Origin of the sequence: Nocardiopsis sp. L17-MgMaSL7 (genome assembly GCF_003182025.1) — a bacterium.
Classification (GTDB): domain Bacteria; phylum Actinomycetota; class Actinomycetes; order Streptosporangiales; family Streptosporangiaceae; genus Nocardiopsis; species Nocardiopsis prasina.
Genome location: NZ_QGTF01000011.1, coordinates 1 through 57,671 on the forward strand (window position 1 = coordinate 1; position 57,671 = coordinate 57,671).

The window sequence follows — 57,671 nt, forward strand, 5'->3', positions numbered from 1 at the left end:
GCCAAAACAAACATGGCTTAAAGAAAATCAAACACGCGCTGTTGAGTTCTCAAGAAACAATCACTCTTCCCGTACAAGCGCCAGAACCGAAGTTCAGTCTGCTCTTCCGGAGAAGGCTATTTGCGTTTCCGCTGTTGTGTCTTTACTTTATCAGGTGTTCCGCGCCCCGCCAAATCGGCGGTTTGTGGCAGCGTTTCCGCTAAACACGAGATCGGGGTAAAGCCCGTTTTGCTTCGTTTGGTTCCGAGTTGCTGCCTTGCGGCTTTTGCTCGTTTCCTTGAAGCGACTCTCCGAGTTTACATGGCCCGAGCAGTGCTCGAACCACTTTGCTTCGAAGAGGATGTCTGAGATCGCGACCCGGCTCGAGTCGACCCTCGCGGGCCGCTCACCGTCTCGCGGCGACCTGGTGAACATTACCGGTAGCCCACACCCCAGGCAAACCAGAGCTCTGTGTCGCCGGTCACCGGGTGCACAGCGAGGGGCCTTCACCCCCGGCCTCCCTCCACCCCCGGTAGCCGACGTTCCCCCGTGCGCCTACGCGCGCGCGTTCCTTTAGTCCCCAGACCCCCTGAACGCGGTTCCCCAGCCCCCTGAGATTCCTCGAGCCCCCACCCCAGCACCCCCGCTCCTCCTGAACCCCTCCCCACCCACGGAGCTGCCGCTCCCATCCCTCACTCGCGACCCCCGGCCCCCACTGGCAGCTCGGCCACTCACCGAAATGACGAAAAGAGGTGCGGACAACCCTCATCGAATTGACAAATCGATGCTCTGCTGAGGCTTTCCTTCCATCACAACTCTTCACTCATTCAGCACGACACCACCAAGCGTTTGCGCCTGCATGTTCTCGCACGTCAGGAGCATCCCAAAAATCCAAGTAAGATCATTTTCCCCTCTCTCGGACACGGATCGAAAAGTTCTCGAAGCACTCTTGTCATCCAGCCGAATCCGATACATGATGTGCAGCGTCACAGGAACTCATTTTCTGGTCACTTGGTCCTCCCGCCCACGGGACGGACCTCGACCAGGCCGCGTGCCGGAAGTTCGGGGGAACGGCGGGCGCAGCGCGGCCATGCACCCTTGGAAGGACTCGCATGGACTCCTCATCCCCCGACGCCCCTGCCAGCACCCCCGTCTCGACCGGATCCACGACCACCGTGGAGTCCCCGGAGAGCCACACCAGCTGGAAGCGCTTCGCACTGTTCTGCGTACCCGCCGGAGCAGCCATCGGAGGCATCCTCGTCGCGATGGCCAGCGGGGCCCTGGCCGCCTCCTTCAGCGTCTCCGGTCAGCAGTTCAAGATCTCCGCTGACGAGATGCGTGGTGAGGGCTTTACACAGTTCGGGTGGGTCAACGCCACCGCCCGCAGCCAGCCGATCCCCGTGGCGACAGCCGGGATCAGGTCCGCCGAGATCGAGGGGCTGTGTCAGTCGGTCCTCACCACGGAGTTCCCGCTGGTCGGCTCGATCGCCCTTGTGCTGACCGCTGGCGATGCGGGGACCCCGGTTCAGGCCTCGGACCTGGTCATCGACATGGAGCAGATGGACGGCAACGCCGAGTTCACGAACATCGAGATCGGCCGTGACGCCTCCACCCTGGACCAGGGCCCCGACGGGTTCGGCTCGGGCCGCGGCCACACGGACCTGTTCGGCATGCAGTCCGACACCATCCATGTCGAGAACATGGAGCAGACCGCCCGCGCAGCCTCCGCCGGGACCTTCAAGCTCCACAACCTCAGCCTCGGCATCTCACGTGGGGATGCCGAGTGCTTCTAGGAGGAGCCCGGAACGGGTGGACCGCCTGGACCCGGTGGCGCAAGCGACGCCCGTTCCTTGCGGGGCTGCTGATGATCCTGGCCGGGGTCGAGATGGTCCTGATCACCCGTATCCCGGTCGAGCTGATGATCCATCTCGGCGTCGGCGCCGTGTCCACCCTCGTGTTCAGCGGGATGCTGATCGTCCTGGGCCTGGTCACCTGGTTCACCCCGAACCAGCACGTGATCACCGGCAGTTTCGCCGGGTTCATCGCCCTGGGCGCGTTGATCCTGTCCAACCTCGGAGGGCTCGTCGTCGGCACCCTGCTGGCCCTGGTCGGCGGGGGGTTGGCCTTCGCGTGGCGTCCCCTCGCGCGGCCACCTCGTCGACGGCGAGGGCGTCGCCGCAGACGTCATGAGGTCAAAGAACCAGTCTCCGGTTCGGTTCCAGGGGCTGGCACTCGACCACACCCCGAGCCCCCACTGGACCCAGGACCCCAACTGAGCTCCTGACCGCTCACCTCTGATTCCCACCAGCCTGGTCCGCGATCCGACCCGGCGTCCGACGTGTATCTCGCCGCATGTCCCACGGCGTATCCCACGTCGCATCCCGAACCGTGTCACACCGACGGAACCACGAGCCGATTCCCGCTCCGGCTCGGGCCGCAGGACCACCGATCTCCCGGGACGGGTGGGCGACGTACCCCCGCCTCACCCCCGTCGGCCCGTCCCGGGCCCCGTCAGGCAAGTGACGTCCACCTACGTCGGCGCGTGCGTTCACCTCCCGTCGCGCCGGGCGTCCACTCCGCATGGTGCCCGGCCACCTCACCCAAGGAGTTCCCATGTCGGTTCCGCGACCGAGATCCCGCACCCGCTCCTGCCTGGCCGTCGCCGCCGTCGGCGCCCTCGTCCTCGGCTGGGGCGGCCCCGCCCTCGCCGAGCAGCAGGGCCCGACCACGGTCGAACCCGCGGGCGCCGCCTTCAGCGCCGAACTCGTCGGATCAGCGATCTTCACCGCAGGAGACGTGACGATCACCTGCGGCATCTCTCTGACCTCTCCCGGGGACGGCAACAACCTCGTTCCCGACGCCCCTGACAACCACAACCCGGACGGCGCCGTGGGCGGCCCCATCAACGCCCCGAACTTCACGGACTGCACGACTGACGTCATCCTCGTGGACGCGACCGTCACCGTGAGCGATCCCGTCTGGCAGATGACGATGCAGAACGGGTCGCCTTCCCTGGCCACCATGGTCGTCCCGGCGGCGGGGATCGTGGTGAACACGACCGGTCTGGCCACCTGTACCGCCACCGTCAGTCCCACCGCGGACGCGCCGATCGAGGGTGTGTGGTCCAACGGCGACCCGGCTTCGACGTTGGCCTTCGACACCGCGACCGCCGTCGTCGTGGAGGGAGGCTTCGGCTGCCCCAACGTCGACGAGGCCGGGTTCACCGCCACCTACGCGGTGACCAACGCGGACGACCCCGCGAGCCCCATCACGGTGAGCGGCTGACCCGTTCGGGCCGTTCCGCACGGCCCCCGTTCTGACGCTTCTCCTCCTGGCCGAGCCCCGCCCGGCCCTTCCCTTCCTCCCACCGCACCCACGACCAACCACTGAACGGCCGGGCCACACGTGCCCCGAAGTGGCTCGGCCCTCCCTCTCAACCCGCTCCACCAGGTCGTTTGTCGACTTCTCGACCTCTCGATTCGGCGACTCCGCGTAGTCCGCGAAGGCCTCGAAGCCACCGCGATCCAGGGGCCGATGACACGATCCCCGCGACGCCCGTCCCCCGGCCTTGACACCCGTCCCCCGGCCTTTCGAACGGCCGAGGCCGGACCGTGCGCCTCGCCCTCCCGATCCCTCCCCCGCTGGCCCGAGCCCTCCCCGGCTGGGCGCGGTCGCCGAACACACTCTCCCCAGTGACAACTACGCACGAGTAGTCACTCACCTGTCGACGAAGAAAGTCCGTGGCCTCCTCGCCTACGGTCGCAGTACTCCGTGGAGTCACGAGGCGAAGGCTCCGCGGAGGGCGCGGACCGCTTCGCCCGTCCCCGGACCCACTCGGAGACCTCATGGCGTCCCATCCCGGCAGCCCGCCCACCCCACCGGAACGACCCTCCTCGTCGGCCGGGTCCACTCCGGCGGCTTCCCGCTCCCCCGGCCCCTCCACTCCTCCCGCCTCTTCAGCCTCTTCGGCCTCTTACGCGACACCGACACCATCCCCACCGGCCCCGCCCTCGTCCGCGTCCAGGCTCCGCCACACGTTGAAGGTCGCTCGGGTCCTGGTGAGGGCCGGGGTCCTCTCCCCCGGTCGTCCGGACAGGATCGTCCGCCAGCTCCGCGCGTTGAGGACCTGGGGAGCCACGATCGCGGGCGGCTACGCCGCGGCCGGTGAGCGCGTACCCGACCAGGTGTCGGTGATCGACGAATCCGGCAGCACGACCTTCGGCGAGATGAACCAGCTCGGGCGCGCACTGGCCCGGGACCTCCACGACCTCGGGGTCGGGCAGGGAACCAGGGTGGGCATCCTGTGCCGCAACCACAGCGGACTGGTGCAGGCGGCCGTCGCCTGCGGCCGTCTGGGCGCGGACGCCGTCCTCCTGAACACCGGCCTGGCTGCGGGCCCCCTACTCGACGTGATGAAGCGCAACGAGGTCTCGCTGCTCATCGCGGACGCCGAGTTCGAGGATCTGTACCAGGACCTGGCTCCGGAGATCCCTCGCGTGACGGCCTGGGGTGAACCGCGTGTGCCCGGGGCCCGGATACCCACGAGGAACCGGGTGTCCAGGGGGGCGGGTTCGCCATCGCCCGGGTCGCCTCGGTCTCTCCGGCCGAACGCGGCGCCCCGGGGACTCCAGACGAATCCCGGAGGGCACTCAGCGGGCAACGACCCGAAGGGTCGGGCGGTCGACCCGCCACCACCGGAGCGCCCCGGCAGGCTGATCGTGCTCACCTCGGGGACGACGGGCACTCCGAAGGGAGCGCGCCGTCCCACCCCGAAGGGGCCGCAGGACGCCGCCTCCGTGCTGTCACGCATCCCGTTGGACTCCGAGGACCGCATCCTGGTGTCGGCGCCGGTCTTCCACACCTGGGGGCTGGCCGGGGTGCAGCTGGGCATGTCGATGCGGGCGACGCTGGTGATGCGCCGACTGTTCGAGCCGGAGGACGCGCTCCGGACGATCCAGGAACAGCGGTGCACGGTGTTGTTCGCGGTGCCGGTGATGCTGCGGAGGATCATGGATCTGCCCCGGTCGACCCGCGAACGGTACGACACCTCCTCCCTGCGGATCGTGGCGTGCAGTGGTTCGGCGATGAGCCCACAGCTGATCAGCGACTTCATGGACGCGTTCGGGGACGTCGTCTACAACCTGTACGGGTCGACGGAGGTGTCGTGGGCGACGATCGCCACCCCGGAGGACCTGCGACTGGCTCCGACCACCGCCGGTCGGCCTCCGCTCGGAACCCGGATCGCGGTGCTGGACGAACAGGGCCGGGAGGTTCCGCAGGGGAGCGAGGGAGCGATCCACGTCGGCAACGAAATGCTCTTCGACGGATACACCAACGGAAACACCAAACGAATCGCCGACGGGCTGATGGAGACGGGCGACCGCGGTTACGTGGACGCCCACGGGCTGCTGCACGTGGCCGGGCGGAACGACGACATGATCGTGTCGGGCGGTGAGAACGTCTTCCCGCGTCCGGTGGAGGAGGCGATCGTGACGATGCCGGCGGTGCGGGAAGTGGTGGTGACCGGGGTCCCGGACGAGGAGTTCGGCCAACGTTTCGCGGCCTACGTGGTGCCGTACGAGGGCCGCTCCGTGGATCCGAACGAACTCCGGATGCACGTCCGCGAGGCCCTGGGCCGGTTCTCGGTACCGCGTGACGTGGTGGTCCTGGAGGAGCTGCCCCGCAACGCCACCGGGAAGGTGGTCAAAGGGCGGTTGCCGAGCAGTGCCTCGCTGCGGCCTCACGACTGGCAGCCCTCAGACGAACCGGATGGCTCGCGCAGGCAGGGATAACGCCCCGCGCTCGCGCCAACGAAACGCGTCCCGTTCCCTCGCGGGCTTCTGAGATCCGCCACCACGGTCCCGCGAACCCACGAGCCCTCGAACTCCCCAGCTCCCCGGCTTCCCGGCTTCCCGGCTTCCCGGCTTCCCGGCTTCCCGGCTTCCCGGCTCCAGCGCTACCGTCCTCGGACGCTCACGATCCTCAACCCTTCCCCGGTCTCCTGCCCGACCCCCGACACACTCGCTCAACACCTTTCCCCACTCCCCGACAGCTCCGCGATGGCGCCGACCCGACTCGGGCTCGACGCCATCGCGGACGACTTGACACCTGATGCACATCCCTGTGTCCCGATGTCCTTTTTTGCCTTGTGCGCAAGGCAATTGTGGGCTTTGACATTGGGTGCGTGGTTACTACGATGTGGAACGATGCCCGACCGATCCCCCGCCCCCAGGGGCGACTTCGAACTCCCAGCAGTCGACGAGCAGATGTGCTTCGCGCTGTACGCGGCCTCGCGTGCCGTCACGAACCTCTACCGCCCTCTGCTGGATCCGCTCGGCCTGACCTATCCCCAGTACCTCGTGATGATGCTCCTGTGGGAACGCGGAGAGTGCGCGGTCAAGGAGATCGGCGCGGTGCTGCAACTCGACTACGGCACTCTCACGCCGCTGCTCAAGCGCCTGGAGACCAACCGCCTCCTTCGCCGGGACCGCGACCCGGACGACGAACGCTCGGTGTTGGTCACCGCCACGGAGGACGGAGCGGCGCTGCGGGCCCGCGCCCGGGGCATCCCGGAGGCCATCGGTCGGGTCATCGACCTGCCCCCCGAGGAGTTCGAGGCGACCGGGCTCGCGCTGCGCAAGCTGACCTCCCACGTTCTCGCGGGTGAGGCCCGCATCGAGGCTCCCTAGGGGAGCGATCGCGAGGACGGACACCACGGGGGTCGTGCCCGTCCTGCGGGGGCCGAGTGGGAGAAACGGTGCGGACGGGCTCGAATGCCCGTCCGCACCAGCTTTCCGGAAGCTTCCGGGTTACCGTTGAAGCATGTCGATCTGGGCTTCAGACAACCGCAACGGCCACGTCCGAGAGGCTCTGACCCTCCTGCTCTCGCAGGGGGTGATCGACGACTTCAGAATCAGCCCCGAAGACGAGTTCCCGTTCAGAATCCAGGTGCCCGCGGGGATCGTCCCGATGACGGAGCACCAGGCCGCGCACTTCGCCCTGGGCGCCGTGACCGCGCACTTCGGTCACCTGGCCCGGGACTCCGAGGGGGCGGGGTTCTGACCGCCCGGACGCTCCATCGCACGTGCCGTACTCCGACGCCGGTCTCACGCGCTTCGACATCCGATCATCCCGCCTCGACGGTCGTCCCCACGGCCTCACCCTCAGCAACCGCCCGGGGTGAGTTCCCAGTGACCCGCAGAGGTCTCGGTCAGTGAGGTCCGCACGGCCGTGTTCCAGAGTCCGAGCAGGTCCCCGGAGCCCAGCGCGTAGGCGTGGCCGAGGCGGTGTTCGGCCCGGCCCTCGATGACGTGGACGTGGTTGTTCGCGGTCACGCACTCTCCGGAGGGTCCCTCCGTGGGTCCTTCGGTCGGACCTTCCGTGGGGCCCTCGTCCGGCGGATCGGCGGGCTCACCGTCACCGGTCCCCGCGACGCCCCAGAACTGCGCGGTGTACCCGGTGGAGCAGACCGTGTCCAGGAAGTGGGCCCCCGCCGTGCCGCATCCCGACGACGGGTCGACCGGGGTACCGTGACCCATCCCCGCCACGGAGAAGTACGCGACCGCCGCGTCCGCAGCACCACCGCCGTAGTACTCAGCGGTCGTGGAGCCGGGCAGGTTCTCCGTGCCGTCGGGGGAGGTGGACAGCCCCCACACGTTCCCCCACTGCGCGACGCTCGCCTGACCGTTGGCCGTGGCCACGGTGTGGTCGGCGGTCCCGTGCCAGACCGCAACCCGGGGCAGGCCGGCTCCGTCCGGGAGCTTGGCGCGGACCCGGTCACCCCACTCCTGCGGCGTCTGGGTCTTTCCGGGGTTCATGCAGGTGAAGGCGTCGAGCATGCCGCTGGCGCACCCCACCGGAACACCGGCGACGATGCTCCCTCCAGCGAAGAGGTCGGGGTAGGCGGCCAAAAGTTCACCGGTCATGGCGCCGCCGGCCGACAGCCCTGAGACGTGGACGCGATCGGCGTCCAGTCCGCGCTGGGCGACGGCGTGCTCGACCATCGAGGCCACCGACCGGGCCTCTCCGGAGCCGCGGGCCACGTCACCGGGCTCGAACCAGTTGAAGCACCGGCTGGAGTTGTTGGCGGTCTTCTGCTCGGCGTAGACCAGGGCGAGGCCGGACTCCTCGGCCTGCTCCGCCCAGCCGGAGTGGCGGTGGTAGGCGGCGGCGTCCTGGGAGCAGCCGTGCAGCAGGACGACCAGCGGTGCGCCTCGGGAGAGGCCGTCGGGGACGTACTCGTACATGGAGAGGTTGCCGGGGTTGGGGCCGAACGAGGGCACCGGGGCGAGTTCGGCTGCCGAGGCGCGTGGCGCGGCGACCACCAGGGCCGCCACCGCCATGAGGAGTACGGCGACCGCGGAGAGGACGGGTGTGACCAGCCGTGTCGGGCTGATCGGACTGATCGAGCCCGCCAAGGGGCCTGATGACGCTGGGGTACCGGTCGACGCCGACGAGCACGAGTCCGAGGACGCGGCAGGAGAAGGGGAGCGATGGGGCGGGGGAGTGCATGGCACGGCTCCGGGGGGGTAACGGTGATCGGGGGGTTCGGCCGAACCGGTACACCGAAGCCTAGAACGCGAGTGACCTGAGCAACATGTTGACGGGACTCCGATCAGCTGACTCCGACAGGTGAGAAGTCCACAGTCTCTCGCTCGCGCATGGGCCGAAACCACATGGTCGCGCCCCGGGGTGTGTCTGTGCCCCCTATCCCCCGGTGTGCGGGGCGCGCCTAGTTTTCTGGCATGACGACGCACGAGTTCCTGTCGGACGCCGCGCGACAGGCCCCCGGTTCCCCCGCCGAACCCTCTTCCCACCCCCCTTTCCCTCCCAGTGCCTCGCCATCGCCCAGGACCACCCCTCTCCCGGAGTCCACCTCCGCCCCCTCGGCCTCGCCGTCCCCCCACACCACCCGCGTCGACCTCACGGGAAGGACGGCGCTGGTGACGGGCGCCGCCAGCGGGATCGGCCGCGCGTGCGCCCTGCGCCTCTCCACCGCCGGGGCCACGGTCCGGCTGGTCGACATCGACGGCGCCACCCTCGCCGAACTCGCCGAACAGGGTGTGGGCGAGCCGGTGGAGCTGGACCTGACCGACCTCGACGCGGCCGAGGAGGCGGCCCGTGGCGCGGACATCGTGGTGAACAACGCCGGGGTGCAGACGGTCTCCGCCGTGCAGGACTTCCCTCCGGAGCGTTTCTCCCTCATCCTTCGACTCATGGTCGAGTCGCCGTTCCGCGTGGTGCGCGGGGCCCTGCCGCACATGTACGGGCGCGGATGGGGCCGGATCGTCAACATCTCCTCCGTGCACGGGCTGCGCGCCTCCGCCTACAAGTCCGCGTACGTGGCGGCCAAGCACGGGCTGGAGGGGTTCTCGAAGGTGGTGGCCCTGGAGGGCGCCCCACACGGAGTGACCTCCAACTGTGTGAACCCGGGCTACGTGCGGACAGCCCTGGTGGAGAAGCAGATCGCGGACCAGGCCGAGGCGCACGGGATCCCAGAGGATCAGGTGATCTCGGAGGTCCTGCTGGCCCGCACCCCGGTGAAGCGGTTGATCGAACCATCCGAGGTGGCCGAGATGGTCGCCTACCTGTGCTCCGACGACGCTTCCTTCGTCAACGGGGCGTCCCTGCCCATCGACGGAGCCTGGAGTTCGAGCTGAACACCACCCCTGACCCTCAGGGTCCTCCCCCCGAGAGGTCGGGGGCCGAGCGGCAGGCGCTCTTCCTGGAGCTGCTGCTTCGTGACGCTCCGGCCGTGGAGTACGAGCGACCGGTTCTGCGAGCACGCTCGGACGGTTCGGACGCGGAGACGGTGTCCGCGCTGGAGAGCGCCAAGTTCGCGGCGCTGCGCGTGCGGTCGGTGCTGCGGGACCGGCAGCGGCGCGAGTCGGAGCTGAGCGCGCTGTTCGAGACCGCCAACGACCTCGCCGGGATGCGCAGCCTCGACCAGGTTCTCCGGGCGATCGTGGAACGCGCCCGACACCTGCTCGGGACGGACGTCGCCTATCTGACCCTGAGCGACCCGGAGGCGGGCGACACCTACATGCGGGTGACGTCGGGGTCGGTCTCCGCGACCTTCCAGCGGCTCCGGCTGGCTCCCGGCAAGGGGCTGGGTGGCCTGGTGGCCAGTACGTCGCTGCCGTACGTCACCGCCAACTACTTCGCGGACCCCCGCTTCGAGCACGCCGAGAACATCGACGACGGTGTTCGCGAGGAGGGGCTGGTCGCGATCCTGGGTGTGCCGCTGCGCATGAACGGGCGCCGGGTCGGGGTGCTGTTCGCGGCCAACCGGAGGGAGCGGCCGTTCGCGCACTCGGAGGTGGCGCTGCTGTCGTCGCTGGCCACGCACGCCGCGATCGCGATCGACAACGCCAACCTCATCGATGACACGCGTCGGGCCCTGGACGAGCTGCACACGGTGAACGAACGCCTGCAACGGCACACGGCGTCAGTGGAGAGGTCGGCTGCCGCGCACGACCGGTTCACTGACCTCGTGCTGGGCGGGGGAGGGGTGCGGGAGGTCGCTGCGGCGGTCGCCGAGGTCCTGGGCGGAACCGTGCGCATCCATGACCGGACCTCCGACGAGTCGGTGACCGCTTCCCCCGAGGGTGTGGCCGGTGCCACCCATGTGCACGGGATGACCTACGGGACCGGCACATCCAGAGCTGCTGGGACGACCAGTGCGGCCGGTACGCGCGAGACCGTCGGTGTTCCTTGTGAGCCCGAGGGGGACGGGGACCCCCTCTCCGATGGAGACGCGGGGATCGCCGAGGCCGCTCGATCCTCCCTGGCCAGCGGGCGCGCCGTGTCCGTCGAGGACGCGTGGGTGGCGGCAGCGGCGGCGGGCACGGAACCCCTGGGCACACTCGTGCTGCGCGGAGTCGAGCTGGACAGCACCGACCAACGCGTGCTTGAGCGGGCGGCGATGGTGACGGCGCTGCTCCTGCTCATCCGCCGTTCGGTGAGCGAGACGGAGCACCGGGTCCGCGGCGACCTGCTCAACGAACTCCTGGAAGTGCCCGCGCGTGACCCGGTGTCCCTGCGCCAGCGGGCGGCGCTGCTCCACGCGGACCTGGACACCCCCCACGTGTTGGTTGTCGCGGAGGCGCCCGGGGGAGACCCGCAGCGGTTGCGCTCGGCAGCGGCCTTCGCCGCCGAGAAGGTCGGCGGGCTGGCGGCCGCCCGGGGCGGGAGGCTGGTGTTGGCGTTGCCCGGATCCGACCCCTCCGAGGTGGGCGGTCGGGTGTCGGCGGAGCTGTCCGCCGCCGCCAACGGCCCGGTGACGGCCGGGCTGGCCGGACCCACCCGGGGTCCGGAGACCTTCCGGGACGCGTTCACGGAGGCGGTGCGGTGTCTCCAGACCCTGCGGTCCCTGGGGCGGATCGGGGACGCCGCCACCACTGACGACCTCGGGTTCTCCGGGCTCCTGCTGAGCCAGGACAGGGACGTCCCCGGTTTCGTGGCGGCGACGCTGGGCCCGCTCCTGGAGTACGACGCCAAACGGGGCACCCTGCTGGTGGAGACCCTGCGCGCCTACTTCGCCGCCGGGGGCAACCTCTCCCGCGCCAAGGACGACCTGCACATCCACGTGAACACCGTGGCTCAGCGCCTGGAGCGGATCGGGCAGCTGATCGGAGCGGACTGGCAGATCCCCGACCGCGCGCTGGAACTGCAACTCGCCCTCCACCTGCACGGTCTGCTCGACAAGGGCGTGGACCTGCTCGGCGACCAGTGAGGCCGGCCCACAGGCCACGGTGCTCGGCCTGCCCGCCCAGAGTTTCCGGTGGTGGGCCCGCGACCACGTCACGGACTTCACCACCGGCGGTTGAACCAGGCGGCCAGGGCGACGAGGCGACCCGGCCGATCCCCGAGCAGGTGAAAAGGGCGTGGGATCGGGAGGGGTCCGGCCCCGGTTCCGGGTTCGGTTCCCCGGTCCCCGGTCTCCTGTGCCCCGGATCCGTCAGCAGGGGCCCTGGTCCGACCAGGCGCCCCACTCGCCGCCCATGTCCGGCGGGAAGCCCTGGATCCACCAGCGGGCCTCGTAGGTGCGCCCCTCGTAGTGGACCCGGTCGCCCTCCTCGTAGATCGTGCCCCCGTCCCAGGCCGTGCCCGAGCAGGACGCCGGGCTCTCCTGGCCACCGCCGTTGCCTTCGCCTGCACCGCCGTCCCCGGAGCCACCGGCGGTCCCGTCCTCCGGGGCCTCCGTTACCTCCTCGGGGCCGGTGGAGACGGTGAGGGTGACGGCACCGTCCTCGGGCAGGATCGTGCCCGGCTCGGGGTCCTGGCCGCTGACCGCCCCCTCTTCGACGGTCTCGCTCGGGGCCTCCACCACGGACACGGTCAGACCGAGCCCGGCCAGCGCCTCGGAGGCCTCCACCTTCCCCATCCCCAGCAGCGTGGGAACGATGACGCCCTCGCTGACGTGCAGGGTGACCGGCTCCTCACGGTCGCCGTCCTCGCCGACCTCGGGCACCGAGGACAGAACCGTGCCCGGGGCCTCCTCGGCGGAGTGCTCCTGGACGACCTCGACCTCCGTGAACCCGGCCTCGCGCAACAGGGCGCGGGCGTCGTTCTCGGTGCCGCCCGCGACGTCCGGGACCTCCGCGTGCTGAGGGCCGACCGACAGCGACAACAGGATCGACTCGCCGCCCTCCAGCTCCGTGCCCGCCGCGGGCTCTGTCGCGGCCACCTCTCCGGGATCGACGTCCTCGCTGTAGGCATCCTCGTAGGCGAAGGTGAGGTCCAGTTCCAGGGCGGCCAGCTCCACCTCAGCCTTCTCCGGGGAGAACCCGGCGAGATCGGGGAGTGGGGTGTCCTCACCCGGGACCAGGGCCCATCCGGCGACGCACAGCGCCAGCACCACGGCCCCGGCTCCGACCAGGACGGGCAGACGCCGCCACGGGGGAGTGGTCTCCGCGTTCCCCGCGGGTCCCGGGTCCGCCTCGGCGGCGAGGGCGTCGGCGACCACGATCGGGATGGGCTGGGTGATGTCGCCGCCCTCGTCCCGGGGCTGGGGCAGCGACCTCAGCACCTGATCGACCAGGTTGAGGTACTGCCCGGCGTCGCGCGGCCGGTAGCGGGGGTTGGGTTCGGTGGCGTTGGAGACCAGCATGTCCAGGTCCGGCGGCAATCCGGGGACGGTGGCCGAGGGGCGCAGCGGTTCCCCCTCCTCGACCCGGAGCTCACCGGTCAACAGGGCGTGCAGGAGCGCCCCCACTGCGCGTACGTCCGAGCGCGGGGTCAGATCCTCGGCGCCCACCAGTCGGAACCCGGTCACCGTGACCCGGCCGTCGGCCCCCAGCACCACGTCGTCCGGGGTCGGGCCGCCGTGCACCAGACCCTGGTCGTGGGCCGTCCGGAGCGCCTCCAGCGCCTCGGCCACGATACTCAGGGCCATGTGCGGGTTGTAGCGCAACCCCTGGTCACCGCCGCTGAGCACCTCGGCGAGGGTCTCTCCCGGAGTGGGCTCGGTGACCAGGTACACGTGTTCGCCGTCCCGACCGTCGCCGAGCACGCGCACGAGGCCGGGTGCGTGGAGCCCCGCCAGGGTCTGGGCCCGGCCCAGGAAGGCGTGGACCACGGCGGTGTCGGCCACCAGGTGGGGATCGAGGAGCGTGACCGTGACGGGCTGGTCCGCCACGGTGTCGTGCCCTTCGTGGACGGACACCGGGCCGTCACCGCTGACGCGGTCGCCCACGAGAACGCGTCCGTGCAGCGTGACACCGGAAAGGGGGGAGGGGGTGGGGGACTCCATGAGTCGGATTCTACGGCGCCGAAACCACGCGAGGCCTGACCCAACGGTCCGTATACGGACAGGGGTGAGCGAATACGGACACACGGTTCCCTCTGCCCGAATACCCCCTGGCCAAGAGGCGAGACCGTCCCGGGACGACGGGAGTAGAGTCGGCCAGAAATTCCTTCGCCCCCTGTGAGGCCCCATGAACACCCTCGAAAGCAACCACGACCGGGACGATCGGGCCGCCGGTGTCCTGCTCGGGGCCGCGTGCGGCGACGCGCTCGGGGTGCCCTACGAGTTCGCCGCCCGACTGTCCGAGGAGGAGGTCCCCGCGATGGTCGGTGGTGGCCTGGGGCCCTACGCCCCCGGGGAGTACTCGGACGACACCCAGATGGCCGTGTGCATCGCGGAGTCGCTCCGGGACCACGACGACCCCCGCTCCGGGCCGGCTCTGGAACAGACCGCCCGGGCCTTCCTGACCTGGCGCCGTGACGGGGCGACGGACATCGGCGCGCAGACCGCCCGAGTCCTGGGAGACACCGAGCGGGCCCTGGCCGACGACGGTGCGGGGGAGACGGGCGCCGCGGAGGCGATGACCCGACTCTCCGCTCGGATGTTCGGCGCCGGGGAGCGGAGCGCGGGCAACGGGTCGCTGATGCGTACCGCCCCGCTCGCCCTGGCGCACCTGGACGACCGCCACCAACTGGCCGAGACCGTGCGCGTGTACAGCCTGCTCACCCACGGCGACCCGCTCGCTGCCCAGGCGTGCGTGCTGTGGTGTGAGGCGATTCGGCAGGCCGTGGTGGACGGGTCCGACGAGGGTCCGCGCTCGGGCCTCGACCTGCTGGAGTCCCACGACCGCGACACCTGGGCCGGGCACCTGGCCGAGGCCGAGGACTCCCCGCCTCGGGCGTTCGCACCCAACGGGTTCGTGGTGCGCGCGCTCCAGGCAGCCTGGTCGGCGATCGCGCACACCCCGGTGGAGGCGGGGGACCGGAACCGGTACGCGGCCCCGGTGTGGGCGGCGGTGCGCGCGGGCGACGACACCGACACCGTGGCGGCGATCGCCGGTGCGCTGGTGGGAGCGCGGTGGGGACGCTCGGCCGTCCCGGAGGAGTACCTGGCGGCGGTGCACGGATGGCCGGGCTACCAGGCGGACGGGCTGGCGAAGCTGGCCGGTGAGATCGTGCGACGGCACGGGGGCTAGACCCCGCGGGCCCGTTCGAGGGTGAGCGGACACGGACTCCCGGGGAATCCGGCGCCACGACCGCCGAGGGCTTCCGTTTGCTGCCGGGGAGCGGACGTGGGGCATCATGGTGGCGCACGGAAGCGGGAACGCGGTACGGGAACGGGGAGCGGCCATGGCGGAGCGAATCGACTGGGTGCCTGCGCACGATCACCCGGAGCTGACGGCTGACTCGGTGCGAGCGGCCATCGCGCCCTTCGACGGTTCGGTGCGCGCCGCCGCGATCGATCCCGAGTTGGCGGACACCGCCGAGTTCTGCGAGGCCTACGGGCTGACCCTGGAGACCAGCGCGAACTGCGTCGTGCTGTCCGCCAAGCGCGGCGGCGAGGTGACGTACGCGGCGTGCATGGTGCTGGCCACGGACCGGGCCGACGTCAACGGGGTGCTGCGCAGACACCTGGGGGCACGCAAGGCGTCGTTCGCGCCGATGGACGAGGCGACCGGGTTGACGGGCATGGAGTACGGGGGCATCACCCCGTTCGGGTTGCCCGACGGGTGGCCGGTCCTGGTGGACAAGCGGGTGCACGACACCCCGTGGGTGGTGGTGGGCAGTGGATTGCGCCGCTCGAAGCTGCGCGTTCCCGGCCCGCTGCTGGCGGAGCTGCCGGGTGCCGAGGTGCTGTCGCTGACACGCTAGGGGGCGGGTTTTCGCCCGCGCTGGGACCTCCACGAGTCAATTTGTCGACAAATCCACGAGTGGTTAAGGCGGGTTTCGGAACGGGGGCGGCGTCGTCACTAAGTGCCTGAGCTTGGGACATACCGGTTTCCGCTGAGGGCCTGACCGGAAGTGGGGTGCCGGCCTCCGGACCCGTGGGCGGAAGCGGGGCCGGGGGCGTTCCGGACGCACTCTCCCTGGTCGACGCCCTCTCCGACTGATCGTCCGGGGAACCCTTCCTACGAGGAGGGGTAGCGCAGGCGGTACCACTGGGGCGAGGTGCGGTTCATGGGGAATCCGAGCCCCCTCCGAGGGGCGTCCTCCACGTCGAGGAGGTCCCACCCGGGGAACGCCTCCTGGACCTCGGCCTGGGACACCCCTCCGACCATCTTCCGGAAGATCGACGGCCCGAACTCCAGCATGATCAGGGTCGCTCCCGGGGCGGCGAGCGCCGTCACGCTGCGCCCCTGGGCCGCTCGCTGTTCGGCGTCGAAGCCCTGGAAACAGCCGATGTCGATGAACAGGTCGAAGCTCCCCAGGTCGGGGGAGAGGTCGGTGGCGTCCCCGACCAGGTAGCTCACCTCGGCGGGCCCCTGGAGGCGAGCCGCCTCGACGGCGGCGGGGACCAGGTCGACACCGGTCACGTCCCAGCCCTTCTCGGCCAGCTCCGGGGTGAACCGCCCCCGGCCGCATCCGATGTCCAACGCGCGGCCGGGACCGCCCCTCTCCTCGGCCTCGCGGTCGAGGAAGGAGAGGAACCGGACCATGGCCACGGATCCGTAGCGCTCCCACGGGGTGACGCCGAGACGGTACATCCGCGCGTAGTTGGTCATGGCTCCACGGTAGGCCCCGATACCGGAGGTGGCCAGGCATCTCGGGTCACCAGGGAAAGCGCTGGTGGGACATTGCCCGGCTGTTCGGCGCCTATTTACTGACCGATCGGTCTGTAATACTGTTCGCTCAGACCCACACCGAGGAGAGGACCGTCACGTGTCCGAAGTACTGGAGAGCTACGCACAGGGATCGTGGTTCACCCCCGCGGACGAGGGTGCCCCGCTGGCCGACGCGAACACCGGCGAGACCGTCGCGCGGATCTCGAAGCAGGGACCCGACGTCGCCGCGATGGTCGAGTACGCACGTGAGGTCGGCGGCCCGGCGCTGCGCCAGCTCACCTTCCACCAGCGGGCGAACATCCTCAAGGAGATCGCCAAGCACCTGATGGGGTACAAGGACGAGTTCTACGCCCTCTCGCACCGCACCGGCGCCACCAAGCGCGACACCGTGGTCGACGTGGACGGCGGCTTCGGCACGCTCTTCAGCTTCTCCAGCAAGGGCCGCCGCGAACTCCCCAACTCGACGGTCATCCTGGACGGTCCCCTCGAACCGCTGGGCAAGGGCGGCACGTTCGTCGCCCAGCACGTGTACACCTCGCGCCCGGGCGTGGCCGTGCAGATCAACGCCTTCAACTTCCCTGTCTGGGGCATGCTGGAGAAGCTCGCCCCGGCCTTCCTCGCGGGTCTTCCGAGCATCGTCAAGCCCGCGGGCCAGACCTCGTACCTGACCGTCGCGGTCGTGAGGCGCATGGTGGAGTCGGGCCTGCTGCCCGAGGGCTCCCTCCAGTTGCTGGTGGGCAGCCACCGGGGCCTGCTCGACAACCTGGGACCGCAGGACATCGTGGGCTTCACCGGTTCCGCCGCCACCGGGGCCCTGCTCCGGGAGCACCCGAACGTCGTCCGTGGCGGTGTGCGGCTGAACGTCGAGGCCGACTCGCTGAACTGCTCGATCCTCGGCCCCGACGTGGGTGTGGCGGACCCCGAGTTCGATCTGTACGTCAAGCAGGTCGTGGCGGAGATGACCGTCAAGGCGGGCCAGAAGTGCACCGCCATCCGCCGGGTGATCGTGCCCACGGCGATGGCCGAGGCGGTCACCGAGGCCCTGACGGACCGCCTGTCGAAGGTCGTGGTGGGCGCCGCCGACCACCCCGACGCCCGGATGGGCGCCCTGGTCTCCCTGGCCCAGCGCGAGGAGGTCCGCAAGGCCGTCCGCACCCTGCGCACCTCCAGTGAGCTGGTGTTCGGCGACCCCGACCGGGTCGAGGTGACCGGCGCCGACGACGGCACGGGCGCGTTCATGTCGCCGATCCTGCTCCGTGCCGCCCCCGGCGCGAAGGAGCCGCACGATGTCGAGGCCTTCGGCCCGGTCAGCACGATCATCACCTACGACTCCGTGGCCGAGGCCGTGGAGCTGGCCGCCCGCGGCCAGGGCAGCCTGGTGGGTTCGCTGGTCACCCACGACGAGGATGTGGCCCGGGAGGTCGTCCTGGGCGTCGCACCCTGGCACGGCCGCCTCCTGGTGCTCGACCGGGACGACGCCAAGGAGTCCACCGGCCACGGTTCACCGATGCCGGTCCTGGTGCACGGCGGCCCCGGTCGCGCCGGCGGCGGCGAGGAGATGGGCGGTGTGCGCGGTGTCAAGCACCACATGCAGCGCACCGCCGTGCAGGGCTCCCCGGACATGCTCACCGCGATCACCGGCCACTGGACCACCGGTTCGCGCAGGGCCGTCGGCGAGGTGCACCCGTTCCGCAAGGACCTCGGCGAACTGCGGATCGGCGACACCATCGAGTCGGCGGAACGCAGGGTGACCCGCGCGGACATCGACCACTTCGCCGAGTTCACCGGTGACACCTTCTACGCACACACCGACGAGGAGGCGGCCGCCGCCAACCCGTTGTTCGGCGGGATCGTGGCGCACGGCTACCTGGTGGTGTCGCTGGCCGCCGGGCTGTTCGTGGACCCGGCCCCGGGCCCGGTGCTCGCCAACTTCGGCGTGGACAACCTGCGTTTCCTCACTCCGGTGAAGGAGGACGCGGTGATCCGGGTGACGCTGACCGCGAAGCAGATCACCCCGCGCACGAACGCGGAGTACGGCGAGGTCCGGTGGGACGCGCTCGTCACCGACCAGGACGGCGAGCCCGTCGCCACCTACGACGTCCTGACCCTGGTGGCCAAGGGCGAGGAGTAGCCCCGTCCGGTTCGCGTGTCGATCCGTCGTCCTGTCGACAAACCGACAGGGCGCGGATCGATGTCCGCCCGACGGCCCGCGCCTCCCGCTCCCGTTCGCCGAGGGGAATCGGTTCCCCGGAGCCCGCCCCACCGAGTCCGGACCCAAGGCATAACCCGTGTTTGTGTTCCCGAAGGACGTGTCTTCCTAGGGTGAGTGGGGTGTGCACGCCGAGTTTCCCGACACGGGTGGGGGCAACATGGGACGCATCACCGTCGACGCCGAGAACAGCGATCCGGTCGAGCTGTACTACGAGGACCAGGGGAGCGGCCAGCCGGTCGTCCTCATCCACGGGTACCCGCTCGACGGTCGGTCCTGGGAGCGGCAGACCGCGGTCCTCCTGGACTCCGGATACCGGGTGATCTCCTACGACCGCCGGGGGTTCGGGCAGTCGTCGCACCCCGCGGACGGGTACGACTACGACACCTTCGCCGCCGACCTCAGGACCGTGCTGGAGACACTCGACCTCCGGGACGCGGTGCTCGTCGGATTCTCCATGGGCACCGGAGAGGTCGCCCGCTACCTGGGGTCCTACGGCTCCGATCGGGTCAGCAAGGCGGTCTTCCTCGGATCGCTCCAGCCCTTCCTGCTCCAGACTGACGGCAATCCGGGCGGCGCCGCCCCGCGCGAGTTCTTCGAGGACATCGTCGCCCAGGTCCGGGCCGACCGCTACGCCTACTTCACCGGGTTCCTGGCGGACTTCTTCAACCTGGACGAGACGCTGGGCGACCGCATCAGCGACGAGGCCGTGCGCAACAGCTGGAACAGCGCCGCGAACTCCGGTCCGGTGGCCTCCGCCGCCTGCCCGATGACCTGGATCACCGACTTCCGCGAGGACGTGCCGAGGATCGACGTGCCCACGCTGATCGTGCACGGCACCGGCGACCGCATCCTGCCGGTGGACGCGACGGGGCGCAGGTTCGCCGAGCTGCTGCCCTCGGCGGAGTACGTGGAGTTCGAGGGAGCACCGCACGGCCTACTGTGGACCCATGCTGAGGAGGTCAACGAGGTGCTGCTGCGATTCCTGGGCACCTGACGTGAGGGAACGTGACCGGAGTGTCCGCCCACGGCGCACCACCAGGCTGCGGGTGACCGAGGACTTCGCCGCGCCGCCGGAGCGGGTGTTCGCGCTGATCCTCAGCGAGGAGGGGTTCGTGGACGCCATGCCCCCGGGCGTGGAGGTGCTGAGCTGGCCCGAGCGGTTCGGTGAGGGTGAGGTCCTGGACCTGCGCTGGGGCGCGGCCGGGGTCCACCCCGTGCGCTGGGTCGCCGTCGTCGACGCCTACGAGGAGGGCCGCTCCTTCAGCGACCTCCAGGTGCGCGGTCCGCTGCGGTACTGGCGGCACACCCACACGGTGGAGCCGTACGGCGAGGGCACACGCCACACCGATCTGGTGGAGTTCAGCACCGGCCTCGGTCCGGCCGGTGACCTGGCGGTCGCGATCGGCATCCGCGGGGCCTTCGGTCCGAGGCTGCGCCGCATGCACGCCGCCCTGGATCGGCGCGGTGCGTGCGAAGTCCCAGACGCCTGAGAATCGAGGGGATGGCGCGGAGGGCCGGGCAGCCGGGCGATTCGGCCCGTTGACACGGAGGCCGACCAACCCCGGGGGGCGTGTTCGGTCAACGGGACAGGGAAGCGTCCCGGAGGTGCCGACTCCTCCGGGACGCTGGTCCTTCGCCCTACAGGCGGGCGATCGCCTTCGCCGGGCTCTCCATGGCGTCGGCGACGACGCGCATGAACCCGGCGGCCGCGCCGCCGTCACAGACCCGGTGGTCGAAGGCGAACGACAGCTGGGTGACGCTGCGGACCGTCAGTTCCCCGTCCACCACCCAGGGCCTGTCGATGATCCGGCCGAGGCCGAGGATCGCCACCTGCGGGTGGTTGATGATCGCCGCGCTTCCGTCCACGCGGAGCGCGCCGTAGTTGTTCAGCGTGAACGTGCCGCCGGTGAGCTGCGCGGGGGTCGCACGGCCCTCGCGGGCCAGCCTGGTGAGCTCCCTGATCTCGGTGTCCAGCTCGCCGGTGGTGAGCCTGTGTGCGCCCATCACCGCCGGAGCGACCAGGCCCCGGTCGGTCTGGACGGCCAGGCCGAGGTTGACGCCGTCGTACTGGACGAGCTCCTCGCGCTCGGTGTCCACGAGGCCGTTGAGCTCCGGGTACGCGCGCAGGCCCGCGAGGACGAACCTCGCCACGTAGGCGAGCAGGCCGGGGCCTTCGGGATCGGACTGACGCAGGCGCACCAGTTCGGTGGCGTCCACGTCGACCCACACGGTGGCCTCCGGGATCTCGGCGCGGCTGCGGGAGAGCGAGGCGGCCACCGCCCTGCGAAAGGTGCCCATGGGGACCCGCTGGGACTCGGTGAGGCCGGTGCGGGTGTCGACGGCTCCCGGGGCGACCGGCGCCGGGGCGGTGGCCGGATCGGCCTGGGAGGGAACCGCGACCGGGGCGGACGGGGCCGGAGCGGTGTTGGCACCGGCCGCCTCGATCGCGGAGCGTACGTCGCGGCGGGTGATCAGGCCACCCGGTCCGCTGCCCTGGATGTCGGCCACGCGCAGCCCGGCCCCGCGGGCCAGCTGCCGGACCAGGGGCGAGGTCACCAGTGGAACCCGGCGTACCGGGGCCGCCTGGACGGGAGTCACCGGGGCCACCGGGGCGGGCGGCTGGGCGCCGCGCGCCGGGGGCCGGGGGCGCGGACGGCGGCGGCGACCGGTGCCGGTGGACTCGGGGGTGCCGTAGCCGATCAGGACGTTGCCCGAGCCCGCCCGCTCCTCCTCGCGGTAGCGCTCACCGTCGGCGTCGGCGGTCACGGGCTCCGCGGCCGGAGCCCCGGCGTCCGGCGTCCCCGTGGCGGGGGCCGTCTCGGTCCGCACGCTGATCAGCGGCTTACCGACCGCCATGACCTCACCCTCCTGCCCGTGCAGGACGGAGACCGTCCCGGCGAAGGGCGAGGGCACCTCGACGATGGACTTCGCGGTCTCCACCTCCGCGACGGGCTGGTCGAGGGTGACGGAGTCGCCCACGGCGACCAGCCACTTCACCACCTCGGCCTCGGTGAGGCCCTCCCCGAGGTCGGGGAGGTCGAACGTGCGGGTCGTCACTGGTCCTCCCACTGAAGGTCGTCGACGGCGTCCAGGATCCGGTCCACGCCGGGCAGCTGGAAGCGCTCCAGCTTGGGCGGGGGGAAGGGGATGTCGAAACCGGTCACCCGGCGGACCGGGGCGGCCAGGGAGTGGAAGCAGCGCTCGGTGACGCGGGCGACGATCTCCGAGGCGACGCTCGCGTACCCGCTGGCCTCGGCGACCACCACGGCACGACCGGTGGAGCGGACCGCCGCGCACACGGTCTCGTCGTCGAAGGGGACGACCGAGCGCACGTCCACGACCTGGAGGCTGCGGCCCTCCCGGGCGGCGGCGTCGGCGGCCTCCAACGCGGTGGACACGGAGGGCCCGTAGGCGATCAGGGTGGCGTCGGTGCCCTCGCGGCGGACCACGGCCTGCCCGATCCCGGGTGCGGGCCGGTCGAAGTCGATCTCCTCCTTGGCCCAGTAGAGCTTCTTGGGCTCCATGAAGACCACGGGGTCGGGGGAGGAGATGGCCTCACGCAGCAGGTAGTAGGCGTCCTCGGGGGTGGCCGGGGTGACGACCTTCAGGCCCGGGGTGTGCGCGTAGTACGCCTCGGAGGAGTCGCAGTGGTGCTCCACGCCGCCGATGCCGCCCGCGTAGGGGACGCGGATGACGATGGGCAGGCCGACCCGGCCCCGGGTGCGGTTACGGGTCTTGGCGACGTGGCTGGCGATCTGCTCGAAGGCCGGGTAGGCGAAGGCGTCGAACTGCATCTCGACCACCGGACGCATGCCGTTCATCGCCATGCCCACGGCCATGCCGACGATCCCGGACTCCGCGAGCGGGGTGTCGAAGCAGCGGTCCTCGCCGAACTCGGCGGTCAGGCCGTCGGTGATGCGGAAGACGCCGCCGAGGGGGCCGACGTCCTCACCGAAGACGTACACGGAGGGGTCCTCCGCGAGGGAGTCGCGCAGCGCCCGGTTGAGCGCCTGCGCCATGGAGAGCTTCTCGGTCGCCATGCTCAGTGGCCCTCTCTGCTCAGTTCGTCGGCCAGGAAGGCGGCCTGCTCGGTCAGCTGCGGGGTGGGGTCGGCGAAGACGTGCGCGAACAGGTCGGCGGGGTCGGGTTCCACGTCCTGGTTGACGCCCTCCCGCATGTGGCTGGCGACCCGCTCGGCGCTCTCGGCGACCTCCGCTTTCCGGGCCTTGGTGAGCACACGCTTCTTCCTGAGGTAGGCCTCGATGCGCAGCAGCGGGTCGCGCGCCACCCAGGGGTCGACCTCGTCGTCGCTGCGGTAGCGGCTGGCGTCGTCGGCGTTGGTGTGCGCCTGCATCCGGTAGGTGTGCGCCTCGACCAGCTGCGGGCCCCCACCGGAGCGGGCGGCCTCGACGGCGCGTTCCAGGACGGCGAGGACGGCGGCGGCGTCGTTGCCGTCCACGCGTTCGCCGTTGACGCCGTAGCCGACACCCTTGTGGGCGAGGGAGGGTGCCGCGCTCTGGCGGGCCAGGGGCACGGAGATCGCGTACTCGTTGTTCTGCACGAAGAACACGACCGGCGCCTTGAAGACGGCGGCGAAGTTCAGCGCCTCGTGGAAGTCGCCCTCACTGGTGGCGCCGTCGCCGCACAGCGCCATGACCACGGTGTCCTCGCCGCGCAGGCGGGCCGCGTGGGCGACACCGACGGCGTGCAGGAGCTGGGTGGCGAGAGGGGTGGCCTGGGGTGCGACGTGGTGGGCGTAGGGATCGTAGCCCGAGTGCCAGTCGCCCTTGAGGAGGGTGAGGACCTCGACGGGGTCCACACCGCGCGCGATGACGGCGGCGGTGTCTCGGTAGGTCGGGAAGAGCCAGTCACCGTCGGCCAGCGCGAGCGCGGCGCCGGTCTGACAGGCCTCCTGACCGTGGGAGGAGGGGTAGACCGCGAGGCGGCCCTGGCGGACGAGAGCACTGGCCTGGTCGTTGACGCGGCGGCCGATCACCAGGGAGGCGTAGGCCTCCAGGAGGCGCTTGGTGTCGGGCATCCGCAGGTCGGCGCCGTCGACCGGGACTCCGGACTCGTCGAGCAGTTGGATCGGCTGCTCGGAGGGGAGTAGGCCCTGGTGTCCAGCCATGCTGCAACCTCCTGGTTCGCGGAAGACTCGCGGAAGATCTGTACAGGGACATGGTGCTGTTCGCGTCCATCTGTTCGCTACAAACCGGGAGGAATCGAGAAAATGTCGCGAAAGTTCCCAAACCTCGTGTCACTCCGTCCAGGAATGTGACCCAGGACACCGACCCCGGTGGACATGTGGCCCACGCCTCAGGGACTGGTGACCCTCGCCGCGTGGGCGCCCCGGGCCATCGCCGGGGCTCCCCGGCGTCGTTAGCATGTAGCGGTGCCGCGATCGCCCTGACCTGCGATGCGCCGGGCGCACACCACACCAGCGGGAACTCCAGGGGGAACCAGACCGTGAGCGACGAGCGCGAGAACCTGAGCTACGAGCTCTTCGGCACCGCGATGCGTGAGATGGCCCAGGCGATCGCCGACGACGGGTACGAGCCGGACATCATCCTGTCCATCGCCCGGGGCGGTCTGTTCGTCGCCGGAGGGCTCGGGTACGCCCTCGACGTCAAGAACCTGCACGTCATGAACGTGGAGTTCTACACGGGTGTGGGCACCACCCTGGACATGCCCGTCATGCTGCCGCCGGTGCCCAACGTGGTCGACCTGAGCAAGAAGAAGGTCCTGGTCGCGGACGACGTCGCCGACACCGGCAGAACGCTCAAGCTGGTGCACGACTTCTGCGCCGAGCACACCGCCGAGGTGCGCAGCGCGGTCATCTACGAGAAGCCGCAGTCCCTGGTCAAGTGCGAGTACGTGTGGAAGCACACCGACCGCTGGATCAACTTCCCGTGGTCGGTGGAGCCGCCCGTGGTGCGGCGCGAGAACCAGGTCCGCGACGCCTGAACCCCGCTCGCGGTCCGCGTCGAAGTCGACGGCGGCGCACCCCGTGCGAACCCACCTCCCGGACGGCCTCGCGCGGGGTGCTCGTCGTACACGGAGCCCGTCGAGCCGCAGGGACCGAGGGCGGCGACGCCTACCCGGGCCGCTGTTTCACGTGAAACAGGCGTCGCCGTGAGGACAGGACGACCTGTCGGCCTGTCGCCATGTTGACGTGTCGACACGAGCAGGGCGCGTCCTGCGGCGGGGAAGTTCAGCCGCGGGGGCTGACCGCCTCGGCCGGGAGTGCGGCGGGCGGTCAGCGGCAGCGGCAGCGGCAGCGGCAGCGGCAGCGGCAGCGGCAGCGGCAGCGGCAGCGGCAGCGGCAGCGAGGAGGGTACAGCGGGTGGGCCCGAATGCTGGCCCCGTCAGGCGTCACCCTCCGGTGGTTCGCTCCCCGCTTGCCGACTGCGACCCGGAGGTCGCCTCATCGAACGGTTCAGCGCCGACGGGGGCAGGCTCCGGGGTTCCGCGACCGGTCGGCCCGTAGGTCATCCGGCGCAGGAACGCCTCGGCCGGCCCTCGGAGCCCGAATCGGGCCATGAACGCGGCGACCGCCACGGTGACCGCCCAGACCCCGGCGCCCAGCAGCACGGACTGGGCGTCGTCGAGGCGCGCGGCCAGGTTGAGCGTGTACGGCATGAACAGCGCGACCCAGGCCACGGACTGGAGCAGGTAGCAGGTCATGGAACGCTCACCGGTGGCCGCGAGCGCACGCACGATCGGCCCACGACGGTCACCGATGGCCACCGCCACCAGCGCGATCAGCGCCGCGTAGCCGAAACCGCCGGCGTACCCGGACAGGACGTGAAGCCACTTCGCGCCGACCTGGAGGACGATCTCGGGCGCCCAGACCCGGATCAGCACCAGCGTCTGCGGGACGGCACCGAGCACGGACAGCGGGATGCCGATCATCGCGACCCGCCGCAGGAACGGGAGGTGCCTATCGGGCTCCTCCAGGAGCCGGTAACGGGCCGCCCAGACGCCCACGCTGAAGGGGAACACCGAGATGAGCACCAACAGCACCGCGAGGACCGGCCAGGCCCCGAGCCGCATGAACAGGTCCACGAGCGGGGTGACCTCCACGGCGACACTCTGCTGAGCACCGGAGACCGAGATCAGGGTCTCGGCGGCCGAGTACACCAGGCTGCCGATGGACATCCAGACGAGACCGTGGGCGAGAAGGCGGCGGTCGCCCAGCTGGAGCAGCCCGGCGAAGAGCAGGGCGATGAGCCCGTACACCGCGATGATGTCGCCGTGGAAGATCAGCGCGGTGTGCAGCAGCCCGATGACGACCATCCACCGCCCGCGTCTGCGCAGCAGGGAGCGCACCCAGGGCCACTGCCGCCCCTCGGCGGTGCGGCGGAGGTGGATCCGCGCGACGCCGTAACCGAACAGCGCCGCGAACATCGGGTAACCGCGGGACTCGGCGAAGAGGGTCATGAAGCCGGTGACCGCGACGTCCAGGGATCCGGCCAGACTGAAGGCCTCGCCTCCCGTGGCGATCTGCCGGAACATGTGGGCGTGCACGGTGGCGATGACCAGGAGCATGAAGCCCCTGGCGAGGTCGGGGGCGAGCGAACGCGGGCCGGGAGAGGCACCCGCAGGGGAGGGCCGTGACGGACGAGGGGTGAGTGGCACTGGTGACTCCAGTTCTCGTGCTCCACTATTGGATACGATGGCGTATCTAGAAATATAAGATACAGACCCGTGTCTTACGAACGGTTGAACATGACTGACCAGAAGCGGCCAGCCGCCAGGGCCACCCGCAGGCGCGGACAGGAACTCGTCGACGCCATCCACCGGGCCGTGATCGCCGAGGCAGCCGAGAACGGCGTGTCCGGCCTGAGCATGGAGGGGATCGCCCGTCGCGCCGAGACCGCCAAGACCTCGCTCTACCGCCGCTGGGGCTCCCCGGAGGACATCCTGGTGGAGGCCGTCCTGCGCCACTTTCCGCAGGAGACTCCGACCCCGGAGGCGGACAACCTGCGAGGGGACCTCGTCCGGTCACTGGAACTCTTCCGCGGCCTCATGAGCGAGGCGACGCTGGGACGTGCGCTCATGGCCGTGTTCGCCGAGGGCCTGCACCGCCCGGAACTCCTCCAGCGCATGGTGACGGAGGTGTACGAACCGCGCGGCGGGCGCTTCACCAGGACCGTGCTGGAGCACTACGCCGCTCGGGGGGAGGTCGACCCGGCCCGGATCACCGACGTCACGACCGACATCGGTGAGGCCATGATGATCAAGTACTGCGCGGACCACCCCGGCGAGGTTCCGTCGTCGGACTACCTGGCGAGGATCGTCGACGAGGTCATCCTGCCCGCGGTCGGTTGGGCCCCGGAAGGGTGACCCGAGAAGGGTCTCCCGGGACCGGTGTCCCGGGAGCGGACGCCCAGGGGCCCGAACCGAGGACCCGGGCGCGATCGGCCCCCTCCGCCGAGCCGAACACCGGATCGTGCTCCAGCCAGTGGTCAGGGCACCGGCCGCACCGCACCGCGCGGCGGGTCCTCGTCCGCGAGCGGAACTGGGGCGGCCTCCGGCCCGACCGGTGGCCGGAGCGAATCGCGCGAGGGGAGAGGGCGCGCATCACCAGGTCGAGGTGAACTCCCCGACCTCGCGCTGCCACGCGGGGCCGCACAGCGGCGGCCCGCCCGGGGTTGGCTGTCCGAGCCTCTCGGCGCGGCGAGAGGCAGTCTGGTGGCAACGCGAAGGAACCGCGCCGCAGGCGTCCGTTGAGGGTGGTGGCGGGCGACGAAGAGGGTGAGCACCGCGCCGCAGGCGTCCGTTGAGGGTGGTGGCGGGAGACGAAGAGGGTCAACACCGCGCCGCAGGCGTCCGTTGAGGGTGGTGGCGGGAGACGAAGAGGGTCAACACCGCGCCGCAGGCGTCCGTTGAGGGTGGTGGCGGGCGACGGGTGGGCGGATTGATCCACAAAACGACCTAGCGGTCGACCAGGCGGGAGAGCTCCACCCGGGAGCGGATGCCGAGCTTGCTGTAGATGTTGCGCAGGTGGTGGTCCACCGTGCGGGTGCTCAGGAAGAGTCGCGCCGCGACCTCCCGGTTGGTGGCCCCGTCCGCCACGTGCCGAGCGATCCGCAACTGCTGCGGACTGAGCAGGTCCACCCCGCCGACCTCGCGCGCCGCCGTGCTGCCCCGCGCGGCGCGGAGTTCCTCCCGGGCCTGCCGCGCCCACGGCCGGGCGCCCAGCCGGTCGAAGACCTCCATCGCCGTGTGCAGGTGCTCGCGGGCCCGTCCCGGGTGACGGGAGCGGCGCAGGTGCCCGCCGTACAGCAGCCGCGTCCGGGCCTCCTCGAAGTCGCAGTAGCCGGAGGAGTGCAGGTCCAGTGCGCTCTCGAAGTACCCGTTCGCCTCCTCGCCCTCCCTCAGCAGTCCACGGCAGCGCATCACCTGGGCCCGCGCGGTGTCCTGGCCGGTGGCCTCCGCCCAGCTGCCGAAGGTCTCCACCGCCTCGCTCACACGCACCGCGACTCCGCCGCGCACCGACGCCTCCACCAGGTCCGGGGTGATCAGCAGCCGCACCGCCGCGTGGCCGCTGCCGGGGCCGGACCGTGCCAGGGCGCGCAGCCGCATCGCCGCCTCCGAGGTGCGCCCGGAGCCGAGGTCGAGCAGGGCCAGCGCCCAGGCCGCCAGCCCGGCGGGCAGCCCCACGTCGTGTTCCCCGGCCAGGGCCAAAGCGGTCCCCGCGTGCTCCCGGCACGCGTCCTCGTCCCCCCGGATCGCGGCGACGAAGGCGAGCGCGCCCCGGTGGTGGCTCGCGCAGTTGTCCTGCCCGGACCCCAGCGAGGCACGCAGCCCCTCGGCGGCGCTCCCCTCCGCCAGGGAGAGGCGGCCGAACCACATCTCCGCGTAGGTCAGGAACTCCAGGGCCTGGGGGACCAGCGTGAGCGCCCCGGTTCGGCGGGCCACCGACGCCGCCCGTCCGGCCAGGTCGCGCGTGCGTACGTGGTCGCCACGGAGCAGCCCCGCGATCGCGCCCAGGACGAGCGCCTGGGGGTCCCCGATCCGGTCGGCGGTCTCCACGGCCCTCTCCAAGAGCGCGACGCCCTCACGGTGGCGCCCCTGGAACATGGCGGCCTTGCCGGTCATGTAGTCGAGGACCAACCTGTTCCAGGGCCGGTCGGCGCCCTCCTGCCCGACGGGTTCCCCGGGAGCCGTCTGCTCCATGAGGTCACGGGCCCGTCGGGCGGTGGCGAAGAAGCGCTCGTGGTCCCCGGTCAGGCAGCTGGCCTCACCCGCCTGGAGCAGGACCCGCAGCGCCGCGCCGGGGTCGCTCAGCGCCAGGCGGTCCGCGGTGGACCCGAGGCGCTGGAAGGCGTCGATGGCGACGCCCGAGCGCAGATCCATCTCGGCCCGCAGCAGGTCGGCGCGGTCCTGGACGGTGTGGTCGCCTCCGGTGCCTCCGGGGCCAACGGGGACCGTGGCGCCCTGGGCCGGACTCACCCGCGCGAGGACCCGCCTGGCCCGGTCCGGATCACCCGAGAGCCACGCGGAGCGGGCGGCGTCGGTCAGGCGCAGCCCCCGGAGGGCGGGGTCGGGGGTCAGCCGGGCGGCGTGTTCGTGGAGGAGGGAGGCGGGCGCGTGTCCGCCCTGGTCGACGGTGCGGCGGGCCTCCTCGTGGAGGGCGGCGGCGACGCGTTCGTCGGGGGTGCCTCCGGCCAGGGCCCGGTGCCGGATCGCGCGGCCGGTGTCCCCGGCCGCCTCGTGGGCGCGGGCCAGGTCCAGGTGGGCGGAGCGCCGCTGGGCGGGGGAGGCGTGGTGGTAGGCGGCGGAGCGGGCCAGCGGGTGGGTGAGCCCCGTCCGCGCCCCGGTGTCGGCGACCAGCCCGGTGCGGCGGGCGGGTTCGAACGGGTCGGCATCGGAACCGTCGGGGTCCGGGGCGTGGGGATCGGCGGCGGCCCGTACGAGGGCGAGCCGGGTGGCCCGGGGGAGTCGGGCGAGGTCCGTGGCGAAGGCGTCGGTGAGCTCGCCCCGGGAACGCGGCGGTTGGTCCAGGGCGGCGGCCCCGGAGCGCTGTTCGGGATCGGTCCCCTCCAGCAGTTCCAGGGCGGCGCGTGGGTTGCCCTCCGCGGCCTCGGCGAGGGTCACCGCGACGGGCACCGCCAGCCCCTCCGTGGCCCGGTCCCCGCAGGCATCGGAGAGCAGGTCCAGGACCGCATCCTCGGGCAGGGGGCGTAGCCGGAGCACGGGGATCCCGGTGAGCCGGTGGGGGTCGCCGTCCCGGGCGCTGAGCAGGACCGCCGCGCCGTCGTGGGTGAGGCGGCGCGCGACGAAGGCCACGGTCTCCCGTGAGGGCGGGTCGAGCAGGTGGAAGTCGTCCACGCATAGCAGGAGAGGGCTCCGCGCGGCCACCTCGGCGACCAGCCCGAGAGCAGCGTTGGCCAGCGGGAAGGCCTCTCCCGGGTCGCCGGTGTCCAGGGCCCGGGTGAGCGTTTCTCGTTGGGCTCGGGGGAGGTGCGGGAGGAGGGGGAGCGCGGGGCGCAGGAGCTGGTGCAGACCGGCCAGGGGTAGGCGGCCCTCACCAGGGGCGGCGCGGGCGCGCAGCACGGTGAAGTCGCGTGCCTCCCCTTCGGCGCGTTCCAGTAAGACGGTTCGGCCCACACCGGCGGCACCCGTCACGAGCAGGCCGCCGCCGCGTCCCGAGCGGGCGGTGTCGAGCAGGCGTCGGACGGTGAGCAGTTCGTGGTCGCGCCCTCGGAGGGGCGTCGGGCGTGTGAGCGGGTTCACGCTGATCACCCCCTCAAGTTACTCGCCGGTTAAGTCCGAGTAAAGGGACTGGCAATTCAGCCGATGCGCACCCTGTGACCGGAGGCACACAATCGGGGTCCCCGCTTCCCCCACCCTCGGAGACCACATGAGACGCCTGACCGCCCTCCTTTGCGGGCTCGTCCTCGCCCTCACCGCGGCCCTCCAGGCCGCCCCCGCCACCGCGAACACCCACACCCCGGTCGTCTTCGTCCACGGGTTCATGGGCAAGGGCGGCCAGTGGGACGACATGCGCGCCGCCCTCGTCGACTCCGGTTACCCCGAGGACCGCCTGCACGTCTTCTCCTACGACTGGGCCCGGTCCAACACCACCATCGCCGGGCAGCTCGCCGACCACGTCGAGGGCGTGCGCTCCCAGCACGGGGCGGACCGCGTGCACCTGGTCACCCACTCCATGGGCGGTCTGTCCTCGCGCTACTTCATCAAGAACCTGGGCGGCACGGACGCCGTCGACCAGTGGATCTCCATCGGCGGTCCCAACAACGGGACCAACATCGCCAACCTCTGCCCGTCGCCCATCACGCCCTGCGAGGAGATGCGGCACGGGTCGGACTTCCTGAACGGCCTCAACGGCGGCGACCCGACACCCGGGCCGGTCCGGTACACGACCCTGCGCTCCCCCTGCGACATCGTCATCTCGCCCACGGACAGCACGTCGCTGCCCGGCGCCGACAACATCCAGGTGGGCTGCGTCGAACACGTCTCGATGATGTGGAACGGCGAGGTCATCGACCACGTGCGCGGCATCGTCAGCTGACCCGCTTCCAGCTGAGGGTGCCGTGCCGCCCTGTCGCCCTGTCGCCGTGTCGACAAGGGGACAGGGCGACAGAAAGGGCGGGGTGGCGGTCGAACCGCCACCCCGCCCGCGCGTGCGCGCCCGCCGCTTCTACTTGGCGGCGGGGGCCTGGTCGCTGTCGTCGACGTGCAGGTCGACGCCCTGGATGCTCTTCGGCACCAGGGAGACCGCGACGAAGGAGATCACCGACAGGCCGATGATGTAGACGCCGATGGTCCACGAGGCCCCGAAGGAGGTCAGCAGCATCTCCGCGATCATGGCGGCGAAGGCACCTCCGAGGATCGCGCCCAGGGCGTAGCCGATGGACACGCCCGAGTAGCGGACCTCGGCCGGGAACATCTCCGCGTACAGCGCCGACTGGGGACCGTAGCTCAGTCCGAAGGTCAGCGTGAAGATGAAGACGCCCAGGAAGTACATGAGGATGTTGCCGGTGTCCACCATGAACCACATCGGGACCGCCCACGCGGCGAGCAGGACGTAGCCGATCTGGAAGGTGCGCACACGGCCGATCCGGTCGCAGATCCACCCTCCGTACAGGGTGGAGATCAGCCAGCCGAAGGACGCCAGCGCGGTGGCGAGCAGGACCGGGCCCCGGTCCATGCCCAGGCCCATCTCCTCCACCGGACGCGACGCGTAGGTGGCCAGGAAGGCGATCACCAGGTAGCCGGCGGCGTTGTTGGCGACGAAGATCAGCGCGGAGAGCACGACCTCCCTGGTGTTCTTCCGGAACAGCTGGCCGAGCGGCGCGGAGGACTTGGCGCGGCGGGTCTGCATCACCTTGAAGACCGGGGACTCCTCCACGGTCTTGCGAATGAGGTGGCCGATGATGATCAGCAGGAAGGACAGCAGGAACGGGATGCGCCAGCCCCACTCGAGGAAGGCGTCCGGGCCGATGGCCGTGGTGATGCCCCACAGGACCAGGGTCGCCAGGATCATGCCGCAGGGAACGCCGATCTGCGGGTAGGCGCCGAAGAAGCCGCGCTTGTTGGCCGGCGCGTGTTCCACGGACATCAGGGCGGCGCCGCCCCATTCGCCTCCGGCGGAGAAGCCCTGCGCGATGCGCAGCAGGATCAGCAGGATCGGCGCTGCCATGCCGATCTGCGCGTAGGTGGGCAGCAGGCCGATCGCACAGGTGGCGACACCCATCATGACAAGGGTGAACACCAGGATCTTCTTACGGCCGAAACGGTCTCCGAGGTGCCCGGCGACGATCGCGCCCAGGGGGCGGAAGAGGAAGGAGATACCGATGGTCGCGAAGGAGAGCACCTGCGCCACGGCCGGGTTGGCGTCGGCCAGCGGCGCCATGAAGAGGGGGGCCAGCACCAGGCCCGCTGCCTGAGCGTAGATGAAGAAGTCGTACCACTCGATGGTGGTCCCGACCATGGTCCCCGCGAGGACCTTGCGCTTCTCCTTGGGATCGAGGGTTCCACCGGGTCCTGGGACCGTGGCGTCGGAAGTCGCCATTGCTGCTCCGTAGGTTCTCTACCGGCCGGGGGGCCGAGTTCTCTTTCGGGCCCTGGTCGCCGGACATCCCTGACCGAACACGGAAGCGGCGGATACCGGGACAGACCATGAGCTCCAGCACACCATGCCATGTGATGCAGTGCACTTTCTACAGCGGGACCCGCTTTTCCCAGCTAGATGCCTCTGTCCTTACCGAACGGTCGGTTGGGAACCCCTTCTGACAAGGGAGCCTGGCAGCACGCGACCACCCGGTCACGAACCGAAGAAGTTTCCGCGCCGTCCGCCTGGTGAGACGTGTCGCCCCGTCGACACGTCGTCATGTCGGCCCTGGTCCTCCGGGGCCCGCCGCGACGACCTCCTCGACCTCGGCCCGCGCGGTCACCTCGGGGAACTGGTGGAGCCACCAGGTCGCGCCCGCCTCCGAGTAGGGCTCGGGGTCCGTGCCGGGCGGCCCGCCCACCGCCACCTCGAACCCGCGCAGGTCACCCCGGTGCTCGGCGATGACGGACAGCATCTCCGCGAGGTCCTCCGGTGAGCCCTCCGGGCACAGCCCCTGGAACCGGGCCGCGCGCCGCAGCGGGGCACCCCTGGTGGACTGCGCGGCCACCCACACGGGGATCCCCTCCGCCCGCGAGGGGGTGGGCAGGAAGCGCAGACCGTCCACCCGGTAGTGATCGCCCTCGTGGTGGACGACGTCGCCACTCCAGAGCCGTTCCAGCAGGTCGAGCCCCTCGTCGAGCATCCCGGCCCGGGCCCTGGGCGCGGTGGTCTCGCCGAGCCTGCCGAGTTCCCCGCCGTTGTCCCCGCCCAGACCCACGCCGAGGACGAACCGTCCCCCGCTGAGCTGGTCCAGGGCGACGGCCTGCCGGGCCACCACCTGCGGCCTGCGCCGGGACAGCGGTGTGACCCGGGTGCCCAGGACGATCCGCTCGGTCGCCACCGCCATGGCGGCCAGGGCGATCCAGGGGTCGCAGACCGGCAGGGTGGGCCGGAGCGGACGCACGACGTGGTCCCAGAGGAAGACGCCGTCGAAACCGGCCAGCTCGGCCCGGGCCGCGAGATCGGCCAGCAGACGGGGATCGGCGAGCTCCCCGAACGGCGGCAGGTAGAGGGCGCCACGCATCACAGCAGCTCCTTCAGGTAGACCCCGGTCCGGCTGTCCGGGACCGACGCGATCCGCTCGGGGGAGCCCTGGGCGACGATCCGGCCGCCCTCCGAGCCCCCGCCGGGGCCGAGGTCGACGACGTGGTCGGCGGTGGCCACGACACGCATGTCGTGCTCGGCCGCCACCACCGTGGCCCCGGCCGCGACCAGGTCCCGCAGGCGGCCCATGAGGACGTCGGTGTCGTGGGGGTGCAGGCCCGTGGTGGGTTCGTCGAGCAGGTACACGGTGTCCGCCACCCGGCGGCGCTGGAGCTCGGTGGCGAGCTTGATCCGCTGCGCCTCGCCGCCGGACAGTTCGGTGGCGGGCTGGCCCAGGCGCAGGTATCCCAACCCCACCCCGGCCAGGGTGTCCAGGGCCCGGCGCACCGAGGGTTCCTCGGTGAAGAACCCCGCGGCCTCCTCCACCGACATGGCGAGCACCTCCGCGACGGTGAGCCCCCGGTACCGCACCCGCAGGGTGTCGTCGTTGTAGCGGGAGCCGCCGCAGGTCGGGCAGGGCGCGTAGGTGGTGGGCAGGAACAGCAGCTCGACCGACACGAACCCCTCGCCCTCGCAGGTCGCGCAGCGGCCCTCCACCACGTTGAAGGAGAACCGGCCGGGACCGTAGCCGTACGCGCGGGCGTCGTCGGTCGCGGCGAACAGCTTGCGGACGGTGTCGAAGAGCCCGGTGTAGGTGGCCAGGTTGGAGCGCGGTGTCCGCCCGATGGGCTGTTGGCTGACCCACACCACGCGTCCGCGTTCGGCTGCTTCATCGGCGATCCTGGCCAGCAGCGTGGACTTGCCGGAGCCGGACACCCCGGTGACGGTGGTGAACACCCCGAGGGGAACGTCCACGTCCAGTCCCCGCAGGTTGTTGCCGGTGACCCCGCGCAGCTCCAGTCGGCCGCGCACCTCGTGCGGTCGGCGTTCGGGCAGGGCGCGGTGGAACAGGTAGCGGCGGGTCACCGACTCCGGGACGTCGCGCAGCCCGGCCACCGGCCCGCTGTACAGGACCCGCCCGCCATGCTCACCCGCGTCCGGGCCGACGTCCACGATCCAGTCCGCGCCCCGCACGATGTCGAGGTCGTGCTCGACGATGCACACGGTGTTGCCGCCGTCGCGCAGTCTTCGGAGGATGCCGGTGAGCGCCTCGCAGTCGGCCGGGTGCAGCCCCGCCGAGGGCTCGTCCAGCACGTAGACCACGCCGAACAGGCCCGTGCCGAGCTGGGTGGCCAGCCTGATCCGCTGGAACTCGCCGGTGGACAGGGTCGGCGCCGGCCGGTCCACGCTGAGGTAGCCCAGGCCCAGCTCCTCCAGGACCTCCACCCGACCGGTGATCTCACCGGCCAGGGTCGCGGCGGCCCCGGCCCCCTCCCGCCAGGGGCGCAGCAGGTCGGAGAGTTCGGCCAGGGGCAGCGCCGCCAACTCGGTGATGGTGTGTCCGGCGAAGGTGACCCGGAGGGCCTCCTGTCGCAGCCGACGCCCGTCGCACTCCGGGCAGGTGCGGTTGACCATGAACTCCGCCGCCTTGCGCCGCCTGGTCTCGCTGGCGGAGGACGCGTAGGCCTTGAGCACCAGTCTGCGCGCGCTGCTGTACCTGCCCTGGTAGGGGCGGTGGACCCGGCCCGCCTCCCGGACGGGGTGGACGGTCACCACGGGCTGTTCGTCGGTGAAGAGGATCCAGTCCCGCTCGCTCTGGGGCAGTTCCCGCCAGGGGCGGTGGATGTCGTACCCGAGGGTGTCAAGGATGTCGCGCAGGTTCTTGCCCTGCCAGGCCCCGGGCCAGGAGGCGACGGCCCCGCCGGCGATGCTCAGGGAGGGGTCCGGGACCATCGACTCCTCGGTGACCTCGTGTTCGATCCCCTCGCCGTGGCACACCGAGCAGGCCCCGACCACGGTGTTGGGGGAGAAGGAGTCCGAGTCCAGGCGCTCCGCGCCGGGCGGATAGGTCCCCGCGCGGGACAGGAGCATGCGCAGAGTGTTGGAGACCGTGGTCAGGGTGCCCACCGTGGAGCGCACGGACGGCGCGGTCCTCGGTTGGGCAAGCGCCACGGCGGGCGGCATGCCGGTGATGTCGTCCACTTCCGGGGCGGGGAGCTGCTGGAGGAGGCGGCGGGCGTACGGCGCGACCGACTCCAGGTACCGGTGCTGGGACTCGGCGTAGAGGGTCCCGAAGGCCAGTGAGGACTTCCCGGAACCCGAGACGCCGGTGAAGGCGACCAGGGCGTCACGGGGCAGCTCCGTGTCCACGTTCCTCAGGTTGTGGATGCGGGCGCCGCGCACCCGGATGCGGTCGTCGAACTCTGTCATGTCCCCAGATGTACCCGCTCGGGCCCGTCACCTCGACGGACGGGGGCGGCCCGGTGTCGGGGCCGCCCCCGTCTGAGGGGTTTCGGGGAGGGGGAGGGTCAGGACCCGGTGGTGCCGCGGGCGTCGTCAGTGCGGCGCAGACCCAGACGGCCCCGGGTGAAGAGGGTGAGGAGCACGGCCACGGTCAGGACCGCGGTGACCTCAACCGTCCCGGCGGGGTCGCCCACGAGCATGCCCTTGAGTCCGGAGACGACGTTGACGGCGGCGTGGGCGATCACGACGGCGATCACACCGCCGCGCGCGGAGTTGAAGACGTGGCCCAGGACGACGGTGAGTCCCACGCAGAGCAGGGCGTAGGCGGGGAAGTACACCTCGGACTGGACGGTGCCCGCCATCTCGAAGAGCGGGGCGTGCCAGACGGCCCAGACCGCGCCGAGGGTCACGTTGGCGGCCAGCGGCGGGAGCGCGCCCTGGAGGCGGGGCAGCGCGAACCCGCGCCAGCCCAGCTCCTCGTTGCCGCCGCCGACCAGCGCGATGAGCACGAACTGGACCGGCACCCCGAGGAGCGCGGCCCTGAGCGCCTCCTCCTCGACCGTGGCCGTCCCCATGAACACGGGGAGTGCGGCCGCTCCGGCGATGGCGAGGACGATCAGCGCGGTGATGGCGTAGGGCCGGATTCCTCCCCGGCGGCGGAGGGAGTGGCGCCGGAAGAGGGCGCCCACTCCTGGACGGCCCTGGGTGAAGGCGGTGACGAGGATCGCCGCCACCATCGGCCCGAAGGCGCCGACGAGGACGGCGGGTGTGGGGTCGCCGCCGTCGAGGAGCCGTGAGCCGAACCACCAGGCGGTCCAGGAGAAGGCGAAGGCGAGGACCAGGAAGGCGGTGAGGCCTCTCGGGTCGACGGCGGTGGTCCGCGAGGGGTCGGGGGCGGTGACGGGTGCGGTCGTGTGGGGACGTGAGGAGGAGATCTCGGTTGCCATGCAGAGAAACATACACTGTTGGATAGAATCCGACAACGTATGATTGCTTGTATGCTGTTGGACATGGACGAACAAGGCTCCGACCAGCGGATCGACAGCGTCTTCCACCGCCCGCAACGCCGCCGGCGTTCACAACCCGCGCTGAGCAGGGAACGGATCGTCACCGCGACCATCACACTGCTCGACCGCGAGGGCGCCTCCGCGCTGACCATGCGCAAGGTGGCCGCCGAACTCGGGGTGCACGCGACCAGCCTCTACTGGTATGTGGAGCGCCGGGAGGACCTCGTGGACCTGGCCGTGGACGAGGTCCTGGCCGAGGCCGCCGCCACGCTGCCCGCGGCCGACCTCCCCTGGGACACCGCCCTCAAGGAGACGGCCCAGCGGTTCTACACGGCGCTGACCTCACACACCTGGGCCGCCGAGTTCGCGGGCTCACGCCCCCTCATCGGCCCGAACGCGGTCGCCCTGTCGAGACGGATCATCGAGGCGCTGGCAGTGCTCGGCGGCGAGGAGGAGCGCCAGGCCGTGGCCATCCGCGCGGTGTCCAACCAGATCCTCGGCGCGGCCACCTCCGCCGTCGCCATGAGCGTGGCCAGGGCGGACCGTGTCGAGGAACACGAGGTCGCCGTCGCGACGGCGGTGTCGGAGCCGGACGCCCTGGCCGTGGAGAACACCTTCTTCGACCAGGCGCTGGACCTCATCGTGCGGGGGATCAGGGCCGGTCACGAGAACTGACCGGCGCGGGGCGCCAGACGTCCGACGACGGGAACGGCGCAGGCCCCGCTCCCCCAAGGGGGAACGGGGCCTCCGGGTGATGCGAGGGATCAGCCGGTGTAGTTGGGGTCCTGCTCGATCGGGGCGACCGGTCCGGCCTCCGAGGGGTCCGACGGCTTCTCCGGCTCCACCGGGGCGGGAGTGGGCTCCTCGACGGAGGGGTCCTCCGGGGCGGGAGTGGGCTCCTCGGGATCCGGCTCCACCGGGGCGGGAGTGGGCTCCTCGGGATCCGGCTCCACCGGGGCGGGAGTGGGCTCCTCGACGGAGGGGTCCTCCGGGGCGACCGGGCCCGGGGCCTCAGACGGAGCCTCGGGTGCGGGGAGAGTCGGGGAGTCGTCCGACGCGAACGCCGGGGCGGTGCCGAAGATGGCGGCCGCCATCGCGGCGACGATGAGCACTCGGGACTTCACGCGCATGGTTGACCTCTTGTCGTGTGTTCGGGTGTCCGCTCGGTGAGCGGTCATTCGTTGATCTCGACCGGAGTGCCGATGGGCAGGCGTTCGGCCATCCAGGTGACGTCGTCGTTGGACACCCGGATGCAGCCGTGGCTGACCTCGCCGCCCAGGCCCGACTCGTCGTCGGTGCCGTGCATCCCGAGCTGGCCGGGGCCGCCCGCGAAGCTCTCCAGGGTGTCGGAGTGCCCGCTGAGGCCGAAGGCGAAGGCCCCGTACTCGCCGTCGGGGTCCGAGGGCCGCAGCAACTCGGTGAAGTAGTACTCACCGGGCGGCGTCGGAGTGTCGCCCGTACCGATGCCGATCGGGCCGGTCAGGACCTCCTCCTCACCCTCGGTGACGGTGAGGGAGAACTCCGACATGTCGACCACCACGCGGTACGCGGTGACGGTGATCTCGACGTCGTCGGCCTCGATCCAGCCCGTGGATCCGTTGGGCCGCACCGGCAGGAGCACCTTCAGCCAGTCGCCCCGGGCCTGCTGGACGAGGAAGGCGCGGTCCGCGCCGAAGTCGTTCGGGCTGGCGAGGGTGTGCACCACCTCGCCGCCGTCCGGCTCGGAACGGACCTCGATCTCGTCCGTGAGGGCCGTCGCGATCCGGGCGCCCTCGGGTTCCGTCCGCTCCTCGGTCCGTACCGACGCCTCGGAGGTCTCCTCCGGCGGCTCCGACGACGAGCAGGCGGGCACTACGGCCAGTACGGCGAGGGCGGCCAAGGCGGGAAGTCTCCCGACGGTTCCGCCGGGTGTCAGGGATCGGCGCATGGGGTCCATCCGGTCGAGGGAGTCCGGCGGGTCTCTCCGCGCCGGACACCATGAAGAGTGGTCGAGGAATGTGAAGAACCCGTGTGGCCGCCGTGTGCGTCCCATGTGGTGACCTGCGGCGTCCCCCGACGCCCCCGTCGGACCGGCTGGCGGCGGTCGTACGATCATCCGTGTCGGGGGAGCCGTCCCCGGTCGGCGAACGGAGGCCCTTCACGTGTGCGCGCATGTCCTGGTGGCCGAGGACGACGTGAACCAGGCCGAACTGATCCGGCGATACCTGGAGCACGAGGGCCACACCGTCCGTGTGGTCCACAACGGCCGGTCCGTGCTGGAGGAACACCACCGCGACCGCCCCGCCCTGATCGTGATGGACGTGATGATGCCGGTGATGAGCGGGTTGGAGGCGTGCCGGGTGCTGCGGGCCGAGTCCGACGTGGCGGTGCTGCTGCTGACCGCCCGGTCCACCGAGGAGGACCTGCTCACCGGGCTGGACCTGGGCGCGGACGACTATGTCACCAAGCCCTACAGCCCGCGCGAGCTCATGGCGCGGGTGCGCACGCTGCTGCGCCGCTCCCGCACCCCGGTGCGGGACGAGGAGCGCGTGCTGGAGGCGGGCCCGATCACCGTGGACCCGGCCCGGCACACGGTGCGGGTCGACGGGGAACCGGTGCAGTGCACCCCCGTGGAGTTCCAGCTGCTCCAGGCCCTGGCGGTCCGACCGGGCCGGGTGCTGAGCCGGGCCCAGCTGCTGGAACTCATCCACGGGATCAGCGGCTACATCACCAGGCGCACCATCGACGTCCATGTGAAGAACCTGCGCCGCAAGATCGAGCCCGACCCCCGGAAACCGGTCCGGCTGGTCACCGTCTACGGCGTCGGCTACAAGCTCGCGGTGCCCGAACGTGTCCGCTGACCGGCCGCGCGGGGGACGGTGGGCCTCCCTGCGGCACAGCCTGCTGTTCCGCCTGCTGGCGGGTTCGGTCCTGGTGGCGGTCTGCTCGATCACCGCGACGGCCTGGCTGTCGGTGCAGCGGACCTCGGAGTCCATCACCACCCAACAGGGGGAGACCCTGACGGTGGACACCCACATCCACGACACCCTCGTCGGGTACGCGGCGGCCCACCGCGACTGGTCGGCGGTGGCGGAGACCGTCGACGACCTGGCCGAGGAGACCGGGCGCCGGGTCGTCCTCACCACCGAGGGCCGGGCGGTGATCGCCGACTCCGCCGCCCCGGCCCAGGAAGCGGGGGACCCCCCTCCGCTGCCCACCCGGACCTCCTCGGTGGTGGACCCGCTGGCCGTCGACGTGACCCTGGTCTCCGGAAACGGGGACCGCATCGACCCGCGCGCGGTGGGGCCCTTCGCCCTGACGGAGGAGGAGCGCGGGACGCTGCGCGGCCAGGCGGAACAGGGGGTGTCCTGCCTGGAGTCGCTCTACGGCCTCCCCGCCGAAGTGGTGACCGGTCCGAGCGGGCGCCCGGCGGTCGAGGCGGAGGGCGGGGACGCCTACGCGTGGGCCGACTGCGGCCTGAACGCGCTGGACCAGCCGGTCGGCGGTGAGGTGGAGGCGCTGGCCGACCTCAACGCGCGGGCCTCGGACTGCGGGGACCCCGAGGCGCACCTCGAATACGTGATGGACGGCCGCACCGGGGGTCTCGTGATCACGGGGAGCCCGCCCGTGCCGGCGCCGATCCCGGACGACGCCCGCCCACCGGCCGCGCCCGAGGACCCTGTCGCTCCCGATCCGGAGGACCCCCCGGAGGCCGCCGATCCGGGAGAGGAGGTCCCCGTCCCCGAACCGGCGCACCCGAACGAGGAGGAGCCCGCCGTTCCCTCGCACGCACCGGGTCCCATTGATCCGAACGAGGCCACGACCGAGGTCCCCCAGGTGTGGCCGTCACCCGGTGAGGTCGATCCCGCTCCCGGCGCGGAGAGCCTGACGTGGTCCAGGGTCGAACTGGGACCGGAGGAGGCCGCCTGCCTGGACGCCGCCCGACGGGCCCAGCTCGACCCCCACGTGGCGCCCGCCGCGCTGCTGTTCATCGACGACCCCGCGGAGGGCCCTGAGGCGGGGCTGTCACTGTCCCGCGAGGGCGCCCTGCGCCTGGGTGGCGTGGTGCTGCTGATCCTGGTGTTGACCGTGGTGGTCAGCACGACCATCGCGACCCGGCTGCTGCGCCCGGTGCACGCGCTCACCGACGCCGTGAACCACATGAGGGAGGCCGGAGGGCCCACCACCCGGGTCGAAGTCCGCGACGCCGGGGAGATCGGCCGCCTCGCGGAGGCGTTCAACGAGATGTCCGAGCACCTGGAGCGGGCCGAGGACCAGCGCAAGGCCATGGTGAGCGACGTGTCGCACGAGCTGCGGACGCCGCTGAGCAACCTGCGCGGCTGGCTGGAGGCGGTCCAGGACGGCGTGGTCGATCCCGACCCGGACCGCATGGAGATGCTGCTCGGAGAGACCCTGCTGCTCCAGGCGGTGATCGACGACCTCCAGGACCTCGCCCTGGCCGACGCCGGTCGGCTGCGCCTGTCCCCGGAACCGGTGGAGGTCGGCCCCCTCGTCGCCCGGGTGGTCGCGGGCCACGAGCTGCGCGCGGAGGAGGCCGGCGTCCGCCTGGTCGACGAGTCGCGCGACGTGACCCTCGTCGCGGACCGCACCCGGATGCTCCAGCTGCTGGGGAACCTGGTCGGCAACGCGCTGCGCCACACCCCGGAGGGCGGCACCGTCACCGTGCAGGCGTACCGGGCGGGCCCGGACGCGGTGATCCGGGTGGTCGACACCGGGGTCGGCATCGCCGAGCAGGACCTGCCGCACGTCTTCGACCGCTTCTGGCGGGCGGACCGGTCCCGCAACCGGCGCACCGGCGGCAGCGGCCTCGGCCTGGCCATCGTGCGCGGACTCGTGGAGCTGCACGGCGGTTCGGTGACGGCGGACAGCACGGTCGGGGAGGGGACGGCCTTCACCCTCCGGATGCCCCTCGCCGGTCCCCCCGCCGGGTAGGCACAAGTCGACATGGCGACTCAGCGGGGTGTCGACAAAGTGCCGTGTCGATCCGGCGACACACGAGGGCGGAGCCGTTAAGGCCTCGCGGCTTCCAGGGGGACTAGGGTCGCGTCGGCACCGCGAAACCGCCCCGTGTCGGGCGCGGCGACGCGCCAGTGACGCTCCCACCCCCTGGCGACCACGGGTCGCCTCGCGCACACCCACGCCTTCCAACGAACGTTCGACCGACGAAACGCGGGCTGATGAAGGATCGGGACACCCCCTACCTGGTGGGTCTGTTCGCGCTGACCGTGGCCACCGGAATCGTGGACGCGGTCAGCTACCTCGCGCTGGACTACGTGTTCACCGGCAACATGACCGGGAACGTGCTCTTCGTGGGGTTCGGGATCGGCGGCTCCGACAGCGTCCCCCTGCTGAGCAACGCGACCGCCCTCGCCGGGTTCCTCACCGGTGCCATCGCCGCCGGACGCCTCGTGCGCGGCCGGACGCACGAGACGCGACTACCGACCGCCCACCTGCTGCTGCTCACCGGCACCTCGGTCGCGGTCGTGGTGATCGGCCTCGCCTGGCTCCTGCTCAGCGGTCTCGCGGGCGGATGGCTCCTGGGCCTGACCGCCTTCCTCGCGGCGGCGATGGGGATACAGGCGGTCGCCGCCCGCGGCGCGGCGATCCCCGACGTCAACACGGTGGTCATCACGAGCACCTTGGTGAACTTCGCCCTGGACAGTCCGCTGGCCGGCGGCACGGGGGAGAAGTGGGTGCGCCGTGCCGGTGCGGTGCTCGCCATGGGAGCCGGGGGCGCGATCGGCGCGCTCCTCGTGAACTCCTGGTCCGGCGCTGGGGCCCTGCTCGTCGGTGGCGTGTGCATGGGCGTCGGCACCCTCGCGCTGGCCGCAGCACGGCACCAACGCCGCTGAGAGCCGCAGGTCGGGACCGTGGATGAAGTCAGGGGTCAGATCGTTGATCTTGTCGTTCTCGGCCGTGGAGACGTGGACGTTCTCCGGGAGGAACCCGAGTTCGGCAACGTGTTCGGCCTTGAGCCGGGGCTTCGAAACGATAGCCGGAGCCGAGACAACCGACGCGCGGTCGAGTCGACATGGCGACTCGGCGTGGTGTCGACAAAGCGACCCCGGTCAATCCGCTTGGTCGTGGGAGGTCCGTATCCGCTCAGGGCACGAAAAAAGACCCCCCGAAGGGAGTCTTTTCACTGGGTGGGCGTACCAGGACTTGAACCTGGGGCCTCATCCTTATCAGGGATGCGCTCTAACCGACTGAGCTATACGCCCGCGTTCCGTGTGGAACTCTACCGCATCCCGAGGGGCGGAGCGAACCGGAATCCTCGGGTGGAGAGGAGGTGCGCGGCCCTGCCGCGTCCCTCTTCACCTTCGATTTTAGCGGGTTTCGGGAGTGCTCTGGACGGGTCGGGCCCGGCCCCTCGGAGAGGGACCGGGCCCGGCGCGAGACGGAGGGCTACTCGGCCTCGGAGAGCGTGACGTCGACGCCGCCGACCAGGTCGGAGACCAGGTTGTAGAGCATCGCGCCCACCGTGGACAGGGCCGTGATCAGCACGACGTTCAGCGCCCCGATCACACCCGTGTAGCCGAGCACGCGGCCCGGGGAGAACCAGGCGGCCGGGTTGAGACCCAGCTCGTCCTCTCCGCCGTCACCCTCCAGGAGGGCGTTGATCATGTTGGTCAGTTCGTCGAACACACCCAGCATCGACAGGGTCGCGTAGATCACCGCGACCGCGACGAACAGGATGATGAAGCAGACGAGGGAGACCACGAAGGCGAACTTCATGACCGACCACGGCTCCACGCGGGAGACGGTCAGGTGGGCCTTACGGCTCGCCAGGGTCGCCTTGACCGCGCTCGGGCCCGCGGGGCTGGACTCCTCCTCGGGCTCCTCGGGCTCGGACCGCGACTCGGTCGCCTCCGGCTCCGGGGTCACGGCCTCCGAGGAGTCCTCAGCGGCCGCTCCCGCCGTCTCCACGTCCGCGTCACCGGCGGTGGCAGCCGCGTCGGACTCGTTGCTGGTGGTGTTCCGCTGGTTCTCAGACATAGAAACGTTACCGCTGGACTTTCGTTGAGACGAGTCGATCCATGTGTCCCGCGGGGCCGCCGAAACGCACCCCACGGGACGTACTGGGCTTAACGCGCAGTCTAGGCCTCGGGGTTGCCTTCACCCGCGAGCCGCTCGCCCGTGTCGGCGTTGGCGGCCTCGACGGCGTCGGCGACCTCCTCGGCCTCGGCCTCCTCAGCGGCCTCGGCGTTCGCGGCGACGGCCACGATCTTGTTGCCCTTGTCCAGGTTCATCAGCCGGACACCCATGGTGGTGCGCCCGGACCGCTTCACCTCGGCGGCACCGGTGCGGATGACCCCGCCGGCGGAGGTGATCGCGAAGATCTCGTCCACCTCCGGGTCCACCATGAGGGCGCCGACCAGCTTGCCCCTGGCCTCCACGACCTTGGCGGTCAGCACGCCCTTGCCGCCGCGGTTCTGCACCGGGTACTGCTCCGAGGGGGTCCGCTTGGCGTACCCGTTCTCGGTGGTGACCAGCACGTCGGTGGAACCGTCGTCGGGGCGGATGACGTCCATGGAGAGCAGGTAGTCGCCCTCCAGGAACCGCATGCCGATCACACCGCTGGTGGCGCGGCCCATGGGCCGCAGCGACTCGTCGGAGGCCGGGAAGCGGATCGCCTGGGCGTCGCTGGAGATCAGCAGCAGGTCGTCGTCGGGGAAGACCAGGCGCGCCGCGATCAGCTCGTCCTCCTCGCGGAGGTTGATCGCGATGATGCCCGCCGCGCGCGCGGAGTCGAAGTCCTCCAGGCGCGACTTCTTCACCAGCCCCTCGCGGGTGGCCAGCACCAGGTACGGCGCCGCCTCGTAGTCGCGCAGCGCCATGATCTGCGCGATCTCCTCACCCGGCTGGAAGGGCAGCAGGTTGGCGACGTGCTGGCCACGGGCGTCGCGAGCGGCCTCCGGCAGCTCGTAGGCCTTCGTCCGGTACACCCGGCCCTGGTTCGTGAAGCACAGGATCCAGTGGTGGGTGGTGGTGACGAAGAAGTGCTGGACGATGTCGTCCTGCTTGAGCTGGGCACCCCGCACGCCCTTGCCGCCGCGCTTCTGCGCGCGGTAGTTGTCGATGCGGGTGCGCTTGGCGTACCCACCGCGGGAGATCGTGACGACCACGTCCTCCTCGGCGATGAAGTCCTCCATGCGCATGTCACCCTCGAACGGGATGATGTGCGTGCGCCGCTCGTCGCCGTACTTGTCGACGATCTCGCCCAGCTCCTCGCGGATGATGGTCCGCTGGCGGGAGTCCGAGGAGAGGATGTCGTTGTAGTCGGTGATGAGCGCCATCAGCTCGTCGTACTCGGCGGTCAGAGCGTTGCGCTCCAGCGCGGCGAGCTTGCGCAGCTGCATGTCGAGGATGGCGCGCGCCTGGATGTCGTCGATCTCCAGCAGGCCCATCAGGCCGGTGCGCGCGTCGTCGGCCGAGGCGCTGCCCCGGATGAGGGCGATGACCTCGTCGATCCGGTCCATCGCCCGGAGCAGGGCACGCAGGATGTGCGCCCGCTCCTCGGCCTTGCGCAGCAGGTACTTCGTCCGGCGGACGATGACCTCGACCTGGTGCTTGACCCAGTGGCGGATCATCTGGTCCAGGCGCAGGGTGCGCGGCACCCCGTCGACCAGGGCCAGCATGTTCGCGCCGAAGGTCTCCTGGAGCTGGGTGTGCTTGTACAGGTTGTTCAGCACGACCTTGGCCACGGCGTCGCGCTTGAGCACGATGACCAGGCGCTGACCGGTGCGGCCGCTGCTCTCGTCGCGCACGTCGGCGATGCCGGTGATCTTGCCGTCCTTGACGAGGTCGGCGATCTTCAGCGCGAGGTTGTCCGGGTTGACCTGGTAGGGCAGCTCGGTGATGACCAGGGTCTGGCGGCCCCGGCCGTCCTCCTCGACCTCGACCACGGCACGCATGGTGATGGAGCCGCGCCCGGTCCGGTAGGCCTCCTCGATCCCGCGCTTGCCCACGATGAGTCCGCGCGTGGGGAAGTCTGGGCCCTTGACGCGGGCGATGAGCTGGTCGAGCAGCTCCTCGTCCTCGGCCTCGGGGTTGTCGAGGTACCAGTTGACGCCGTCGGCGACCTCGCGCAGGTTGTGCGGCGGGATGTTGGTGGCCATGCCGACCGCGATCCCCGAGGAGCCGTTGACCAGCAGGTTCGGGAAGCGGGCGGGCAGCACGACGGGCTCGGAGGAGCGGCCGTCGTAGTTGGGCCGGAAGTCGACGGTCTCCTTGTCGATGTCCCGGAGCATCTCCATGGCCAGCGGCGCGAGCTTGCACTCGGTGTAGCGCATGGCGGCGGCCGGGTCGTTGCCCGGCGAGCCGAAGTTGCCGTTCGGGTCGACCAGCGGCATCCGCATCGACCACCACTGGGCCAGGCGGACCAGGGTGTCGTAGATGGCGCTGTCACCGTGCGGGTGGTAGTTACCCATCACGTCACCGACGACGCGGGCGCACTTGAAGTAACCGCGGTCGGGACGGTACCCGCCGTCGTACATCGCGTACAGCACGCGCTGGTGGACCGGCTTGAGGCCGTCCCGGACGTCGGGCAGGGCCCGGCCGACGATGACCGACATCGCGTAGTCGAGGTAGCTGCGCTGCATCTCGACCTGGATGTCGACGGGTTCGATCCGGTCGGTCACGCGCGACAGGGACTCGACACTGGAGTCCCCGCCCTCAGGGGCGTCGGGGTTGTTCGCATCCGTCACGGATGTCGATCCCTTCTACGAAGCTTGCTGGAGCACGGGTGGGAACGGGGGACCTAGATGTCCAGGAAGCGGACGTCCCTGGCGTTGCGCTGGATGAAGGCGCGCCGCGACTCGACGTCCTCACCCATGAGCACGCTGAACATCTCGTCGGCCTGGGCCGCGTCCTCCAGGTTGACCTGGTCGAGAACACGGCGGTCCGGGTCCATCGTGGTGTCCCACAGCTCGTTGGCGTTCATCTCGCCCAGACCCTTGAAGCGCTGCACCATGTCGCGCGGGCGCGGGTCCCTCTTGCCCTCGGCGATCCCGGCCTCGATGACCCGGTCGCGCTCGGCGTCGGAGAAGGCGTAGCTGGCGTCGCTGCCCTTCTGGTCCCACTTGATCTTGTAGAGCGGCGGGCGGGCCAGGTAGACGTTCCCGGCCTCGACCAGCGGCTTCATGAAGCGGAACAGCAGGGTGAGCAGCAGCGTCCTGATGTGCTGGCCGTCGACGTCGGCGTCGGCCATCAGGATGATCTTGTGGTACCGCAGCTTCTCGGCGTCGAACTCCTCGTGGATTCCGGTGCCCAGGGCGGTGATGATCGCCTGGACCTCGTTGTTCTTGAGGATGCGGTCGATCCGCGACTTCTCGACGTTCAGGATCTTGCCGCGGATGGGCAGGATGGCCTGGTTGTGCGGGTTGCGACCACCCTTGGCGGAGCCACCGGCCGAGTCGCCCTCGACGATGTAGACCTCGCACTCCTCCGGGTTGGTGGACTGGCAGTCCGACAGCTTGCCCGGGAGGGAGGTGGTCTCGAGGAGGGTCTTGCGGCGGGTCAGGTCGCGGGCCTGGCGGGCGGCCACGCGGGCGCGGGCGGCCTGGCTGGCCTTGGACACGATGTCCTTGGCCTCGCCGGGGTTGCGCTCGAACCAGTCGCGCAGGTGCTCGTTGGTGACCTTCTGGACGAAGGACTTGGCCTCGGTGTTGCCGAGCTTCGTCTTGGTCTGGCCCTCGAACTGGGGGTCCGCCAGCTTGACCGAGATGATCGCGGTCAGGCCCTCGCGGATGTCGTCACCGGTGAGGTTGTCCTCCTTGTCGCGCAGCAGCTTCTGGTCCCGGGCGTACCGGTTGACCAGCGTGGTGAGCGCGGAGCGGAAACCCTCCTCGTGCGTGCCGCCCTCCGCCGTGTTGATGGTGTTGGCGAAGGTGTGCACGGACGAGGTGTAGGACTGGTTCCACTGCATGGCGATCTCGACCGCGATGCCCTCGCCGTCCTCCTCGAAGGAGATGATCGACGCGTGCGCCGGCTCCTTCTTGGCGTTGATGTGCCGGACGTAGTCCGACAGACCCTCCTCGTAATGGAAGGTGTTGACCACGGGACCGTCGTCCGTGTGGTCGGGCCGCTCGTCGCGGATGGTGATGGACAGCCCCTTGTTGAGGAAGGCCATCTCCTGCATCCGGCGGGCGAGCGTCTCGAACGAGAACGTGGTGGTCTCGAAGATGTCCGCGTCGGCCCAGAAGGTGATCTGGGTACCGGTGTCGTCGGTCGCCTCGCCCTTGACGAGGTCGCCCGTGGGGGCGGTCATCTCGTAGTGCTGGCGCCAGACGTGCCCCTGCTGGCGGATCTCCACGTCCAGTGCCGTGGAGAGCGCGTTGACGACGGAGATACCGACACCGTGCAGACCGCCGGAGACCGCGTAGGACTTTCCGTCGAACTTTCCACCCGCGTGCAGCGTGGTGAGGACGACCTCCACGGCCGGACGCTTCTCCACTGGGTGGATGCCGACCGGGATGCCGCGGCCGTTGTCGGCCACCCTGATCCCGCCGTCGGCGAGCAGCGTCACCTCGATGGCGTCGGCGTGGCCCGCCAGGGCCTCGTCGACGGAGTTGTCGACCACCTCGTAGACCAGGTGATGCAGACCCCGCTCACCGGTGGAGCCGATGTACATACCCGGGCGCTTGCGTACTGCCTCGAGCCCTTCGAGAACCGTGATTGATCCTGCGTCGTAGGCCAAGTGGGAACACCCTCCTGCTGGGGACGCCTGTCGGCAGCGGCCGAGCGGACGACGGTCAACCCACGACAGGGTGATCGGAGGGCCGACTTGCCGCGACACCTGGGGGATCACCGTTCGCCGCACGGGCCGTCCGCCCACCCTCTACATGGGAGCGTGATACCGGCTACAGGCGTCTGAAGAACCGCCTCCATGATACCCCGCCCGGTGCGACAAAGTGGCATTGGCGGCCCTGTGCCGCTCCAGAACGAACGCTCGGGGCGGGAGCCGAGTCCCTACACGCGGGAGACCCCTTGCGCAAGTCCCGGCGCGGTTGAGTGGCCTTCGCAAGGCCTCCGCGCCTCCCCGGGACGGCACCGCGGGAGCAGAGGGGGCACACCTCCGGGGAACACGCCCCGGGGCGGCCGTCGGCGTACCGCACTGGACCCCCAGGTCACAGACGTGTCGAGGGCAACAGGGGGCAATCCGGACGGGGTCACCGTCGACGAAAACCCGGTCCCTTGACCTTGATCGCGATGACCGTGCCGTCGCCCAGTTCCTCGTTCAGGCGGCGCATCAGGTCCCGAACCATCGCTCGCGCGTGGGCCGCCATTGTCGGTGAATCGGCGACGACAACGAGTTCGCCCTCCGAATAACTCTCCGGTCGCAGGTGTTCGGCGTTGAAATCACCAACGATGTCCGCCCACCGGCCGAACACGCCGCCGATGGCGACCTGTTCCTGCCAGCCGTGCTCGATCAGCCAGGTGCGCACCGCGTCGCCGAACAACTGCGGTTCGTTCCGTGACCGCAACCGGCCACGCCTGCGGTTCCGGTTCATGCCCCGGGGGACGGCGCCGCGCTCGCGTGCCTCCGCACGGGCTCGGGCCAGAGCCTGGCGCGCCAGGTCCGCGCCGGAGGCCGGGGGAGTGTCCGGGACCGGAGGAGCCTGCGGCGCGGTCGGCGAACCGTTGTCCACAGGGTGTGGACGGACCGCGTCGGACGGGGACCCCTCGGCGTCGCGGCGGGAAGCTGGATCCACAGGCTGTGGACAACCCTCACGCACTCTCGACCACCCCCTGGCGCACGCCGAACCGCGCACCGTCCAGCTCTTCCGGGATGTCCTCGGCGACCGCCGCCGTCACCAGCACCTGCTCGGTGTCGCGCACCCGCTCGGTCAGCCTGCGGCGGCGCTCGGAGTCCAGCTCGGCGAAGACGTCGTCCAGGATGAGGACCGGGTCGTCGCCTTCGGCTCTCAACAGCTCGAACGCGGCCAGCTTGAGCGAGAGGGCGTACGACCACGACTCCCCCTGGCTGGCGTACCCCTTGGCAGGCAGGTCACCGAGCTGGAGGTGCAGGTCGTCACGGTGCGGGCCGACCAGGCTGACGCCCCGCTGGAGCTCCCGGTCACGCGTCCGCTCCATGGCCTCGCGCAGGAGGTCCACGAGCTGTGGGCGCTCGTGCGGGAGCTCCCCTTCCTCCTCCACCCAGGAGCTCCGGTAGGTGGGCAAGGCCGGTCCACCGGAGTCGGTCAGCCCCGCGTACGAGTGCGCGATCAGCGGACGCAGCTCCTCGACCAGAGCCAGCCGCGCCGCCAGGAGCTCCGCGCCGGTCTCGGCCAGGTGGGAGTCCCAGACCTCCAGCGTGCTCAGGTCCGGGGCGGCTCGCTGACGCAGCCGCGCCGAGGCCGACTTCAGCAGGGCGTTGCGCTGCTTGAGCACCCGCTCGTAGTCGGAGCGCACCCCCGCCATCCGGGGAGCGCGCGCCACCAGGAGGTCGTCCAGGAACCGGCGCCGCTCCCCGGGGTCACCCTTGACCAGGGCCAGGTCCTCGGGGGCGAACAGCACCGTCCGCAGGATGCCCAGCACGTCGCGGGGGCGCCCGGCAGCGCCACGGTTCACCCTGGCGCGGTTGGCCCGGCCCGGGTTGATCTCCAGGTCGACCAGCATGTCCCGGCCGTCGCGGACGACCTTGGCGCTGACGATCGCACGCGGAGCGCCCTGGCGGACCAGAGGGGTGTCCGAGGAGACCCGGTGGCTGCCGAGGGTGGCGACGTACCCGACCGCCTCGACGAGGTTGGTCTTGCCCTGGCCGTTGGACCCGACGAAGACGCTCACGCCGGGTTCGAGCCGCAACTGGGCCGTCTCGTAGGAGCGGAAATCGGCCAGTTGCAGGTGGGAGACGTACATCCGGCCTTCCTCCTGGGACGGGGGAGCGGGAAACGGTGGGGAGGTCCGAGTGGAAACGCCACCCGGGGTCGGTCCGGTGAGCCCGGACCGACCCCGGGTGGCGGAGCGGGCGCGGTCAGCCCTGCTCGGAGTCCTTGGGACCGGCCTTGGTGACGGCGTGCCCGCCGAACTGGTTGCGCAGGGCGGCCACGACCTTCATGGCCTCGCTGTCGTCCTGACGGGACGCGAACCGCGCGAAGAGGGAGGCGGTGATCACCGGGGCGGGGACCGCGAGGTCCACGGCGGCCTGGACGGTCCAGCGGCCCTCGCCGGAGTCCTGCACGTACCCGCGCAGCTCGGACAGGTCCGGGTCCTCCTCCAGGGCGCGGCCCAGCAGGTCCAGCAGCCAGGAGCGCACGACGGTGCCCTCACGCCAGCTCTCGAAGGTGCCCGGGACGTCCTTGACGATCCCGGAGGCGACCATCAGCTCGTAGCCCTCGGCGAAGGACTGCATCATGCCGTACTCGATGCCGTTGTGGACCATCTTCACGAAGTGGCCCGCGCCGACCGCGCCGGCGTGCACGAAGCCGCCGCCGTCGTCGGGGGTCAGGGAGTCGAAGACGGGGCGCAGGCGCTCCACGTCCTCCGCTCGGCCGCCGACCATGATCCCGTAGCCGTTCTGGCGTCCCCACACACCGCCGCTGACGCCCGCGTCGACGTAGCCGACGCCCCGGGCCGCCAGCGCCTCGGCGCGCGGCGCGTCGTCGACGTAGTGGGTGTTGCCGCCCTCGACGACGATGTCGCCCTCGGAGAGGAGGTCGCCGAGCTCGGAGACGATCGTGGCCGTCGGGTCGCCGGACGGGACCATCACCCACACCACGCGGGGGGCTTCGAGGCGGTCGACGAGCTCCGTCAGGGTCTCGACGTCGCGCTCGCCGGGGGAGACGTCGTAGCCGACGACCTCGTGCCCCTTCTCACGCAGGCGGGCGGCCATGTTGCCGCCCATCTTGCCGAGACCGATCATTCCGAGTTGCATGTGTGGACTCCCCTAGGGCACCTGCGGACATGTGGAAGCCGACCGGCCCGTGGCGCTGTGCACGGGCCGGGCGGCGGACGCTCGTCGGTGGAACGGGCGGTCCGGTCAGCCGGAGAGGCGGACCGGCATGATCAGGTAGCGGTACTCGGGGGAAGCACCCTCCTCAGCGGGCTTCCCGGTGAGGATCGCGGGCTTGGTCGAGGTGGTGAAGTGCAGGCGGGCCACGTCGGTGCCGATGGCGCCCAGCCCGTCCAGCAGGAACCCGGAGTTGAAGGCGATCTGGATGTCCTCGCCGTCCAGGTCCGCCTCCAGGGTCTCCACGGCCTGCGCGTCCTCGCCGGTGCCCGCCTCCAGGACCAGCGCGCCCTGGGAGAAGGCCAGGCGCAGCGGGGTGTTGCGCTCGGCGACCAGCGAGACGCGCTTGACGGCCTCGACGAACTCGGAGCGGCTGACCTCGGCCACGGTGTTGAAGGTGTCCGGCAGCAGGGCGCGGTACTTGGGGAACTCGCCGTCGAGCAGGCGCGTGGTGGTCCGGCGGCCGCCGCCCTCGAAGCCCATCATGCCCTCGCCGGTCTCGGTGCCGGACAGGGCGATGGCGACCTCGGCTCCGGAGGTGAGCGACTTCGCGGTGTCGTGGAGGGTCTTGGCCGGGACCAGCGCGACGGCGGACAGGTCCGGGTTCTCCGGCTTCCAGCTCAGCTCGCGGACGGCGAGGCGGTAGCGGTCGGTGGAGGCGAGGGTGATGGTCTCGCCCTCGATCTCGACGCGGATGCCGGTGAGCATCGGGAGCGTGTCGTCACGGCCGGCCGCCACGGCGACCTGGCTGACGGCGGCGGCGAACGCGTCGCTGCCGATGGTCCCGCTCACGCCGGGCATCTCCGGGAGGGACGGGTAGTCCTCGACCGGCATGGTGTTCAGGGTGAACTTGGCGCTTCCGCAGCTCACGACGACCTTCGGGCCGTCCGTGGAGATCTCCACAGTCTGTGGAGGAAGGTTGCGGGTGATCTCGGCAAGGAGACGGCCGGAGACGAGGGTCTGCCCCGGCTCCTCGATCTCGACGTCCACCGAGACCTGCGCCGAGACCTCGTAGTCGAAGCCGGAGAGGCGGACGCGCTGGCGGTCGTCGACCTCGCCGGCGTCCAGCAGGATTCCGGCCAGGACCGGTACAGAGGGGCGCGTCGGCAGTGTGCGCGCTGTCCAGGCGACAGCGTCGGCCAGTACGTCGCGTTCGACCCGGAACTTCACTTTCCGACTCTCTTTCCGCCCGACCGGGGACCGGTCGCGCCTCAACGTTGCAGCTCGTGGGTGTCTCGTGGGTCCGCCGGGGGTTGTTTCCCCAGGGTGTGGACGGCGTCCGCAGCGAGGGCGGACCGTGCCGCCGGAGCGGTCTCGGACTCCGTAGGGGTCACCGCTCAGATCCGGGCGGCGGAGGACAGGGGCGAGACCACACGTTACCCGGATTCACCCGCTGCCGCTGCCAGCTCCGGACTGACCCGCCGTCACCTCGATCTCAGGCGTTTGTCCACAGATTTTCCGCGAAGCTGTTTTGACGCCACATCTTGGTTACTGAAGGTGCGTAGTAGTAGTAGGGCCTGTGGATAATGTGGATAACCCTTGTTCTCGCAGGTCAGACTGCGAATTTTTGTCCACAGGCCCTGTGGATGACCCTGTGTGTAACTCGGGCCTCCTGTGGACAAGTCGAGGGCCCCACAGCTTGTCCACAGACCGTCCACAGGTTCGTCCACAGCTTTTCCCCAAGTTGTCCACAGTGCCCTGTGGTTCGGTGGTCCGGGCATCGGTGACGGTGTCCACAGGGCGACCCTGGGTTACCCACAGGCTCGGCGCTGTTGTCCACAGGTTATCCACAGGGTTGTCCACAGAATTCGACCCTTCCCTGTGGATAACTTCGCGGAGAAACCCCAAAACTTTTTTTCGAAGCCCGACGCAGACCGCGCGAACCTGGACAAAGACTCTGTGCACAGGGTTTTCCACAGGCCCTTGTCGAACCACCTGCCCCGGACTCCCTCGCGGCCCAGGCCAGGCCCTCCGCAGGCTCCGCTGTGGTCAGGGCAACAGCCCCAGGAGGCCATGAGAACCAGGGGAAACGGTGCGTGTCCGGTACGGACGGTGCGGCTCGGCGACGAGGCGGACTTACCCGTCTCCGAGGTGCCAACACCCACACAAGCCTGTGGATAACTCGGTGTGGGCGGTTCCGGGGGAGCCCCGGAGACTGTGGACAAGTGCGGAGCCGTCGCACGAAGGGGCGACAGGGGTGGGGGACCCGGCGGCGGGCCCGAGGGGGCAAGGAGAGGGGACAAGGAGAGAAGTCGACACGTCGACCAGTGGACTCGGTGACACGTCGACTGGGAGACACACGGACGCGGAGGCGGGCGACGGGGTGACGGTCGTCGGCGGGGCCGTCGCGAGGCGGACGCGGGCGCCCCAGGGCCCCTCGGACACGACGGAGGGGGCGGCCGCCGTGCTGGCGGGGCCGCCCCCTCCCGATCGTCGTGTGTACCCGGGGCCGGTCAGGTCAGCGAGGGCTGGTCCTTGATCCGGCTGGTCAGCTCGTGCACCTGGTTGTAGATGGAGCGGCGCTCCGCCATGAGCGCCCGGACCTTGCGGTCGGCGTGCATGACGGTGGTGTGGTCGCGGCCGAACTGCTGACCGATCTTGGGCAGGGAGAGGTCGGTCAGCTCACGGCAGAGGTACATGGCGATCTGCCGGGCCGTCACCAGCACCCGGGAACGGGAGGTCCCGCACAGGTCCTCCAGGCTCAGCCCGAAGTAGGCCGCGGTCTGGGACATGATCGCGCTGGCCGTGACCTCGGGCACCTCGGCGTTGGGGACGAGGTCCCGCAGCACCTGGCCGGTCAGGTCCAGGTCCACCGACTGCCGGTTGAGGCTGGCGAAGGCGGTCACGCGGATGAGCGCGCCCTCCAGCTCCCGGATGTTGGTGGAGATCTTGCTGGCGATGAACTCCAGGACCTCGGGCGGCGCGGCCAGACCCTCCTGAGCGGCCTTCTTGCGCAGGATGGCGATCCGGGTCTCCAGCTCGGGCGGCTGGACGTCCGTCAGAAGCCCCCACTCGAACCGGCTCCGCATCCGGTCCTCCAGCGTGGTCAGCTGCTTGGGCGGCCGGTCGCTGGAGATGACGATCTGCTTGTCGGAGTTGTGGAGCGTGTTGAAGGTGTGGAAGAACTCCTCCTGCGTCTGCTCCTTGTTCTCCAGGAACTGGATGTCGTCCACCAGGAGCACGTCGATGTCCCGGTAGCGGCGCCGGAACCCGTCCGCCTTGCCGTCCCGGATCGAGTTGATGAACTCGTTGGTGAACTCCTCCGAGCTCACGTACCGCACCCGGGAGCCCTCGTACAGCCGGTGCGTGTAGTGGCCGATGGCGTGCAGCAGGTGGGTCTTGCCCAGCCCGGAGCCGCCGTGGATGAAGAGCGGGTTGTACGCCTTCGCGGGAGCCTCCGCGGCCGCGACCGAGGCCGCGTGCGCGAACCGGTTGCTGGACCCGATGACGAACGTGTCGAAGGTGTACTTCGGGTTCAGCCGTGCGTGCTCACCGGGGGGGATCTCCTGCGACCGGCCCGGGGGAGAGGCCGGGGCGGCGGGCGCCGTCGAGGGAGCGGGCGCCTCCGGCTCCGGCTCCTTGACCGGCGCGGGATCCACTGCCTGCTCCACGGGTGCCGGGACGCCCTCGGGCTCACTCGGAGGCCGTTCCTCGCTGTGCGGGGGCTCAGGGGCGGACCTCGGCGCGGGGCCGGTATCCCGCGGGGCCGGGCTCTCCCAGCGGTTGGGCTCGTCCCAGGACGCGTCGGCCCAGCTCTGCTGCTGCCACAGCGGCTGCTGGGCGGGCTGGTCCCAGCCCGAGGCGGCACCGTGGAACGCCCCCTGCTGCCCCGTGTGGGGCTGCGCCGGGGGAGCGGGCAGCGGCTGCTGCGGCGCGGGCGACTCCGCGGCGTGCGTGACCGGTGCGGACGGACCGGAGTGCGGCCCTTGGGCGGGCCGCTGCGGGGCGGGGGAGCCCTGGTCACCGGTGTGCGGGTGGCCGTGCTGGCGCGGCGCCTGGCCGCGTTCGTCGGGCCGGGGGCCCTGGACGGAGGGTGCGGGGCCGAGCAGGTCGGCCTGCGCCTCCTGCGCGCGTGCGTGCCCGGGGTCGGCTCCCAGCGCCTCGGACGGGTGCGGGGCCTCGGGCCGCTGGTGGGCCTCGTAGGGGTGCGGGGCGGACGGCCGGGCGTGCTGCCCCCGGGGTTCGTGGACGGAGGGCTGCTCGGCGCGGCCGGGGTGCGGGGGCGGCTCCGGCGGGGCGGAGAGCGACGTGTGCCCGCCCGTGTCCCTGCCCACACCGTAGGGAGAGGGGGTCGGGGGCGGCGTGGGGACGGCGGTGGGGTCCACGGTCACAGCGACCCGGATCTCCCGTCCCAGGTGGGCGGAGAGGGCCTTGCTGATCGCCGGGTAGAGGCGTGTCTCCAGGACCTTCTTGGTGAACTCGTTGGGCGCCGCGATCAGCGCCGTGTCCTCGATCAGACCCAGCGGGCGGGTCTGCGGCAGCCAGGCACGCTGGTGTGCGGGGAGGGAGTCGTGGTCGATCCCGTCCAGCACGCTCGACCAGACCATTGCGAGGTTGACCTGTGCTTCAGCCAAGGTGACCTGCCATGGTTGCTGTCCCTTCGGTGCGGATCTGTTCGGTGCGGGTTGGAGGCGGTGAGGGGACGGGGGAGTTCGGGTCGGCGTGTTTCCGGGAAGCGGGCACCACGGGGGTCCCGTGCCTCCCATTGTCCTCCCCTGAGGGAGGTGCCGGGCCGGGGTTCCGGTTCGAGGGCGGTCCTTCTGGTCGTTCGCTGCCTGTGGACAACGGGAGCGGCGGTGGGCGGTCAGGTGTTCGACTACCTCTGGGTATCCACAGCTTCAGGAGGTTGTCCACACCTTGTCCACAGGTTTATCCACAGGATGACAGTCGCCTGTGTGTTTCGGGAAGTTATCCACAATCCCCAGTTCAGGGGATGTGTACAGCGACTGCCCACAACTTCGGCGAGGCTGTGGACGGCGTCGGGGGCGAGTTATCCACAGGTTGAGGTTATCCACAGACCCCCGTTCCTGTGGAAGTCTCACACGCTGTGGACAACCGGTTGTCCACAGGGAGGCGGGTAGACTGTGACCGGTGGCGTCCGCCACCGGCCCGAGCCGCGCCACGACGTCGCTCGCGGGACGGTCAGCAGGGCTGATTTGACCACGACCCGACCAGGTCGTATGTTCTATATGCTTATGCCGACGATCCTGCCTGCGCTCGTGCACACCACGAAGTCGCGGCCTCGTCGCACGCACTGTAAGGCCCCGCATATCCTGGGGGTCTGTCGTAGTACTTTCCTGACACGCCCCTGGAGCCAGTAGTGAGCAAGCGTACGTTTCAGCCGAACAACCGGCGTCGCGCGAAGGTCCACGGTTTCCGGCTGCGCATGCGTACGCGCGCCGGTCGCGCCATCATCGCCTCGCGACGTCGTAAGGGACGCGCCGCGCTGACCGTGAGCCACTAGGCC

The 57,671-nt window shown here is 70.8% G+C and carries 43 protein-coding genes and 1 tRNA gene; 21 read left to right on the top strand and 23 right to left on the bottom strand.

Annotated elements, in window-relative coordinates:
• The first annotated feature begins 1,091 nt into the window (after positions 1 to 1,091).
• From BDW27_RS19205 to BDW27_RS19230, 6 genes are all read left to right on the top strand, one after another.
• A complete protein-coding gene (locus BDW27_RS19205) occupies positions 1,092 to 1,772 on the top strand; it encodes a DUF6230 family protein (RefSeq protein WP_110050796.1) in 681 nt (226 codons plus the stop codon).
• A 71-nt stretch (positions 1,773 to 1,843) separates the two neighbouring features.
• A complete protein-coding gene (locus tag BDW27_RS19210; protein ID WP_233515843.1) occupies positions 1,844 to 2,263 on the top strand; it encodes a DUF6114 domain-containing protein in 420 nt (139 codons plus the stop codon).
• Between the two features lie 329 nt (positions 2,264 to 2,592).
• Positions 2,593 to 3,264, top strand: coding sequence for a hypothetical protein (locus BDW27_RS19215; protein WP_110050798.1), 672 nt, complete (start codon positions 2,593 to 2,595; stop codon positions 3,262 to 3,264).
• Positions 3,265 to 4,016: 752 nt separating this feature from the next.
• Positions 4,017 to 5,771, top strand: a complete 1,755-nt coding sequence (locus tag BDW27_RS19220; protein ID WP_110050800.1) for an AMP-binding protein — start codon at positions 4,017 to 4,019, stop codon at positions 5,769 to 5,771.
• Positions 5,772 to 6,185: 414 nt separating this feature from the next.
• Positions 6,186 to 6,668: a MarR family winged helix-turn-helix transcriptional regulator gene (locus BDW27_RS19225; protein WP_110050802.1), complete on the top strand. Its 483-nt coding sequence runs from the start codon at positions 6,186 to 6,188 to the stop codon at positions 6,666 to 6,668.
• A 133-nt stretch (positions 6,669 to 6,801) separates the two neighbouring features.
• Positions 6,802 to 7,041: a hypothetical protein gene (locus BDW27_RS19230; protein ID WP_110050804.1), complete on the top strand. Its 240-nt coding sequence runs from the start codon at positions 6,802 to 6,804 to the stop codon at positions 7,039 to 7,041.
• A 101-nt stretch (positions 7,042 to 7,142) separates the two neighbouring features.
• On the opposite strand, the gene BDW27_RS19235 is transcribed toward BDW27_RS19230, so the two are convergent.
• Positions 7,143 to 8,321 (bottom strand): PHB depolymerase family esterase, encoded by a 1,179-nt coding sequence (locus BDW27_RS19235; protein ID WP_110051003.1) that lies wholly within the window; start codon positions 8,319 to 8,321, stop codon positions 7,143 to 7,145.
• Positions 8,322 to 8,723: 402 nt separating this feature from the next.
• Between BDW27_RS19235 and BDW27_RS19240 the strand changes: the two genes are divergently transcribed.
• Together BDW27_RS19240 and BDW27_RS19245 are read left to right on the top strand one after the other, a co-directional pair.
• Positions 8,724 to 9,638 carry a 3-hydroxybutyrate dehydrogenase gene (locus tag BDW27_RS19240; protein ID WP_110050806.1) on the top strand — a complete coding sequence of 305 codons (915 nt, stop codon included), beginning with the start codon at positions 8,724 to 8,726 and terminating at the stop codon, positions 9,636 to 9,638.
• A complete protein-coding gene (locus BDW27_RS19245) occupies positions 9,623 to 11,713 on the top strand; it encodes a helix-turn-helix domain-containing protein (protein ID WP_370446536.1) in 2,091 nt (696 codons plus the stop codon). Before BDW27_RS19240 ends, BDW27_RS19245 begins: the two co-directional genes overlap by 16 nt.
• Positions 11,714 to 11,938: 225 nt before the next feature.
• Here the strand turns inward: BDW27_RS19245 and BDW27_RS19250 are convergent, their stop codons facing one another.
• The gene (locus BDW27_RS19250; RefSeq protein WP_110050808.1) at positions 11,939 to 13,732 is read right to left on the bottom strand and encodes a PASTA domain-containing protein; all 1,794 of its coding nucleotides are present in this window, start codon (positions 13,730 to 13,732) and stop codon (positions 11,939 to 11,941) included.
• Between the two features lie 184 nt (positions 13,733 to 13,916).
• Between BDW27_RS19250 and BDW27_RS19255 the strand changes: the two genes are divergently transcribed.
• Together BDW27_RS19255 and BDW27_RS19260 are read left to right on the top strand one after the other, a co-directional pair.
• Positions 13,917 to 14,921 carry an ADP-ribosylglycohydrolase family protein gene (locus BDW27_RS19255; protein WP_110050810.1) on the top strand — a complete coding sequence of 335 codons (1,005 nt, stop codon included), beginning with the start codon at positions 13,917 to 13,919 and terminating at the stop codon, positions 14,919 to 14,921.
• A 154-nt stretch (positions 14,922 to 15,075) separates the two neighbouring features.
• Complete coding sequence (locus BDW27_RS19260; RefSeq protein ID WP_110050812.1) at positions 15,076 to 15,597, top strand: YbaK/EbsC family protein; 522 nt, start codon at positions 15,076 to 15,078, stop codon at positions 15,595 to 15,597.
• A 257-nt stretch (positions 15,598 to 15,854) separates the two neighbouring features.
• Here BDW27_RS19260 and BDW27_RS19265 read toward each other — a convergent pair whose 3' ends face one another.
• Complete coding sequence (locus BDW27_RS19265; RefSeq protein ID WP_233515831.1) at positions 15,855 to 16,448, bottom strand: bifunctional 2-polyprenyl-6-hydroxyphenol methylase/3-demethylubiquinol 3-O-methyltransferase UbiG; 594 nt, start codon at positions 16,446 to 16,448, stop codon at positions 15,855 to 15,857.
• Between the two features lie 157 nt (positions 16,449 to 16,605).
• On the opposite strand from BDW27_RS19265, the gene paaZ reads away from it, so the two are divergent.
• The 3 genes from paaZ to BDW27_RS19280 all read left to right on the top strand — a co-directional run bounded on the left by paaZ (position 16,606) and on the right by BDW27_RS19280 (position 20,210).
• Positions 16,606 to 18,639, top strand: coding sequence for a phenylacetic acid degradation bifunctional protein PaaZ (gene paaZ, locus BDW27_RS19270; RefSeq protein WP_110050814.1), 2,034 nt, complete (start codon positions 16,606 to 16,608; stop codon positions 18,637 to 18,639).
• Between the two features lie 238 nt (positions 18,640 to 18,877).
• Positions 18,878 to 19,714: an alpha/beta fold hydrolase gene (locus BDW27_RS19275; protein WP_110051007.1), complete on the top strand. Its 837-nt coding sequence runs from the start codon at positions 18,878 to 18,880 to the stop codon at positions 19,712 to 19,714.
• 1 nt (position 19,715) lies between these two features.
• Complete coding sequence (locus BDW27_RS19280; RefSeq protein ID WP_110050816.1) at positions 19,716 to 20,210, top strand: SRPBCC family protein; 495 nt, start codon at positions 19,716 to 19,718, stop codon at positions 20,208 to 20,210.
• A gap of 148 nt (positions 20,211 to 20,358) precedes the next feature.
• Here BDW27_RS19280 and BDW27_RS19285 read toward each other — a convergent pair whose 3' ends face one another.
• Genes BDW27_RS19285 through pdhA form a run of 3 tightly spaced genes read right to left on the bottom strand, consistent with a single transcriptional unit; the run spans position 20,359 to position 23,848 of the window.
• Positions 20,359 to 21,777, bottom strand: coding sequence for a dihydrolipoamide acetyltransferase family protein (locus BDW27_RS19285; RefSeq protein ID WP_110050818.1), 1,419 nt, complete (start codon positions 21,775 to 21,777; stop codon positions 20,359 to 20,361).
• Positions 21,774 to 22,760 carry an alpha-ketoacid dehydrogenase subunit beta gene (locus BDW27_RS19290; protein ID WP_110050820.1) on the bottom strand — a complete coding sequence of 329 codons (987 nt, stop codon included), beginning with the start codon at positions 22,758 to 22,760 and terminating at the stop codon, positions 21,774 to 21,776. Before BDW27_RS19290 ends, BDW27_RS19285 begins: the two co-directional genes overlap by 4 nt.
• Positions 22,761 to 22,762: 2 nt before the next feature.
• On the bottom strand, positions 22,763 to 23,848 hold the full coding sequence (gene pdhA / locus BDW27_RS19295; protein ID WP_110050822.1) for a pyruvate dehydrogenase (acetyl-transferring) E1 component subunit alpha: 1,086 nt from the start codon (positions 23,846 to 23,848) through the stop codon (positions 22,763 to 22,765).
• 338 nt (positions 23,849 to 24,186) lie between these two features.
• Here pdhA and BDW27_RS19300 point away from each other — a divergent pair, with 338 nt between their 5' ends.
• Positions 24,187 to 24,684, top strand: a complete 498-nt coding sequence (locus BDW27_RS19300; protein WP_017545676.1) for a phosphoribosyltransferase — start codon at positions 24,187 to 24,189, stop codon at positions 24,682 to 24,684.
• Between the two features lie 408 nt (positions 24,685 to 25,092).
• Here BDW27_RS19300 and BDW27_RS19305 read toward each other — a convergent pair whose 3' ends face one another.
• Positions 25,093 to 26,358 carry a DUF418 domain-containing protein gene (locus BDW27_RS19305; protein ID WP_370446534.1) on the bottom strand — a complete coding sequence of 422 codons (1,266 nt, stop codon included), beginning with the start codon at positions 26,356 to 26,358 and terminating at the stop codon, positions 25,093 to 25,095.
• A 90-nt stretch (positions 26,359 to 26,448) separates the two neighbouring features.
• Between BDW27_RS19305 and BDW27_RS19310 the strand changes: the two genes are divergently transcribed.
• Complete coding sequence (locus BDW27_RS19310) at positions 26,449 to 27,066, top strand: TetR/AcrR family transcriptional regulator (RefSeq protein WP_110050826.1); 618 nt, start codon at positions 26,449 to 26,451, stop codon at positions 27,064 to 27,066.
• 591 nt (positions 27,067 to 27,657) lie between these two features.
• Here the strand turns inward: BDW27_RS19310 and BDW27_RS19315 are convergent.
• The gene (locus tag BDW27_RS19315) at positions 27,658 to 30,471 is read right to left on the bottom strand and encodes a LuxR C-terminal-related transcriptional regulator (protein ID WP_110050828.1); all 2,814 of its coding nucleotides are present in this window, start codon (positions 30,469 to 30,471) and stop codon (positions 27,658 to 27,660) included.
• Between the two features lie 118 nt (positions 30,472 to 30,589).
• Between BDW27_RS19315 and BDW27_RS19320 the strand changes: the two genes are divergently transcribed.
• Positions 30,590 to 31,258: a triacylglycerol lipase gene (locus tag BDW27_RS19320; RefSeq protein ID WP_110050830.1), complete on the top strand. Its 669-nt coding sequence runs from the start codon at positions 30,590 to 30,592 to the stop codon at positions 31,256 to 31,258.
• 129 nt (positions 31,259 to 31,387) lie between these two features.
• Here BDW27_RS19320 and BDW27_RS19325 read toward each other — a convergent pair whose 3' ends face one another.
• The 4 genes from BDW27_RS19325 to BDW27_RS19340 form a co-directional block, all read right to left on the bottom strand.
• Positions 31,388 to 32,761 (bottom strand): MFS transporter, encoded by a 1,374-nt coding sequence (locus BDW27_RS19325; RefSeq protein WP_017545681.1) that lies wholly within the window; start codon positions 32,759 to 32,761, stop codon positions 31,388 to 31,390.
• Positions 32,762 to 33,077: 316 nt separating this feature from the next.
• On the bottom strand, positions 33,078 to 33,884 hold the full coding sequence (locus BDW27_RS19330) for an LLM class flavin-dependent oxidoreductase (protein ID WP_110050832.1): 807 nt from the start codon (positions 33,882 to 33,884) through the stop codon (positions 33,078 to 33,080).
• Entirely contained in the window at positions 33,884 to 36,214 is a 2,331-nt protein-coding gene (locus BDW27_RS19335; RefSeq protein WP_110050834.1) for an excinuclease ABC subunit UvrA, read from the bottom strand. The genes BDW27_RS19330 and BDW27_RS19335 overlap by 1 nt, the downstream gene beginning before the upstream one ends.
• A gap of 98 nt (positions 36,215 to 36,312) precedes the next feature.
• Positions 36,313 to 37,206 carry a CPBP family intramembrane glutamic endopeptidase gene (locus tag BDW27_RS19340; RefSeq protein WP_110050835.1) on the bottom strand — a complete coding sequence of 298 codons (894 nt, stop codon included), beginning with the start codon at positions 37,204 to 37,206 and terminating at the stop codon, positions 36,313 to 36,315.
• 39 nt (positions 37,207 to 37,245) lie between these two features.
• Between BDW27_RS19340 and BDW27_RS19345 the strand changes: the two genes are divergently transcribed.
• Positions 37,246 to 37,929, top strand: coding sequence for a TetR/AcrR family transcriptional regulator C-terminal domain-containing protein (locus BDW27_RS19345; RefSeq protein ID WP_110050837.1), 684 nt, complete (start codon positions 37,246 to 37,248; stop codon positions 37,927 to 37,929).
• Positions 37,930 to 38,018: 89 nt separating this feature from the next.
• Here the strand turns inward: BDW27_RS19345 and BDW27_RS19350 are convergent, their stop codons facing one another.
• Together BDW27_RS19350 and BDW27_RS19355 are read right to left on the bottom strand one after the other, a co-directional pair.
• Positions 38,019 to 38,384 (bottom strand): hypothetical protein, encoded by a 366-nt coding sequence (locus BDW27_RS19350; protein WP_110050839.1) that lies wholly within the window; start codon positions 38,382 to 38,384, stop codon positions 38,019 to 38,021.
• Between the two features lie 44 nt (positions 38,385 to 38,428).
• The gene (locus tag BDW27_RS19355; RefSeq protein WP_110050841.1) at positions 38,429 to 39,190 is read right to left on the bottom strand and encodes a L,D-transpeptidase family protein; all 762 of its coding nucleotides are present in this window, start codon (positions 39,188 to 39,190) and stop codon (positions 38,429 to 38,431) included.
• A 205-nt stretch (positions 39,191 to 39,395) separates the two neighbouring features.
• Between BDW27_RS19355 and BDW27_RS19360 the strand changes: the two genes are divergently transcribed.
• The 3 genes from BDW27_RS19360 (at position 39,396) to BDW27_RS19370 (ending at position 43,106) form a co-directional block, all read left to right on the top strand.
• The gene (locus tag BDW27_RS19360) at positions 39,396 to 40,094 is read left to right on the top strand and encodes a response regulator transcription factor (protein WP_110050843.1); all 699 of its coding nucleotides are present in this window, start codon (positions 39,396 to 39,398) and stop codon (positions 40,092 to 40,094) included.
• The gene (locus BDW27_RS19365) at positions 40,084 to 42,186 is read left to right on the top strand and encodes an ATP-binding protein (RefSeq protein ID WP_110050845.1); all 2,103 of its coding nucleotides are present in this window, start codon (positions 40,084 to 40,086) and stop codon (positions 42,184 to 42,186) included. Before BDW27_RS19360 ends, BDW27_RS19365 begins: the two co-directional genes overlap by 11 nt.
• Positions 42,187 to 42,431: 245 nt before the next feature.
• The gene (locus BDW27_RS19370; RefSeq protein ID WP_110050847.1) at positions 42,432 to 43,106 is read left to right on the top strand and encodes a YoaK family protein; all 675 of its coding nucleotides are present in this window, start codon (positions 42,432 to 42,434) and stop codon (positions 43,104 to 43,106) included.
• Positions 43,107 to 43,401: 295 nt separating this feature from the next.
• Here the strand turns inward: BDW27_RS19370 and BDW27_RS19375 are convergent.
• The 9 genes from BDW27_RS19375 to dnaA form a co-directional block, all read right to left on the bottom strand.
• A tRNA-Ile gene (locus tag BDW27_RS19375) sits at positions 43,402 to 43,475 on the bottom strand.
• A gap of 184 nt (positions 43,476 to 43,659) precedes the next feature.
• Positions 43,660 to 44,250: a DUF3566 domain-containing protein gene (locus BDW27_RS19380; protein WP_017545694.1), complete on the bottom strand. Its 591-nt coding sequence runs from the start codon at positions 44,248 to 44,250 to the stop codon at positions 43,660 to 43,662.
• A 101-nt stretch (positions 44,251 to 44,351) separates the two neighbouring features.
• Positions 44,352 to 46,961, bottom strand: coding sequence for a DNA gyrase subunit A (gene gyrA / locus BDW27_RS19385; protein WP_017545695.1), 2,610 nt, complete (start codon positions 46,959 to 46,961; stop codon positions 44,352 to 44,354).
• A 53-nt stretch (positions 46,962 to 47,014) separates the two neighbouring features.
• Positions 47,015 to 48,952 (bottom strand): DNA topoisomerase (ATP-hydrolyzing) subunit B, encoded by a 1,938-nt coding sequence (gene gyrB / locus BDW27_RS19390; protein ID WP_083927558.1) that lies wholly within the window; start codon positions 48,950 to 48,952, stop codon positions 47,015 to 47,017.
• A gap of 472 nt (positions 48,953 to 49,424) precedes the next feature.
• Positions 49,425 to 49,904, bottom strand: a complete 480-nt coding sequence (locus tag BDW27_RS19395; RefSeq protein WP_017545697.1) for a DUF721 domain-containing protein — start codon at positions 49,902 to 49,904, stop codon at positions 49,425 to 49,427.
• Between the two features lie 79 nt (positions 49,905 to 49,983).
• Positions 49,984 to 51,114, bottom strand: a complete 1,131-nt coding sequence (gene recF, locus BDW27_RS19400) for a DNA replication/repair protein RecF (protein ID WP_110050848.1) — start codon at positions 51,112 to 51,114, stop codon at positions 49,984 to 49,986.
• Between the two features lie 115 nt (positions 51,115 to 51,229).
• Positions 51,230 to 52,129, bottom strand: a complete 900-nt coding sequence (gene gnd, locus BDW27_RS19405; RefSeq protein WP_110050850.1) for a phosphogluconate dehydrogenase (NAD(+)-dependent, decarboxylating) — start codon at positions 52,127 to 52,129, stop codon at positions 51,230 to 51,232.
• Positions 52,130 to 52,234: 105 nt separating this feature from the next.
• Positions 52,235 to 53,374 carry a DNA polymerase III subunit beta gene (dnaN, locus tag BDW27_RS19410; protein ID WP_017545700.1) on the bottom strand — a complete coding sequence of 380 codons (1,140 nt, stop codon included), beginning with the start codon at positions 53,372 to 53,374 and terminating at the stop codon, positions 52,235 to 52,237.
• Positions 53,375 to 54,657: 1,283 nt separating this feature from the next.
• On the bottom strand, positions 54,658 to 56,910 hold the full coding sequence (gene dnaA / locus BDW27_RS19415) for a chromosomal replication initiator protein DnaA (RefSeq protein WP_083927559.1): 2,253 nt from the start codon (positions 56,908 to 56,910) through the stop codon (positions 54,658 to 54,660).
• Between the two features lie 614 nt (positions 56,911 to 57,524).
• Between dnaA and rpmH the strand changes: the two genes are divergently transcribed.
• Entirely contained in the window at positions 57,525 to 57,668 is a 144-nt protein-coding gene (gene rpmH, locus BDW27_RS19420; RefSeq protein WP_014909187.1) for a 50S ribosomal protein L34, read from the top strand.
• Positions 57,669 to 57,671 lie beyond the last annotated feature (3 nt).

Excerpts from the sequence above, each read along its gene's own strand:
- BDW27_RS19205 (WP_110050796.1), top strand. The coding sequence starts at position 1,092 with ATGGACTCCTCATCCCCCGACGCCCCTGCCAGCACCCCCGTCTCGACC.
- BDW27_RS19210 (WP_233515843.1), top strand. The coding sequence starts at position 1,844 with ATGATCCTGGCCGGGGTCGAGATGGTCCTGATCACCCGTATCCCGGTC.
- BDW27_RS19215 (WP_110050798.1), top strand. The coding sequence starts at position 2,593 with ATGTCGGTTCCGCGACCGAGATCCCGCACCCGCTCCTGCCTGGCCGTC.
- BDW27_RS19225 (WP_110050802.1), top strand. The coding sequence starts at position 6,186 with ATGCCCGACCGATCCCCCGCCCCCAGGGGCGACTTCGAACTCCCAGCA.
- BDW27_RS19230 (WP_110050804.1), top strand. The coding sequence starts at position 6,802 with ATGTCGATCTGGGCTTCAGACAACCGCAACGGCCACGTCCGAGAGGCT.
- BDW27_RS19235 (WP_110051003.1), bottom strand. The coding sequence starts at position 8,321 with ATGGCGGTGGCGGCCCTGGTGGTCGCCGCGCCACGCGCCTCGGCAGCC.
- BDW27_RS19240 (WP_110050806.1), top strand. The coding sequence starts at position 8,724 with ATGACGACGCACGAGTTCCTGTCGGACGCCGCGCGACAGGCCCCCGGT.
- BDW27_RS19250 (WP_110050808.1), bottom strand. The coding sequence starts at position 13,732 with ATGGAGTCCCCCACCCCCTCCCCCCTTTCCGGTGTCACGCTGCACGGA.
- BDW27_RS19255 (WP_110050810.1), top strand. The coding sequence starts at position 13,917 with ATGAACACCCTCGAAAGCAACCACGACCGGGACGATCGGGCCGCCGGT.
- BDW27_RS19260 (WP_110050812.1), top strand. The coding sequence starts at position 15,076 with ATGGCGGAGCGAATCGACTGGGTGCCTGCGCACGATCACCCGGAGCTG.
- BDW27_RS19265 (WP_233515831.1), bottom strand. The coding sequence starts at position 16,448 with ATGACCAACTACGCGCGGATGTACCGTCTCGGCGTCACCCCGTGGGAG.
- BDW27_RS19275 (WP_110051007.1), top strand. The coding sequence starts at position 18,878 with ATGGGACGCATCACCGTCGACGCCGAGAACAGCGATCCGGTCGAGCTG.
- BDW27_RS19290 (WP_110050820.1), bottom strand. The coding sequence starts at position 22,760 with ATGGCGACCGAGAAGCTCTCCATGGCGCAGGCGCTCAACCGGGCGCTG.
- pdhA (WP_110050822.1), bottom strand. The coding sequence starts at position 23,848 with ATGGCTGGACACCAGGGCCTACTCCCCTCCGAGCAGCCGATCCAACTG.
- BDW27_RS19310 (WP_110050826.1), top strand. The coding sequence starts at position 26,449 with ATGACTGACCAGAAGCGGCCAGCCGCCAGGGCCACCCGCAGGCGCGGA.
- BDW27_RS19320 (WP_110050830.1), top strand. The coding sequence starts at position 30,590 with ATGAGACGCCTGACCGCCCTCCTTTGCGGGCTCGTCCTCGCCCTCACC.
- BDW27_RS19325 (WP_017545681.1), bottom strand. The coding sequence starts at position 32,761 with ATGGCGACTTCCGACGCCACGGTCCCAGGACCCGGTGGAACCCTCGAT.
- BDW27_RS19330 (WP_110050832.1), bottom strand. The coding sequence starts at position 33,884 with ATGCGTGGCGCCCTCTACCTGCCGCCGTTCGGGGAGCTCGCCGATCCC.
- BDW27_RS19335 (WP_110050834.1), bottom strand. The coding sequence starts at position 36,214 with ATGACAGAGTTCGACGACCGCATCCGGGTGCGCGGCGCCCGCATCCAC.
- BDW27_RS19340 (WP_110050835.1), bottom strand. The coding sequence starts at position 37,206 with ATGTTTCTCTGCATGGCAACCGAGATCTCCTCCTCACGTCCCCACACG.
- BDW27_RS19345 (WP_110050837.1), top strand. The coding sequence starts at position 37,246 with ATGCTGTTGGACATGGACGAACAAGGCTCCGACCAGCGGATCGACAGC.
- BDW27_RS19350 (WP_110050839.1), bottom strand. The coding sequence starts at position 38,384 with ATGCGCGTGAAGTCCCGAGTGCTCATCGTCGCCGCGATGGCGGCCGCC.
- BDW27_RS19355 (WP_110050841.1), bottom strand. The coding sequence starts at position 39,190 with ATGGACCCCATGCGCCGATCCCTGACACCCGGCGGAACCGTCGGGAGA.
- BDW27_RS19370 (WP_110050847.1), top strand. The coding sequence starts at position 42,432 with ATGAAGGATCGGGACACCCCCTACCTGGTGGGTCTGTTCGCGCTGACC.
- BDW27_RS19380 (WP_017545694.1), bottom strand. The coding sequence starts at position 44,250 with ATGTCTGAGAACCAGCGGAACACCACCAGCAACGAGTCCGACGCGGCT.
- recF (WP_110050848.1), bottom strand. The coding sequence starts at position 51,114 with ATGTACGTCTCCCACCTGCAACTGGCCGATTTCCGCTCCTACGAGACG.
- gnd (WP_110050850.1), bottom strand. The coding sequence starts at position 52,129 with ATGCAACTCGGAATGATCGGTCTCGGCAAGATGGGCGGCAACATGGCC.
- dnaA (WP_083927559.1), bottom strand. The coding sequence starts at position 56,910 with ATGGGAGGCACGGGACCCCCGTGGTGCCCGCTTCCCGGAAACACGCCG.